The following is a 57,078-nucleotide window of genomic DNA, read 5'->3' as shown; positions in this document are numbered from 1 at the left end:
ACCCCTGTCGCCGCAGCACAACTGGGCTTTTGGGTCCCCCAACCCGCATAGCCCACCCATAGCTCCATATGACGGGCGCCCGCCCCAACGGGCGCCGTACCTGTGTCAAGCAGGTCACGTCGTCAGATCGCGCTGGACTCCGCCGGGTCCAGCGCGATCTTTTTTTGTGCCTACGGGGCCGGCCGTGATCCGGGCGCCGGCCCACGATTACCTGCCCGTTCGGGCGCGGGAAAACCGGACGCCCGGTTGGCTCCCGATGGGTCTCGTGCGGGCTTGCTCGGGTCTGTGCGTCCTCGTCCCGGGAAGGTCGTGCCGGGACGGTTCGGGGGCTCCTGGGCGGGTCCCGTCGGAGTGGTGCAATTGCACATATTAAATTCGCCAGTTGTAGGAAGGGTGTAAAGCTACCCCTTCTCAAAACTGATTCAGTGACTCCCGTCACATGGCATGACTCTTGCCAAGTACGAGCCTGCCACTGCATAGGGGTGTGGGAGCGCGCCATTGGTCACGTGGCGGGAGGACTTTCGTCCTCCGCCCGCCGGGCGTTGGGCCGGCCGTCGCGGAGCGGCCCACGGACCGGCTCGGAGGCCCCGGGTGACGGTGCGTCGGCCCGCGGCGGTGGCAGGTCCTTCCCGCGCGGCCTCCCGACGGCCCGCGGTGCGCCCTTCTGAGGCCCTGCGGGCGCCCCGGGCGGACCGGCCGGGTCTTCGGTCGCTCCGCCCGCCACAGGTGCCGTCACGGGCTCCATGGCGAGCCGCAGCAGCCGGGCGCAGACCGCGCAGTGCCGGGTGAGGTGGCGGTAGCCGGTGGCGGCCGCCAGATGGGCGCGCAACAGGGCGCGGATCTCGTGCCGGGGAGAGCTCCGCGCCACCGTGCGGCGCCGGACCGGTTCGTGGGTGGCGGTCGCGGCGGTCGTGGCGTTTGTGGCGGCTGTGGTGGCCGCGGCAGACGTTGCGGACGTACCCGTCGCGGCAGACGTGTTCGGTGCGTTCGAAGTGTTCGGTGTGCCCGATGCGCCTGGTGTGCTCGATGTGCCGGGCCGGAACCCCTCGCCCGTGGATGCCGTCATCCGCGCCACCTCCCGGTGGATGCGCGCTGCCCCGTGCCGAGAAATCAGGGACAGCCCCGGTTTTCTGAGTACTCGTCGGCGGGCACCGGAGTCAATACGCGCGAAAGCCCGGATCCAGGGGATCCGGGCTTTCGTTACTGCGGTCCTGACGGGATTTGAACCCGCGGCCTCCACCTTGACAGGGTGGCGAGCACTCCAAACTGCTCCACAGGACCAGGTTTTCGCGGCTGCCTCGCGGCTGGCTGCGAAGACAGACTGTACAGGAGGTCAGAGGGTGCGGTCGACCTCACTTCCGGTGGCCGGACGGTCACCCGGCCACCGGCGGGCGGCTGCGACAGGCCCTACGGGGCCGCGGCGTCGATCGCCTTCACGATCCGCTTGTCGGAGACCGGGAACGCGGTGCCCAGCGCGTGCGCGAAATAGCTGACCCGCAGCTCCTCGATCATCCAGCGGATGTCCAGGACCTCCTGCGGAACGGGCCTGCCGCCCGGCAGTTGTTCGAGCAGCCAGGCGTACTCGTCCTGCATCTCGTGGACCTTCTCCATGCGCGCGGTGTCGCGCTGGACGTTGGTCGGCATCTGCTGGAGCCGGCGGTCCTCCGCGACCAGGTAGCGCATCAGATCGGGCAGCCTGCGCAGCCCGGTCGCGGTGACGAAGCCGGGCGGAACGAGCCGGGCGAGGTGCTCCCGTACGTCGGTGACGTTGTTGATCAGGACCAGGCTGTTGGTGGCCTTCAGCCGGCGCTCGCACGCCTGCCAGGCCGCCAGGACCTGCTGCACCTGGCCGACCGTGCGGACGGTCAGGTCCACCAGGTCGGCGCGCACCTTGTCGTACAGCTTCCGGAACGACGCCTCGTCCCAGGCGGGGCCGCCGTGCGCGGCGATCAGGCGGTCGGCGGCCGCCGTCGCGCAGTCGTCGAAGAGTGCCTGGATGGAGCCGTGCGGGTTGCGGGACAGGGCCAGCTTCTGCTGGTTGGTGAGCTTGTCCGAGGCGAACTTCGCCGGGTTCACCGGGATGTTCAGCAGGATCAGCTTCCGGGTGCCGCGCCACATCGCCTGCTGCTGTTCGGCCTCGGTGTCGAAGAGCCGTACGGCCACCGTTTCGCCCTGGTCGACGAGGGCCGGGAAGGCCTTGACCGGCTGGCCGGCCCGCCGCGTCTCGAAGACCCGGTCCAGCGCGCCGATCGTCCAGTCCGTGAGGCCCGAGCGCTCGATGGATTCGCCCGAGGGCCCCGCGGTCGCCGCGGCGGCCTGGGAGAGCGCCTGCCGGGCCTTGGGGCGCAGCTGGACGCGGAGCGCCTCCAGGTCCTTGTCCTCGGCGACCTTGCGGCGCCGTTCGTCGACGATCCGGAAGGTGATCTTGAGGTGGTCCGGGATGCGCGTCAGGTCGAAGTCGTCGGCCGTGACCGGGACGCCGACCATCCGCTGGAGCTCGCGGGCCAGGGTGACCGGCAGTGGCTCCTGGAGGGGCACGGCCCGGTCCAGGAACTTGTCCGCGTAGTTCGGCGCGGGCACGTAGTGCCGGCGGATCGGCTTGGGCAGCGAGCGGATCAGCTCGGTGACCACTTCCTCGCGCAGCCCCGGGATCTGCCAGTCGAAGCCCTCCGAGGTGACCTGGTTGAGCACCTGGAGCGGGATGTGGACGGTCACGCCGTCCGCGTCCGCGCCCGGCTCGAACTGGTACGTCACCCGGAACTTGAGTTTCCCCTGCCGCCAGGAGTCCGGGTAGTCGTCCTTGGTGACGTTCCCGGCCTTCTCGTTGATGAGCATCGAGCGCTCGAAGTCCAGCGCGTCCGGCTCGTCCCGGCGCTTGTGCTTCCACCAGGAGTCGAAGTGCGCGCCCGAGACGACGTGTTCCGGGATGCGCTGGTCGTAGAAGTCGAACAGCGTCTCGTCGTCCACGAGGATGTCGCGGCGCCGGGCGCGGTGCTCGAGCTCCTCGACCTCGCCCAGGAGCTTGCGGTTGTCGTGGAAGAACTGGTGATGGGTGCGCCAGTCGCCCTCGACCAGGGCGTTGCGGATGAACAGGTCCCGCGAGGCCTCCTGGTCGATGCGGCCGAAATTGATCTTGCGCTGGGCCACGATCGGTACGCCGTACAGCGTGACCCGCTCGTACGCCATCACCGCGGCCTGGTCCTTCTCCCAGTGCGGCTCGCTGTAGGTGCGCTTCAGAAGGTGCTGGGCCAGTGGCTCGATCCACTCGGGCTCGACCCGGGCGTTGACCCGCGCCCACAGCCGGGACGTCTCCACCAGCTCCGCCGACATCACGAACCGGGGCTGCTTCTTGAAGAGCGCCGATCCGGGGAAGATCGCGAACTTGGCGTTGCGGGCGCCGACGTACTCGTTCTTCTCGGTGTCCTTCAGCCCGATGTGCGACAGCAGACCGGACAGCAGCGAGGTGTGCACCGACTGCTCCGGCGCCGCAGCACCCGTCGAGGACTCCTCCAGATCGAGGCCCATCTGCTTGGCGACCGTGCGCAGCTGGGCGTAGATGTCCTGCCATTCGCGGATGCGCAGGAAGTTCAGGTACTCCTGCTTGCACATCCGGCGGAAGCTGGAGGAGCCGCGCTCCTTCTGCTGTTCGCGGATGTAGCGCCACAGGTTCAGGAACGCCAGGAAGTCCGACGTCTCGTCCTTGAAGCGGGCGTGCTGCTGGTCGGCCTGCGTCTGCTTCTCGGACGGCCGCTCGCGCGGGTCCTGGATGGAGAGCGCGGCGGCGATGACCATGACCTCGCGGACACAGCCGTTGCGGTCGGCCTCGATGACCATCCGGGCCAGGCGCGGGTCCACCGGCAGCTGGGAGAGCTTGCGGCCCAGCGGGGTGAGCCTCTTCTTCGGGTCCTTCTCCTCCGGGTCCAGCGCGCCGAGCTCCTGGAGGAGCTGCACACCGTCGCGGATGTTGCGGTGGTCCGGCGGGTCGATGAAGGGGAACTTCTCGATCTCGCCCAGGCCGGCCGCGGTCATCTGGAGGATGACGGAGGCCAGGTTCGTCCGAAGGATCTCCGGGTCGGTGAACTCCGGCCGGGTCAGGAAGTCGTCCTCGGAGTACAGCCGGATGCAGATGCCGTCCGACGTACGGCCGCAGCGGCCCTTGCGCTGGTTGGCGCTGGCCTGCGAGATCCGCTCGATCGGCAGCCGCTGGACCTTGGTGCGGTGGCTGTAGCGGGAGATACGGGCGTTGCCCGGGTCGATCACGTACTTGATGCCGGGGACGGTCAGCGAGGTCTCGGCGACGTTGGTCGCGAGGACGACCCGGCGTCCGGTGTGGCGCTGGAACACGCGGTGCTGCTCGGCGTGCGAGAGGCGCGCGTAGAGGGGGAGCACCTCAGTGTGTCTGAGGTTGCGTTTGCCGAGCGCGTCCGCCGTGTCGCGGATCTCGCGCTCGCCGGACAGGAAGACCAGCACATCGCCCGGTCCCTCCGACTGGAGCTCGTCCACGGCGTCGCAGATCGCGGTGATCTGGTCGCGGTCGGAGTCCTCGCTGTCCTCTTCGAGAAGCGGCCGGTAGCGCACGTCAACGGGATAGGTACGGCCGCTGACCTCGACGATCGGCGCCTCGCCGAAGTGGCGGGCGAAGCGCTCCGGGTCGATGGTCGCCGAGGTGATGACGACCTTCAGGTCCGGGCGCTTGGGCAGCAGCCTGGCCAGGTAGCCGAGCAGGAAGTCGATGTTCAGCGACCGCTCGTGGGCCTCGTCGATGATGATCGTGTCGTACGCGAGCAGCTCGCGGTCCGTCTGGATCTCGGCGAGCAGGATGCCGTCCGTCATCAGCTTGACGAAGGTCGCGTCCGGGTTGACCTGGTCGGTGAACCGGACCTTCCAGCCGACCGCCTCGCCCAGCGGTGTCTTCAGCTCCTCGGCGATCCGCTCGGCCACCGTGCGGGCCGCGATCCGGCGGGGCTGGGTGTGCCCGATCATGCCTCGGACGCCACGGCCCAGCTCCATGCAGATCTTGGGGATCTGGGTGGTCTTGCCGGAGCCGGTCTCACCCGCGACGATCACGACCTGGTGGTCGCGTATCGCCTCCAGGATCTCGTCCTTCTTCTGGCTGACCGGCAGTTGTTCGGGGTACGAGAGGGCAGGCAGCCGCCCGGCCCGCAGCGCGAGCCGCCCGGCTGCCTTGGTGGCCTGGGCGGCGATCTCGTCCAGCACGCCTTGCTGGGCCTCGGGTTTACGAATGCGGCGGGCGCCTTCGAGACGTCGGCCGAGCCGGTGGGCGTCGCGCAGCGAGAGCTGCCCGAGCTGGGACTGGAGATCGGCAAAGGAAGTAGACATACGGGTCCCAGGATCTCACCCGGGCCCGGGGAACGGCGAACCTATTTCGCGCGGGGTCCGTCACGGCACAGGACCGGCGGGGTGCGGGCACCCGCACGGTGCGGGGCGACGCGGTCACAGCACGTACCATTCCGGACAGTCGATCATCCCCGCGATCCCTCTCGATTCCCTTCGATTCCTTCGATCCCCTCCCGGAAGGCCCGTGTCCGTGTCCCGTTCGCAGTGGTGCTGCCTGGTGGCCGCGCTCGCGGTCGTCCTGGGGCTGTTCTGCGGGCAGTCGGCGGCGGGCAGGGCCTCGGTCGTGGCCTCCCCGATGGCATCCCAGGCCCAGGCCCAGGCCCAGGCCCCGACAGCGGCTGTGGCCGCGTCGTCGGACCCGGCGCCGGCCGTGGCGGTCACCGAGGTCACCGTGGCCGGCGGGGACGGGGTTCCGGGCTGCGGCAGGGGCGGGAAGCGCGAGGGCGGCGAGCCGGCGGTTCCCGGCCGGACCCGGGCGGCGGCCCAGGACCAGGCGCCGGGCCTCGCCGGATGGGTGCCTGTCGCCACCGGACCGGGACCGGTGCGGCCGCCCGCTCCGGCGGCGTCGCGCGGCCCCGACGTGACCGCGCCGAGCCCGGTGGAACTCTCCGTACTGAGGGTGTAGACGGCCCGCAGCTCCACGGCCGTCCCCTCATCCCTCCCGCACACCAGCACGGAGTTCCGCATGCCCACGCCCAAATCCACGCCCAAGCCGTCCCCCGAGTCAGGCAGTGCTCGCAAGCCCGGCCGGCCGGCCCGCTCCAGGAAGCCGCTCGTCTACGGCGCCGGGATCGTCGTGGCCGCCGCACTGTTCGGCTACGTCTCCTACCGGGCCACCGCCCCCGACGCCCCGCACTCCGGATCCTCCGCGGTCGCCGACGTCACCGCGGACCCGGAGGCCGGCGTCTACCCCGAGCTGGCGGAGCTGGCCCGGCGCGACGCCGGGGACAAGCTGGCGCGGGGCCGGGCGGACGCGCCCGTCGTCCTCATCGAGTACGCCGACTTCAAGTGCGGCTACTGCGCGAAGTTCGCCCGGGACACCGAACCCGCCCTGGTGAAGAAGTACGTCGACAACGGCACCCTGCGCATCGAGTGGCGCAACTTCCCGATCTTCGGCGCCGAGTCCGAGGCCGCCGCACGCGCCTCCTGGGCCGCCGGGCAGCAGGGCCGCTTCTGGCAGTTCCACCGTGCCGCCTACGCCGAAGGGGTCAAGGAGAAGGGGTTCGGCAAGGGCCGGCTGAAGGCGCTCGCCCAGCAGGCCGGGGTGGCCGACCTGGACCGCTTCCAGGCCGATGCGGACGGCGCGGCGGCGGCGGCCGCGGTGAGCAAGGACCAGGAACAGGGGTACGGGATCGGCGCGACGTCCACACCCTCGTTCCTGATCAACGGCCGCCCGATCGCCGGGGCGCAGCCGACCGGGGCCTTCACCCAGGCCATCGAACAGGCGGCGGAGCGGGCGAAGAACACCGGCAGCGCGGCCGAGGACGCCAAGGGCTCGGAACCGGCCGAGGACACCAAGGGCTCCGCGGCCCCTGAGGACCCGGCAGCCCCCACGAACCCCAAGGACACCGCGAAGTGACGGCCGGGATCGGCTACTTCGCCGCGCTTCTCGGCGGGCTGCTGGCCCTGCTCAGCCCGTGCAGCGCCCTGCTGCTCCCCGCCTTCTTCGCGTACTCCATCAACTCCACCTCGCGGCTGCTCGCCCGGACGGGCATCTTCTACGCGGGGCTGGCCACCACCCTGGTCCCGCTGGGCGCGGCGGGGTCGTACGCCGGGCGGCTGTTCTACGGCCACCGCGATGCCCTCGTCCTCGGCGCGGGCTGGCTGATCATCGTCCTCGGCGCCGCCCAGATCGTCGGGCTCGGCTTCGCCTCGCGGCGGATCGCCGCGCTCAGCGGCCGGATCCGCCCCACCACCGCCCTATCGGTCTACGCGCTCGGCGCGGTCTACGGACTGGCCGGCTTCTGCGCGGGGCCGATCCTCGGAAGCGTGCTCACCGTGGCGGCCGTCAGCGGCAGCCCGGCGTACGGCGGACTGCTGCTCGCCGTCTACGCGCTGGGCATGGCGGTGCCGCTCTTCCTGCTCGCGCTGCTCTGGGAGCGGTTCGAGCTGGGGCGCCGGGCCTGGCTGCGCGGGCGCGTCGTGCGGCTCGGCCGCTTCGAGCTGCACACGACGTCGCTGCTGTCGGGGCTCTTCTTCATCGGGCTCGGCGCCATGTTCCTGGCGTACGACGGGACGACCGCGCTCCCCGGACTGCTGGACGTGGACCAGTCGTTCGCCGTGGAGCAGTGGGCCCAGGGCGTCGGCGAACGGGTGCCGGACGCGGCGATGCTGGTGGCGGTGGTGGCCGTCGTCCTGCTGGTGCTCGCGGTACGGGCCGGTCGCCGCCGGGCCGGGGCCGGCGCTGACGAAACGAACACCGCTGACCGGGAGGGCGCCTGACACGACGAAGGCCCCGTCCATCGGACGGGGCCTTCGGGTGGTGGCTGGGGCCGGGATCGAACCGGCGACCTATCGCTTTTCAGGCGATCGCTCGTACCAACTGAGCTACCCAGCCACGCAGCTCGTACGGGCTGCAGCGGTCCTGACGGGATTTGAACCCGCGGCCTCCACCTTGACAGGGTGGCGAGCACTCCAAACTGCTCCACAGGACCAAGCAATGTGCGAGAACAAGTCTCGCACACGTTAAAGCGTGCCCCCAACGGGATTCGAACCCGTGCTACCGCCTTGAAAGGGCGGCGTCCTGGGCCACTAGACGATGAGGGCTAAGGGCCCACCTGCGCGCTTTCCAGCGCGTCGGGGACGTCAGAAGCATATGGGATGGCGGCGGCTATCGCCAAAACGGTTTACGGGGAGGGGGTGGAAGACGTCGGTGGTGGGCCCGGGAGAGCCGGGTCGCCCTGGGGCAGATGGCGGCTGACCTCGGCCGTCGTCAGGCCGAGCCCGCCCAGCGTGATCTCGTCCCAGGCCTGCAGCCGACGGGTGGAGCGGTCCAGATAGAGCACCGAGGCGAGCACCTGCTCCGGCTTCTTGTTCTGTACGGCGCGCAGCCCGCCGCCGCCCGTCGAGCCCTCGACCTTCAGCCGGGTGCCGAGCTTCATCACCTCGTTCTGCCGGTGGTGCACATGACCGGCCAGCACGAGCGGGACCGTGCCGTCCGTCTCCCGGGCCGCCGCCGGCTCGTGGGTGACGGCGATGTCGACCGGGGTGCCGGCCCGCCGCTGCTCGCGCAGGGCGGCCGCCAGCCGCAGGCCCGCCGTCCGTTCGACGTCCTCGGCCTGTTCGGGCCCGGTGCGGTCCGGGGTGAACTCCGGGTCCCCGATACCGGCCACCCGGAGCCCGCCGACATTCACCGCCCGGCCCTCGTCCAGCACGTGCACGTTCTTGAACCGCTTGGCGTCGGCCAGGTACTTCTGGGTGGTCGCGGAGTCGTGGTTGCCCCGGACCCAGACGTAGGGGGCGCCCAGATCGCTGACCGGGTCGAGGAAGTTGTTCTCGACGGCGGCCCCGTGGTCCATCGTGTCGCCCGAGTCGATGATCACGTCGATGTCGTACTGCTCGACGAGCGAGCCGATGATGTGCCAGGCCGCCGGGTTCAGATGGATGTCGGAGACGTGCAGGACGCGCAGCGTGGCGGGGTCCGGGCTGTAGACGGGGAGCGTCGAGGTGGCGTCGTACAGCTTGGTGACGTTGGTGACCAGCCGGGCCAGCTCCTGCTGGTAGACGTCGAAGTCGGTGACGATCGAGCGGGCGTCGCCGACGACGGAGGGGGCGCTGGAGAGCAGGCCGGAGAACTTCGGCTCCAGGACCGACTTCGGGTTCCAGGTGGCGTACGCGCTGACCCCCGAGGCGGCCAGCAGCGCGAGTGCGAGCCCGCCGGCCGCGAGGGCGCGGCGGGGCCTGCGGTAGACGGCGAGGCCGAGCGCGGTGGCCCCGGAGACGACCGCGACGCACGAGCGCACGGCGAGCTCGCGGGTGCCGGCGCTGACGTCGCCGGTGACCTCGTCCTCCAGTCCGGACAGCCGTTCGGGGTGCTGGACCAGCGCCTCGGAGCGGACCGGGTCGAGGCGGTCGACATCGACGTCGAGCCGGACCGGGGCGTGGTGCGAATCCAGCTCCAGGGCGCCCAGCGGCGACACGTTGATCTTGGTGCCGCCGGTGAGGGAGGGGCGCAGGGTCATCGTCGTGTCCATCGGGCCGACGGACGTACGGACGCTGCCGACGGCCAGCAGTCCGAGCCAGGCGCCGAAGAGCACGACGGTCACCAGCCCCAGCGCGCGGGCGAACGGTCGCGGCGGGACGGCGAGCGCGCCGCCCGGGCGACGGACCCGGCTGCCGGCGCGCGGCCGGGTGCGAGGGCGGAGGCGGTGCCGGACACGGGCTGCTGCGGCACGGAACGGGTCGCGGGCCATTGGGCGACTGTGCCCCGGTCCGCAGGCAGGTATGCGCTCCGGGCGCTCCCGGGTGCTGCCGGCTGTCCCCGGGTGCTTCCGGGTGCTCGTGGGTGCCTGCGGGATGTCCGGGCGCTTCCGGCGGTGGTACGTGACAATGACGGGGTGCTGGAGATGACGCGGGAAGAGTTCGAGGAACTGGTGGGCGAGGCCCTGGACCGGATCCCGCCGGAGCTGACCCGGCTGATGGACAACGTCGCGGTCTTCGTCGAGGACGAACCGGAGGCCGGTGATCCGGATCTGCTCGGGCTCTACGAGGGCACGCCGCTGACCGAGCGCGGTGAGTGGTACGCGGGCGTGCTGCCGGACCGGATCACCATCTACCGCGGGCCGACGCTGCGGATGTGCGAGTCCCGCGAGCGCGTGGTGGCCGAGACGGAGATCACCGTCGTCCACGAGATCGCGCACCACTTCGGCATCGACGACGAGAGGCTGCACGCACTCGGTTACGGGTGAGGCGCCCGGGGCGGCGTGGTGTGAATGAGGTGTGCGGGCCGGGCCCGTGGGCGTGTCCCCGGCGGGGCGGTGGGAGTTGGGCACAGCGCTCCCCGGCTCGTTCCCTACCGCCACGTCCTTCCTCGCGCCCCCGGAGGTGCCCCCGTGCGCCAGTTGTCCGTACCCGCCCCCGTCCGCTGGGCGGCCGTCACCGTCGTGACGATCGCCGCGTCCGCCGGCTGCATGAGCGTCGGTGACGACGGCGGGAAACCGTCGCCCTCGCGGTCCGCCGCGTCGAAGGAGGCGGTGGCCGGCCCCGACGGCTCCACGGTGACCGGCACCGGCCGGGCGGCCCGTACCGGCGGCTCCGGGGCGCACTCCGACCGGGAGGCCGCCGAGTCCGGCGCCCCGAGCGCCTCCGCCGGGCCCTCGCGCAGTTCCGGCACGAAGTCCGCCGGGCCCGGCCGGGCCCGGGGCGGCCATGTGTCGGCCCCGCCGCCCCCGCGGGCGGAGCCGGGGGTTCCGGAGCAGCCCGAGCCCCCGGCTCCCTCCGAGGCGCAGACCCCCGAGCCGCCGGCCCCGCCGGTGGAGCCCGAGCCGGAGCCCTCGGCGCCGCCGGAGGTGCCTTCGGCGTCGCCGGCGGCGCAGCTCCGCAATGAGGCGATGGGGGCGCCGGGCCAGGTGGAGGAGATGCGGACACCGGAGGCATCGCCGCAGGTGGGACCGGCTTGACGAGGTGCCGCCAGCAGTCCGGCTTGCACGATGGTGGGGTTAGTGCGTATGGTAGTAGATCGTTTGATCCATTGCCCGGCGCCGACACAGAAGAGCGCCGTGTGGCGCGTACTCTCCCTTGCCGTGGCTGGACCGCATTGAGGCGGTCGAAATTGCGAAAACACGGAGTTACGGGCGCGTGCCGAGACTCCGGAAGGTTTCGCATTTCGCATGTCAATTTCCAGTTCTGACCACACCGTGCTGCCCGAGAACATCGAGAACGACGAGCTCGTCGTGGCTGCCGAGGCCGTCGTGGCCGAGTCCGCCGTCTCCATCGAGGACTACATCAAGGCTCCTCAGACCGAGCAGGCCGAGCAGACGGAGCAGGCCAAGACGGTCGAGACGGCCGAGCAGGCCAAGACGGTCGAGACGGCCGAGCAGGCCAAGACGGTCGAGACGGCCGAGCAGGCCGTGACCGAGGCTCCCCAGGCCGAGCAGGCCGAAGCCGACTCCGCCGCCGACGAGGCGGACGCCGAGCCGACCGTCACCTTCGCCGACCTGGGCCTGCCCGAGGGCATCGTCCGCAAGCTCGCGCAGAACGGTGTGACCGCGCCTTTCCCGATCCAGGCAGCGACCATCCCGGACGCCCTGGCCGGAAAGGACATCCTCGGCCGAGGCCGTACCGGCTCCGGCAAGACCCTCTCCTTCGGTCTGCCGACCCTGGCCTCGCTGGCCGGTGGGCACACCGAGAAGAAGAAGCCCCGCGCGATCATCCTCACCCCGACCCGTGAGCTCGCGATGCAGGTCGCGGACGCGCTGCAGCCGTACGGCGACGTGCTCGGCCTGAAGATGAAGGTCGTCTGCGGCGGTACGTCGATGGGCAACCAGATCTACGCGCTGGAGCGCGGTGTCGACGTCCTCGTCGCCACCCCGGGCCGGCTGCGCGACATCATCAACCGGGGCGCCTGCTCCCTGGAGAACGTCCAGGTCGCCGTCCTCGACGAGGCCGACCAGATGTCCGACCTGGGCTTCCTGCCCGAGGTCACCGAGCTGCTCGACCAGATCCCCGGTGGCGGCCAGCGCATGCTCTTCTCCGCCACCATGGAGAACGAGATCGGCACCCTGGTCAAGCGCTACCTGAGCAACCCGGTCACCCACGAGGTCGACTCCGCCCAGGGCAACGTCTCGACCATGTCGCACCACGTCCTCGTCGTGAAGCCGAAGGACAAGGCGCCGGTCACCTCCGCCATCGCCGCCCGCAAGGGCCGCACCATCATCTTCGTCCGCACCCAGCTGGGCGCCGACCGCATCGCCGAGCAACTCGTCGAGGCGGGCGTCAAGGCGGACGCGCTGCACGGCGGCATGACCCAGGGCGCCCGTACCCGCGTCCTTGAGGACTTCAAGAAGGGCTACGTCAACGCCCTGGTCGCCACCGACGTCGCCGCCCGAGGCATCCACGTCGACGGCATCGACCTGGTCCTGAACGTGGACCCGGCCGGTGACCACAAGGACTACCTGCACCGCTCGGGCCGTACCGCCCGTGCCGGCAAGTCCGGTGTCGTCGTCTCGCTGGCGCTGCCGCACCAGCGCCGTCAGATCTTCCGCCTGATGGAGGACGCGGGCGTCGACGCCTCGCGCCACATCGTGCAGGGCGCGGGCGTCTTCGAGCCCGAGGTCGCCGAGATCACCGGCGCCCGTTCGCTCACCGAGGTCCAGGCCGACTCCGCGAACAACGCCGCCAAGCAGGCCGAGCGCGAGGCCGCCGACCTGACCAAGCAACTGGAGCGCATCCAGCGCCGCGCCGTCGAGCTGCGCGAGGAGGCCGACCGCCTGGTCGCCCGTGCCGCCCGCGAGCGGGGCGACGACCCGGAGGCAGCGGTGGCCGAGGTCGCCGCCGAGGCCGAGGCCGCGCTGCTGGCCGCCGCCTCCGTGCCGGAGCAGCAGGCCGCGCGCGAGGAGCGCCGCGACGACCGTGGCAACTACGAGCGCCGGGACAACCGTGGCGGCGACCGTGGCGGCTACCGGGGCGGCAACGACCGCACCGGTGAGCGCAGCGGCCGCCCCGCCGGCAGTAACGGCTACCGGGGCAGCAGCGACCGCCCGTCCTTCCGGGGCAGCAACGACCGCCGTGAGGACCGTCCGGTCGGTGGCGGTTTCCGCTCCGGCGGCAACGACCGTCGCGATGACCGCGGTGGTTTCCAGCGTCGTGACGACCGTCCCTCCGGTGGCTTCCGCTCCGGTGGCAACGACCGTCGTGACGACCGTGGCGGCCGCTCCTTCGAGCGTCGTGACAACGACCGTCCGTCCTTCAGCCGTGACAACGACCGTCCGTCGTTCAACCGCGACAACGACCGCCCGTCGTTCAACCGCGACCGTCGTGACGAGCGTCCCTCCGGTGGCTTCCGCTCCGGTGGCGGCGACCGCCCGTTCAACCGCGACCGTCGTGACGACCGTCCCTCGGGCGGCTTCCGCTCGGGCGGCAACGACCGCCCCACCGGCCGTCGTGACGACCACCGCTCCACGGGAACCGGCACGAGCACCGGCTCCTTCGGCCGCCGCGACGACAAGCCGCGCTGGAAGCGCAACGGCTGAACGTAGCTGATCCGCTGAACCGGGAGGCCCTGCCCGACGCACCGCGTCGGGCAGGGCCTCCCGGCATTCCGTGAGCAGGCCATGCCAAGCGTGCATCCGCTGATAACCTGCTCCCTCCAGGTAGGTGGCCCACACACGCGTACCTGTGCACACAACTTTCCCTGGTCCGTGCCCACGCGCGCCGGACCACCGGAGGGCCCCACCCCTCTCTCCGCTGCCCGGAAAGCGCCATGTCGCCTTCCGGCCTCCGCAGATTGGAAGGTCCCCCCTGTGGGACGTCATGTCCTGGAACGCCCCCGTGCGCTCCGAAACGTCACTGCCGCAGTAGGTGTCGCAGCGGCTCTCGCCGGGGTCCTCGGGCCACTGGGCGGCCCGGCCGGCGCCGCAGTTCCGGCGCCGGAGGCGGTTCTTGAGGCAGCCACCAGGACGATCAGCCCCGTCTATCCCGAGGTTGCGGGACGCACCGGCTTCGCGTACCGAACGGCAGACGGCGTCCGATGGACGGACTACGCGAGTGGTGCGACCACGCAACTGCATCCGGCGGACGACGCCCACCGCCCACTTCTCAACACCATGTCGGATGTGATCGCCTATCACGGCAACGACGGCACGGTGAGAATGGTCGATGCTCATGGCGGCACCGAACGGACCGCTCAACTGCCCTCAGGATTCCAGCTTCTGACGGTGCACGGTGAGACGGTCGTGGCCGTTGCCAAGGCGGGGGACGTGGCGGGCGAGTGCCACGTCTTCCGCTTCGACGGTCCGGAGCTCACCGATCGCAAGGTCGCCGGGTTGCCCTCCGGCGCAGTCTGCGGCGCCGCCCTCCTGCCGCCGTACTCGATCGGTGACCCGTCGAGCACGGTTGTCGCATACGGGCTCGGCTCAGTCGTTCATTACGGACTCGTCGATCTGGACGACTCCACCTTCACCGAGGTGCCGATCACCCGTCTGCCGAAGAACATCCAGGTCACTGAAGACTCCGTGTCCTGGTACGACGCCGCGTCCAGGAGCGTCAAGGTGCTCTCCCGCGCCGATCCGCAGGCACCACCTCGTGACGTGCCCGTCGATCCGTCAGGGAGCGGCAACACGAAATCGTTCCTGCTCGGCGACTACGTGGTCTGGGTCAACAGCGGGAACGGTGCGCTCCACGCCATCGCTCCCGACGGCACGACCACCACGCTGCTCTCGTTCGCATACGGGCGCGGCGCGCTGTCAGACGTGGACGGCAGCCTGGTCGTCCTGGGCAAGGGCCCCTCGGGCGACTACGCCGTGCAACGCTTCACTGTGGGCCCGGACGGAGCACCCCTGCGCAGCGAGGTGCTCCCCGTGCCGTGGCAGCCGTCCCGGAGTGCGAGGCTCGCGCTGAACGGGAACCGGCTCCTGACCTACGAGACGGATCCGGCAGGCACGGGCATCGGCTTCTACGAGCGGCGGCCCGCCCTGACAGGCACGCCGACGGTGAGCGGCCAGACGTATCTCGGACGGGCGTCCGACTCGTACCGCGCGGCGTGCAGAGGCGCGGCCGGCTGCCCCGAGCTCTACCCGACAGCCGACGGCTCCGTTGTGTACACGACGTTCGAGAGCAACGGATACCTGCTCCACGTGGCCGACAAGAACCATCTCGCCCCAGGGCGTCAGATCATCGCCGGCGCCACGGCGCCCAAGGTCTACGGCGTGTCCGGCCACTACGTCGCCTACGGGACGGGGACCGGTACCGCTGCACGCACCGAAGTGCGCAACCTGGACTCCATGAAGGTGGTGCGCACCGCGCCCGCCGGGGCGTCCGCGCTCTGGGGCAACACGCTCTGGCAGCTGTCCACGACGGGCAAGCTGACGGCCATCGCTGTGGCGAAGGGCACGCCGATCCGCACGCTCAGCACCGGGGCGTCCTGCGCCGCTCCCGTCCTGCAGGCTTCCGAGCGCTATCTCTACTGGGAGTGCGGTGCGGTACCGACCGCCGCCGGAGTCGTCTCCCTCGCCGACGGGAAGGCCAGGAAGATGGGTGTCGGCGTCACCCCCGGCCGGCTCGGCGACGGTTTCGTCTCGCGGCTGGATGCCGACGGCCGGGTGGTGGTCACGGACCTCACCGGTGCGTCCACCGACGACCTGGTGATGGGAACGGCCAACTCGTCCCTTCCCGGTGCCGGCTGGACGGCTGACCCGCACAGCGGCCTCGTGGCATACGCCGGCCAGGACCAGAAGGTGCGCCTCGCGCCGACAGGGATCGGTTCAGCCCCCCTCGCCCAGATCGACTCATCGATACAGGCCGCCAAGAACGTGGACCAGGAGGGAAGTCCCTGGGCCCCGAGATGGTGGCTGTCGAAGGCGGCGGCGTCATGGAAGCTCTCGCTGAAGAACAAGGCCACGGGCAGCACGGTGCAGACGCTCTCCGGAGGGGAGACCAGCGGGCTGATCTCGGCCTCTTGGAGCGGTGTGCCGTCGGCCGGCCACCCCGTGGCCAACGGCGCGTACACCTGGACCCTGACGGCGCAGCCCGCCGACGGTTCGGGCGCACCGCTGACGAGGTCCGGAACGGTGACGGTGACGGGGGGTGCCGCAGTGCAGCGTGACTACACCGGTGACGGCATCGGAGACGCGCTCACCCTGAACTCCAAGGGAGAGTTCACCTTCCAGCACGGCGACGGGGCTGGGAAATTCTCGGGGAAGACCTCGGGCGGCGGCTGGCCGACGTCAGCGGTCGCGGTCCCGTTCGGCGACCTCGACGGCGATCATTGCAACGACGTGCTGGTGCGGATGACGGACGGATCGCTGCGTGGCTACAAGCCCGCGTGCGGGAAGGCCGTGACGCCCAGCACGTCCTACACGAAGCTCGGTACCGGTTTCCAGGCGTACAAGACCCTCACCACCGCCGGTGACCTGACCGGTGACGGCCGTGCCGATCTGCTCGGCTGGAAGACATCGACCGGCGACCTCTACCTCTTCACGACGAAGAGCGACGGGACCCTGGCGGCCGGGAAGAAGATCCGCTCCAAGTGGACCTACACCAAGGTCATGGGGGTGGGCGATCTGAACGGCGACGGGTACGGCGACCTGCTGGCCACGGACAAGTCGAACGAACTGTGGCGCTACAACGGCACGGCGTCGGGCCAGTTCAAGGAGCGCGTGCTGGTCTTCAAGGACTGGGGTTCCTCGTACAACACCGTTGTCGGAGTCGGTGACATCACCGGTGACGGCAAGGCGGACATCGTCGAGCGCGACTCGGCGGGCAAGCTGTTCCGCAACAACGGTGACGGCAAGGGGTCCTTCGGCAGCCGCACGCAGATCGCCACCGGGTGGACCTACAAGGGCATCTTCTGACCCGGATGCCGCCCCGGCGCGGGTGAGAAACGAGGGCGCGGCCTCCGGGCCGCGCCCACGTGCCGTGGTACGCCATGTTTTCCCAGTCGTGACCACGGCGGCGGCATGCGCACACCGGGGGCCGGGCATCGCTGGGGTCATGACAACAGACATCAGCGAGGACGAGCCGCCACCGGGCGTTTCCGACGAGGAGCGTCTGGCGCAGCTCGGATACACGCAGACACTCGCCCGCCGGATGTCCGCCTTCTCCAACTACGCGGTCTCGTTCACGATCATCTCGGTGCTCTCCGGCTGTCTGACGCTCTACCTGTTCGGGATGAACACCGGCGGCCCGGTCCTGATCACCTGGGGCTGGGTCGGCGTCGGGCTGATGACGTTGTTCGTCGGACTCGCGATGGCCGAGATCTGTTCGGCGTACCCGACCTCCGCAGGCCTCTACTTCTGGGCCCACCGGCTCGCTCCGCCGCGCTCGGCGGCGGCGTGGGCGTGGTTCACCGGCTGGTTCAACGTGCTCGGCCAGGTGGCCGTGACCGCCGGGATCGACTTCGGGGCGGCGTCGTTCCTGGGCGCCTACCTCAACCTCCAGTTCGACTTCGGGATCACGCCCGGCCGCACGATCCTCCTCTTCGCCGCGATCCTGTTCCTGCACGGGCTGCTGAACACCTTCGGGGTCCGGATCGTCGCGACCCTCAACAGCGTCAGCGTGTGGTGGCACGTGCTCGGCGTCGCGGTCATCGTCGGCGCGCTGACCTTCGTACCGGACTCCCACCAGTCGGCGTCGTTCGTCTTCACGGAGTTCGTGAACAACACCGGCTGGGGCAGCGGCTTCTACGTGGTGATGGTCGGGCTGCTGATGGCCCAGTACACCTTCACCGGATACGACGCCTCCGCCCATATGACCGAGGAGACGCACGACGCCGCGACCGCCGGGCCGCGCGGCATCGTCCAGTCGATCTGGACATCATGGATCGCCGGTTTCGTTCTCCTCCTCGGCTTCACCTTCGCCATCCAGTCCTACGACGGCGCCCTGGCCTCCCCGACCGGCGCCCCGCCCGCCCAGATCCTCCTGGACGCCCTGGGCGCCACCACCGGCAAGCTGTTGCTCCTGGTGGTGATCGGGGCCCAGCTCTTCTGCGGAATGGCGTCCGTGACCGCCAACAGCCGCATGATCTACGCGTTCTCCCGGGACGGCGCCCTCCCGTTCTCCCGCGTCTGGCACACGGTCAGCCCCCGAACCCGCACCCCCGTGGCGGCGGTCTGGCTGGCCGCCGCCGGCGCGCTGGTGCTGGGCCTCCCGTACCTGATCAACGTCACCGCGTACGCGGCGGTCACCTCCATCGCGGTGATCGGCCTCTACATCGCCTACGTCATCCCCACCCTGCTCCGCCTCCTGCGCGGCGACGACTTCCGGCGCGGCCCCTGGCACCTGGGCCGCTGGTCCCGCCCCATCGGCATCGTCGCGGTGGCGTGGGTGGCGGTCATCACGGTGCTCTTCATGCTGCCCCAGGTCTCGCCCGTCACCTGGGAGACCTTCAACTACGCCCCGATCGCCGTCCTGGTGGTCCTCGGCTTCGCCGCCACCTGGTGGCTCGCCTCGGCCCGGCACTGGTTCCTCAATCCGGATCACAAGCGCACGATCGCCCGCAATACGCCGCGCTGACCGAAACGCCTCCACCATGACGGGGCCCGGCAACCGATACCCGATCGGCGGCCGGGTCGCGGCGGGCTATGCTCGGGGAGTGATCTGCCAGGGGCCGTTAGCTCAATTGGTCAGAGCAGCGGACTTTTAATCCGTTGGTTGTGGGTTCGAGTCCCACACGGCCTACGCGAAGCAGGGCGAGGGAACCTCGCTGACCTGCTACTCAGCGCCTCGAACGGTTTCGGCCGGCCGGGGCGCTTCGTCGTATCCGGATGTTTTCGGAACCACTCGCGGGCCGGGCAGCCCAGGCCCTCGATACCCACGGCCGCCTCCAGCCGCCCTGCGGCGGTCGTTCCACATGCGTTCCGCCGCACAGTTCCCGCGACCCGGCCCCGCCGATCTCAGCGACGCGCAACTCTTCAGCCGGTCAGAGCGGGTGGGCGGCTGCGGAACGGGCCGGGTGACCAGGACCGAGGAAGACGGCGATGCCGGCCCCCTCGGGAGCCGGGTGAGTGGCCGAGGTCCAGCCCAAGCGCTGGTAGAAAGCGTGCGCGTCGCCGGCCCGGACCGAGGTCATCAGCCAGCACCGTCCGTCAGGAGCGTCCGCGGTGACCGCGTCCAGGAGGGCAGCACCCACTCCCTGTCCGCGGGCCGCCGTGGCGAGGGCGAGCTCGTCGACCTCGCGGCCCCCGCACAACCATGCTGCCGTACGGTCAGCCCCGAGAGCGGCTTGAGCCTGCGGGTAACAGCGGCCGGAGGGGAACGGCGAGGGTGTGGTCCAGGAGGTGGCCAGCCCGATCAGGCGGCTGTTCCGGAACGCGCCGGCGGCGGTGAACCCGTCCCGGAGGGCGTCGCCGGCCAGCCGGAGTATGAACCGGTCCGCAGCCGAGGCGTCCTCGCTCCAGGGCGGGCCCGCGAACGCCTCCGCGTACACGCGACACGCGTCCTCGTGCAGGACGAGGAGCTCGTCGCCCGACAGGCGGCGCAGCTTTACGCCGCTCATGCGGCTCTCACGGCCGCGTCGACCGGGTGCAGAGCGGCGTACTCCAGTGGTGCCGAAGGGTCGATGGAGACGTTGAGCTGCGCCGGGGCGGCGCCCGCCCGCACCAGGAGGTCTCCGACGGCGGCGATCATCGCCCCGTTGTCGGTGCACAGCGTGAGCGGGGGGACCCGCAGCTCGACTCCGGCGGCCGCGCACCGCTCCTCGGCCAGCGCTCTGACCCGGGAGTTCGCCGCGACCCCGCCGACCACGACCAGCGTGTGGACGTCGTACTGGCGGCAGGCGGCCAGTGCCTTCCTCGTCAGGACGTCGGCGACGGCTTCCTGGAGCGAGGCGGCGCCGTCGGCCAGCGGGATTTCCTCGCCGCGCAGGCGGTGCTGCTCGGCCCAGCGGGCGGCGGCCGTCTTCAGGCCGGAGAAGGAGAACGCGTACGGGGCGTCCTTCGAACCCAGCAACGGCCGGGGGAACGCGGCGGCGCATGGATCGCCCCCGCGGGCGGCGCGGTCGATGGCCGGTCCGCCCGGATACGGGAGGCCGAAGACGCGGGCGACCTTGTCGAAGCACTCGCCCGCGGCGTCGTCCACGGTGTCGCCCAGGTGCAGGATCGGATCGCGGACCAGGTCGCGTACGAGCAGCAGCGAGGTGTGGCCCCCGGAGACGATGAGGACCATGCACGGATTGGGCAGCGGGCCGTGCTCCAAGGTGTCGGCGGCCACGTGCCCGGCCAGGTGGTGCACCCCGTACAGGGGCACGCCCGCCGCGTAGGCCAGGGTCTTCGCCCCGGCCAGGCCGACCTGGAGGGCGCCGGACAGGCCTGGCCCGGTCGTCACCGCCACGGCGTCGATCCGGTCCACGCGGAGTCCTGCTTGACCGAGTGCTTCCTCAACGACGGGAACGAACGCCTGGAGGTGGGCACGGGCCGCGATCTCCGGCACGACCCCGCCGAACCGGGCGTGCTCGTCCATGCTCGACGCCACCGCGTGCGCCAGCAGCCGGCCGCCGGAGACGATCCCCGCCCCGGTCTCGTCACACGATGACTCGATGCCCAGCACCACGGGAATCCGCACGGCATCCTCTTCTCGCACATTGATTGTTACTGCAACTGCTGTGCAATAAGGTACTCGCCCGCGAAGGGAGCCGGCCGATCCTCATGGGGCGAGCGGGTCCGCCTCGTACGTGACCCGGATGACACCGTCCGGATGCCGTTCGGCGCGGGCCCGGACGCCGAAGACCTCGTGGAGGACGCGCGGGGTGAGGGCGTCGAGGACGGGGCCCGCGGTGACGGCACAGCCGTCGTTGAGGACGACCAGGCGGTCGCAGAACCGGGCGGCCAGGTCGAGGTCGTGCAGTACGGCGAGGGTCGTGACTCCGGTCTGCCGGATCAGTCCGAGGAGTTCGAACCGGGCCCGGATGTCGAGATGATTGGTCAGTTCGTCCAGCACGAGGAGTTCCGGTCCCTGGGCGAGAGCGCGGGCGAGCAGGACGCGCTGGCGTTCACCGCCGGAGAGCGAGGAGAGGTCCCGGTCGGCGAGCGGCGCGATACCGCAGCTCTCCAGCGCCTCGCTGACAGCGCGCCGGTCGCCCTCGCCGTCGCGGCCCAGTACTGCGTGGTGAGGGGTGCGGCCGAGGGCGACCGTCTCGGCAACGGTGAGGCCGCCCGCGCCCGCCCCGTCCTGGAGAACGGCGGCGGTCTGCCGGGCGGCAGCCCGTGAGGAGAGCCGCCACACGTCCTGTCCGCCCACCTCGACGACCCCTGATGCGGGGCGCAGCGAGCGGTAGACGGCTCGCAGCAGGGTGGACTTGCCGCTCCCGTTGGGGCCGACGAGGCCCACGATCTGGCCCGGTGACACGTCGAGTCCTACGTCGCGCAGGATCGGGGCCGCGCCGAGGGTGATGTGGAGTGCGTCCACGGTCAGTCTCATGCGGCGTCGAGCCCCTTGTTGCGACGCAGCAGCCAGAGGAAGAACGGGGCGCCGAGGAGTGCGGTGAGGATACCCAGGGGCAGTTCGTTGGGGCGGTTGACAGTACGGGAGAGCAGGTCGACCAGTACGAGGTAGACAGCCCCGAGGAGTGCGCTCAGGGGGAGCAGCCTGCGGTGGTCGGCACCGAGGGCGAGTCGCACCAGGTGGGGGATCATCAGGCCGACGAAGCCGATGCCGCCCGCTACGGCGATGACGGTCCCGGTGAGCAGCGCGGCCACCACCAGCAGCACCGCCCGGGTGCGGTGCACGTCCACGCCGAGCGATGTCGCAGACTCGTCACCGGCGAGCAGTGCGTTCAGGCGCCGACCGAAACAGGCGAGCAGTGCCGTCCCCATGGCCACCACCGCTGTGACAGCGGGAAGTTGGCTCCAGCGGGCCCCTGACACGCTGCCCAGCATCCAGAACATGACCCCGCGCAACTCAGTTGGTGTGGCCCGCAGCTGCACGAAGCTCGTCGCCGAGAGCAGCACGTAGCCAACCGCTACCCCGGCCAGGACGAGCCGGGTGGGCGCGAGCCGTCCCCCGCGTTGTCCGAGCGCGAAGACCAGCAGCCCCGCCAGGAGGGCGCCGACGAACGCCGCCCCGGAAACACCGAGTCCGCCGAGTCCCGCCCCGCCGAGTGTGATCACGAGGACCGCTCCCAGTGACGCCCCGTGCGAGAAGCCGAGCACCGTGGGATCGGCGAGCGGGTTGGAGACGAGGGTCTGGAGGACGGCGCCGGCGACGGCGAGCCCCGCCCCCACGACCGCCGCGAGGACCACACGCGGGGTGCGGAACTGCCAGACGATCTGGTCGAGGGCGATGTCGTCCACGGGCCCCCGGCCGGTGAGGTGGTGGACGAGGACGGTCCACACGTCATCGGCCGGCACGTTGACCGCGCCGATGCCTACGGCGAGGACCATCGAGACCAGCAGCGCGGCAGCGAGCACGAGGGCACAGACGGACAGCGGGAGACGGTTCAGAAGACGTCGGGGTGCAGCATCCTGGCGATCTTCTCCACGGCCACGTCGTTGCTGGGGCCGAGGTACATCGAGTCGGACAGCACCACGAACTTGTTCCTCTTGGCTGCGGGCCACTGGGGGAACTCCTTGAGCAGCTTCTTGGCGTATGCCGTCGGGTCGGGGTCGTTGTAGCTGACGACCACGAGGGCGTCCACGTCGGTGGCGGCGACCTTCTCCTTGCTGAGGTCGGCGAAGGAGGTCTTCGACGCACTCGCGAAGGCGTTGGTGCCACCGGCCCTGGCGAGGATTTCGTTGTAGATGCCGTGGGCGGCGACGGAGCTGAAGTCGTTGCCGCCCATGGTCATGTTCGAGAAGATGACCATGACCTTCGGCTTCTTCGCGCCGCTGACCTTGCCGGCCACGTCGGCGATGTTCTGCCGTTCGGTGGCGACGAGCTTCTCCGCCTTCTCCTGGATGCCGAAGATCTTGCCCATCTGGCGCAGCAGCGTGTAGCTGTCGTCGATCGTCATGTTCAGGTTGTCCTGCCCGCATCCCTCGGGCGAGATGTAGGTGTTCGCCCCGACCTCCTTGAGCTGCTCGCGGGTGGCGAAGCCGTTCTTGCCGTCGAAGCCGTAGGACGTGGTGGAGAGCACGAAGTCGGGCCGCAGGCCGATCATGGCCTCGCGCGGGATGTCGAAGGCTTCGTTCGGCTTCACTCCTCCCGTGGGCAGGTTCTTGATCTGCTCGGCGCGACCGGGGACTTCGGACATGCCGTAGGTCTGCTGGTTGGAGACGATCCGGTCGCCCTGGCCGAGGGCGAGCAGGGTGGACACCTCGGCGACCGAGGCCCCGTTCATCACGACGACCCGGCCCGGGGTCTTGTCGAACGTCAGGTCGCGGCCGCAGTTCTTGAGAGTGACGGGGTACGCACCCCGCGCGGCGGGAGCCGCCTTGTCGGCGGAGCCGGCCTTGCCACCGTCCGGGCCGGAGCCCGCTTCGGAACAGCCGGCGACGGCGAGGCAGAGGAAGGTGGCGAGGGCGATGGCTGCCGGCCTGGGTGTCGGCATGGGAGTTCTCCTGGTGATCAAGTGAGGCACCTTGAGGCGCTGTTGCAGGAGTCGGGGGCAGTGGCGGAGAAGTTCCCGGCGATCCGGACGTGTTGGGCGGTGACGGCGATGACCGGGCACGTCCGGAGGCGGAGGCCACCCCACACCTCTATGTGAGCTACGTCACCCCACCTCCCTGGGAACTCAGGCCCGTCTCGCTCCGACTCCTGTACGTGCACCTCACCGTCCCCACCGGTCCACGCATGAGGAAGAGTCGATGACCGAGACCACGCCTGCTGCGCCACCACCGCTCCGGCAACGCCAGACCGAGGAAGCCACCCCACCCGAGGACTTCGCCACACCCGCACCGAGAAACGGCGGCGGCGCCTGGAGCGGGCTGCGCCCCCTCCTGCTGCGGCTGCACTTCTACGCGGGTGTCCTCATCGGCCCGTTCCTGCTCGTCGCCGCCGTGACAGGACTGCTCTACACCGCGACACCGCAGATCGAGTCCGTCGTCTATCACCACGAGCTGAAGGTCACTCCGCGCGGCGAGCCGAAGCCGCTCGTCGCCCAGGTGGACGCCGCCCGCGAGGCGATACCCGGCGGGCAGCTCGTATCCGTCACCAAGGGGGCGGGGGACAGCGACACGACCCGCGTCACCTTCAACGTCGAGGGGCTGCCCGAGGGCTACACGCAGACCGCCTTCGTCGATCCGTACGACGCGAAGGTGCGCGGCACACTGCGCACGTTCGGTGAGTGGCTGCCGGTGCGGTCCTGGTTCGACAGTCTGCACCGCACGCTGCATCTCGGCGAGTTCGGCCGCAACTACAGTGAGATCGCCGCGAGCTGGCTGTGGGTCGAGGTACTGGGCGGACTGGCCCTGTGGCTGGGCGCACCGCGTGGCCGGGAGCGCCTGCGCAAGTGGTTCGTGCCGCGCCGGGGTCCCAAGGGACGCAAGCGCACGCTGTCCTGGCACGGGGCCGTGGGCTTGTGGGTGTCGGCCGGCTTCCTCGCGCTCTCGGCGACCGGGCTGACCTGGTCGGCGCACGCGGGTGTGAACATCGGCAAGATCCAGGACTCGCTGGGCGGGGCGTCGCCCTCCATTTCCTCGGCTCTCGGCACCGGTGCGCAGGGCAGTGGGTCGGCAGGGGCGGACTCAGGCTCGTCCTCACCCGGCTCCTCCGCGACCCAGGTCGATCTCGACGGGGCCGTCCGCATCGCCCGTTCCGAGGGTCTGCGGGGCAAGCTCGTCATCAGCCCGCCGGCGGACGACAAGAGCGCGTACATCGTCAAGGAGAACACGCGGCACTGGCCGGAGCAGCAGGACTCGGTCGCGATCGACCCGGCCACCGGCAAGGTCATGGACAAGCTCGTCTTCGACGACTTCCCTGTTCTCGCGAAGCTCACGCGCTGGGGCATCGATGCCCACATGGGCCTGCTCTTCGGCCTCGCCAACCAGATCGCTCTCGCGGTCATCGCCCTCGCGCTCATCGGGATGCTCTTCTGGGGCTATCGCATGTGGTGGCTCCGCAGGCCCACCCGCGGAGGCGGGACACGGCTCGGACGTCCGCCGGTGCGGGGGGCCTGGCGCCGGGTGCCGGGCAGGGTCATGGCGCCGCTCGTCGTCGTGACCGCCGTCCTCGCCTACTACCTGCCGCTGTTCGGACTGCCTCTGGTCTGCTTCCTGCTCGCGGACCTGGCACTCGCGCAAGCGCGCCGGCACCGGCGTTCGCGCACCGAACCGCTGGCCGAGAAGCCGAAGGAGATGGCCCGATGATCGCCGCCACCGGGCTGCGCTGGATTCTGACGCTGCTCTTCTGCGCACTCGCCGCCTACGGTCTGTGGCGCGCCATCGCGGCCCGCTCCCACCCGTGGATCGCGCGGCTCGCCCACGGACTGCACGCCGTGATGGCCCTTGCCATGTTCGCGATGGCCTGGTCCTGGGGCATGGATCTGCCCGCCACCCCGCAGGTGATCTTCTTCTCGGCCGCGGCGGCCTGGTTCGTGGTGGCCGCCCTCGCTCTGCCGAGCGGTCCCGAGCCCCGGCTGCGCGTCCTCGTCGGCATGCTGCCGCATGCCGTGATGACCGCCGCGATGGCGTGGATGGTCGCCGCGATGTCGTCGGGCATGTCCATGGGAGGGGCGGGCGCGGGGCAGGCGCACGACATGCCCGGTATGGACATGTCGGCCCCGGGAGCCCTCGCGACCATGACGCTCAGCGGCACCGGCGACCGCTGGAGCGCGGGCCTGCTCGCACTCGTCCTGCTGGTCCTCGCACTGTGGTGGCTCGCGGAAGGCTTCGACACGGGCCGCCTCGCGCCGCGCACGACGGGCGGCGCGGTCTCGGGGGGCGCGGTACACGCCGCTTGGGACGTGGGCTGTCACGGGCTGATGGCACTGGGCATGGCGGCGATGTTCGTCGTGATGGTGTGAGCCATCGGGTTCGATGGCGACCGCACGCCCTCGGGCCCGTCGGGCGTGCCCCGGAGGCGTGATGCTTCCGGGGCATGTGTGACTGGTGTCCGGTATGTGACGCACACCACCCGGGAGTGGGGGAACTCGCTGCCCGGGGCGGCCGACCTCTGGTGCGTACGACTCGCACTCTCGCCCGGAGCCCGCCTCATGGACCACTCGGTGACGACTCACACCCAACGGCGTTCCGCCCCCGCCCCGTACGGACTGCTCGGAGGTTTCCTGCTCCTGCTCGCCCTGCTCTTCGCCGCTTCGTACGCGGTGGGGCACCTTGCGGGGCCCGTCGCCCCCGACATGCGTGGAGTCACGCACCCGGACGAGGAACCGGGCTCGCACGACATGGGCGGCATGAGCGGGATGGACCACTGATGAGCCGGGAAACGGCCCCGCACACCCTCACCACGACCGATCTGATCGTCGGCGGCATGACGTGCGCCGCCTGCGTGCGCAGGGTCGAGAAGAAACTCGGCGCCCTGGAGGGCGTGCGCGCCACGGTCAATCTCGCGACCGGCACTGCCCATGTCGAGCATCCGGCGGATCTCGGCACGGACGCGCTCGTCGCCGCAGTCGAACGCGGCGGCTACACCGCCCGTCTCCCAGCGCCGCCCACGTCCGGCGAGGACCGTGAGGCCGCGGTAACCGAGCCAGGTGTACCGCAGCGGCTCCTGGTGACCGCGCTCCTCGCCCTCCCCGTCCTTGTCCTGTCGATGGCGCCCTCACTCCAGTTCCGCAACTGGCAGTGGCTGTGCTTCGTCCTCGCCGCCCCCGTCGCCGGCTGGAGCGCCTGGCCCTTCCACGAGCGGGCCTGGCGCGGCATGCGACACGGTGCCGCAACGATGGACACGCTCGTCTCGCTCGGCGTCCTCGCCTCCTTCGGCTGGTCCTCGTACGCGCTCTTCCTCGGCGGTGCGGGCGTCCCCGGCATGCGGATGCCCTTCGCTCTGCTGCCCACGGCTTCGGACGGGATGGCGCACGTCTATCTCGAAGCGGCGGTTGGTGTCCCGCTCTTCGTCCTGCTCGGCCGCCATCTGGAGGCCCGCGCCCGGCGGGGCACCTCGGCCGCTCTGCGGGCACTCGCCGAGCTCGGCGTGAAGGAAGTGACGGTGCGGGACGGAGCCGTCGAGCGAACCATGCCGGCCGCGCAGCTCGCGGCCGGTCACGTCTTCCTCGTACGGCCCGGGGAGCGCGTCGCCACGGACGGCGAGGTGGTGGAAGGCGCGTCTGCCGTGGATCTGTCTCTGGTGACCGGTGAGACCAGGCCCGTGGAGGTCGCCGCCGGCTCCGCCGTCACGGGCGGTTCGGTCAACGCGGGCGGACTCCTGCTCGTATGTGCGACGGCCATCGGCGCCGGCACCCAGCTCGCCCGCATCACCGCCCTCGTCACCGAGGCACAGGCGGGGAAGGCCCGAGCCCAGCGGCTCGCGGACACCGTGGCCGGGGTATTCGTGCCCGTCGTCCTCGCTCTCGCCGTCACCGTGCTCGGTTTCTGGCTCGGCGCGGACGCGGACCCGCAGCCCGCCATCACCGCCTGCGTCGCCGTCCTCGTCGTCGCCTGCCCCTGCGCACTCGGGCTCGCGACCCCCACCGCTCTCATGGCGGCCACCGGACGAGGCGCCCAGCTGGGCATCCTGATCAAGGGACCCCAGTCCCTGGAAGCCCTCCGGCAGATCGACACCGTCGTGCTCGACAAGACCGGCACCCTCACCTCCGGCCACCTCACCGTCGCCGCCCTCACCACACGTACGGAAGGCCCCGGCGCGCAGGAGGTACTACGGCTCGCTGCGACCGTCGAGACCGGCTCCGAGCACCCACTCGGCCGGGCCCTGGTGCGCCACGCCGAACGCTCCCTCGTGGAGGGCGCCTTGCTGCCGGGTGCGCTCAGCGGCTTCACCGCAGTCCCCGGCAAAGGCGTGCGCGGACACGTGGACGGGCGGCTCGTCGAGGCCGGTGTTCCCGATGGCGAACTGCCCGGGGAACTGGGCGCGGCCCTCGCCGCCGCCCTGCAAGCCGACCGCACTCCTGTCCTGGTACGTGTCGACGGGCGGCCCGAGGCCGTCATCGCACTCGGCGACGTCGTACGCCCAGGCAGCTACCACGCCGTGGACCGGCTCCGCCGCCTCGGCGTGCACCCCGTCCTCGCCACCGGCGATCAGGAGGAACCCGCCCGAGCCGTCGCCGCCGCACTCGGCATCGACGAGACGTACGCCCGTTGCACCCCCGAGGGAAAAGCGGAGCTGGTCCGTACGCTGCGCGCGGAAGGGAAGAGGGTCGCGGTCGTCGGTGACGGCGTCAATGACGCGGCCGCGCTGGCCGGGGCCGACCTCGGCATCGCCATGGGCACCGGCACGGACGTCGCCATCGGTGCCGCCGATATCACCCTCGTCCGCGACGACATCGAAGCCCTCGCCGACGCCGTACGCCTCGCCCGCCGCACGCTCGCCACGATCCGCGCCAACCTGATCTGGGCCTTCGGCTACAACGCCGTCACCCTGCCACTCGCCATGGTGGGCCTGCTCAACCCGATGCTCGCCGCCGCCGCGATGTCACTGAGCTCGGTCCTCGTCGTCCTCGGCAGCCTCCGGCTGCGCAACTGGCAACCGGCTCCAGCGGCAGCCGCCGCCCGGCGCCGACGCCCCTCCCCGAGGGCGGACTTCTGATGCCTGCCGTCTCCGCACGTCTGCGCACATCGTTCACCGCCGCCGGTGCTCCCGTCCTCGCCTGCGGCCTGGCCCTCGCGGGCCTGGGCGCCTGGACGGCGAACGGGCATGCCGGCAGCCCGCCCCGCGTGGCCGTCTCGAAGGCGTACGTCTACCTGCCCACGGTCCCGACGCCGGAGACCGCGGCCTTCTTCACCCTCACGAACGTTGGGGGATCCGCCGACCGGCTCGTGCACATCGCCTCGACCGATACGGTCGCCCCGCCCAGGCTGAGCGAACACCACATGACGTCCTCCGGGGGCGCCTACCGGCAGCCGGTGAGCTCCGTCGTGGTCCCGGCGGGGGAGGGGCTCACCATGACCCCGCACGGAATCGGCGTGACGGTACACCCGAAGGGAACGTGGCGGTCCGGCGAAAAGATCTCCTTCACACTCCGCTTCGAGCACGGAGAGCCTTTGAGGGTCCGGGCCGTGGTCGTGCGGCCAGGCGAGCAGACCGACCGCCTGCCTCGCCCCTAGGGCCTCTCGTTTGGATCATGCCGGGCTCGCGGTGTCCGGCACGCACATCTGCGGCGTTGTCGTCGGTCGCCAATGCTCCGCATTCACTCCCTCCTCCGCCTTGCAGCCGCACGCACCGGACACCGCTCCCTGATCCGGCCTGATCCAAACGAAAGACCCTGGCGCCATGCACCGCACCACCGCCATCCCGAATCGCATATGCCGGAACTCCGCCGCCGTCTTCCTTTGTCCGACATGGGCGGCAAGCCGGAAACGCTGCCATGTTGCTCGGCGTCCCGCGATGGGAGGATGAGGCGCCATGGAAGCGGGACCGGTCGGACGCGCGGTGAGGGCGGCGATGTTCGCCGTCGTCTCGGTCACGCTCGCCGCGACCGGGCACGTCCTCATGTCCGCAGCCCCGCTGCCCTTCTGGGTACCCGCCGCCGGCTTCCTCGCACTCGCGGTCCCCGGCTGGTGGTTCGCAGCGCGGGAGCGCGGCCCCTGGCTCGTCACGGGCCTCGCCGTCGCGACCCAGGGTGTGCTGCACAAGGCGTTCTCGGCCGTACAGTCCGCCTCCGGAAACGCCGCGGGCGCGGCCATGCGGCCTGCCGACGGGGCTGTCGCACAGCCGGCGGACGCCATGGCCGGCATGCACCACATGTCGCACATGAGCCACTCGGCCAGTAGCGACGCCATGACCGGCATGGATCATTCCGCTGCCATGAACCACATGGGGCACATGGGCTCGATGGCCCACACGGGCTCGATGGCCCACACGGGCCACGACATGGCCGGGATGTCCTCGACGGGCATGCTCGCCGCGCACCTTCTCGCCGCACTCGTCTGCGGCGTGTGGCTGGCCCGCGGCGAACGCGCGGCCTTCCAGACCCTGCGCGCGTTCGCCGGCTGGCTGCTCGCGCCTCTTCATCCGCTCCGCACGGCTCCGTTGCCTGCCCCGCACCGCCGTCTGCGCCCCCACCGGGGCCTGAGCGACCGGCTGTCCCCGGGCCTGCGATGCGCCCGCGCAACGGACCGGCGCGGGCCACCCGGGGTACTCGCCGCGTCCTGAGGACGCGGCAGGCATTCCGGAGGACGTACACCCCTGGCACACAACCGGTCGCCGACCGGTCCGTCGCCGTACCCGCATCCGGCGGGAGTCCTCCGGCACACCCGGCTCCGAAGGGCCCGGGTGCCCCCATTCACCGGGAAACCGGGAACCGTTCCGCACGCCGCGCTCGCCGCAGCCCTGGCGGGCCCCGTGCCATGAACGGATGCCTGGATGCCGGACCGATCCGTGAAGGACACACCTGGCGATGAACACCACACTGCCCGCCCCGCGCGGGCCGCAGCGGGACTCCGCCCCGCCCGACAGGACGGCCGAGGACGCCGCTTCGACCGACTGGGCGCTCGCCGCCCGCGCCGGCGACCGCGACGCCGCCGACGCCTTCGTCCGGGCCCTGCACCGAGACGTCGTGCGGTTCGTGGCCCACCTGGCCGCCGACCCACAGGCCGCCGAGGACCTCGCTCAGGACACGTTCCTGCGCGCGCTGCGCACACTGCACCGCTTCGAGGGCCGCTCCTCGGCCCGCACCTGGCTCCTCACCATCGCCCGCCGCGCCGTCGTCGACGACTTCCGCAGGGCCGCCGCACGCCCTCTGCTCGCCGACACCCACGACTGGCGCACGACCATCGAACGTGCCCAGCCGACCGGGCTGCCCGGCTTCGAGGAAGGCGTGGCGCTCCAGGAACTCCTGGCCGCGCTTCCCTACGACCGTCGGCAGGCGTTCGTCCTCACCCAGTTGCTCGGACTCTCCTACGCTGAGGCCGCCCAAGAGGCTGACTGCCCGGTCGGAACGGTCCGTTCCCGAGTGGCCCGCGCGCGTACCGCGATGACCGCGCAACTGGAACGCGACGAGGCGGAGGCCGTCGTGCGGGCCGCCTGACGCAAGCCGGGCCCGGGGCCGCTCCTGTGCGGGGGGGCGGCCCCGGGCCGTCCGCGCGACGGAGCGGGTCCCCCTTGGGTAGTCGGCTCCGAACCATGGGTGGTTCCGCGGTTACGCGGAGAGATGACACGCCTGCGGGGTTGGTCTGATGGCGCGACAGCGCGGGTATGCCCACCTTGTTCAAGGCCGTCGCCGAGCGGGCGGCCCCGGCGGAAGGCGCCCCGATGACCCCTGACTCCCACGTCCCGGACCTCACCTCCCTCGAACCCCTCGCCACGTTCTGCGGGAACTGCGACTGCGGCTGTCCCCAGCTCTTCGTCGACCCCGCCGCGAGCGAGGACCGTCGCATCGTGCTCACCGACGACTTCGGGCAGCACGTCCAGATGAGCGCGACCCAGTTCGCCGACCTCGTCGCCGAGGCGAAGTCCGGCAGACTGGACACGGCGACTCCCGCCTGATGCTCGGGGCGCTCTTTTGCGCGGGCCCGGTGTGCGAACGCTGCGCTCATCAGCCGTTCGCCTCTCCGCGCAACGGAGGAACTGGAACCCCGGGCCAACCCACCTGACGGCTTACAGAACGGACCCAGTGGCCAACAGAGCGCTGTCCCCACCGGAGCACCGGAAGGCGATGAGGCCGGCCTCGTGCACCAGGGCGTTGTTCCAACCGCCCGGAAGCTTGGAACGGCTCAGTGAAGACGCGGGGGACCGCCGTGCTCGGCGGGTTAACCAGGTCCCCTATCCTCAACCCCGAGCAGCACCGCCGAAGGGGCTCGATGGGAGGGGACCCGTGAGAAGGGCACCGGGAATCGCTGCGGTGACGGCGGGCGGCGGGCCAGGCGGGCGGCTCTCGGTCTCGGCCATGAGGCGGCGGCCATGACGGTCGGTGTGGTGATCGGGATCGTGGTCGGGGTCACCTGTGTCAGCTGGATCGTCACCCTCTTCGTCCGCGACCAACGGATCGCGGCGCACGGACGCGACGTCCGTGCTCTCGTCGAGGATGTGCGTGTCACCGCCCGCAACGAGAGCGACTCGGTCACCATCCGGTACACGCTCTCGTGGTCGGAGAACGGCGGGCCCAAGCGCGTCACCGGCACCGAGACCGTCTCCGTCCGCCGTGAGGCCGAGGTGCGGGCGGGCCGGGAAGTGAACATCCGGTACCTGGACGACGAGAACCTGCGGTTCGTCTTCGACCGATAGCCGCGCGACGGCCGCGGAGGAGAAGGTGGGCCGTGCTGCTCACGCTCTACGACGAGACGGGTCCAGCAGGCGAAGGTCATGTCCGCACGTGGATCGAGGCGAGGGCGAGGGCCGCATTACGGGCTCACGCGCGCGCGGGGGCGTCAGCCGGCTCGTCCTGCGCGGCCGGTCGCCGAAGCCACCGCTGCCCCGGTGAGTCGCTGGGGCAGCGGTGCGGGCGGTCGAGAGGGTCCGCTCGGTTCTGGTCCGGTTCTCAGTTCTCGTCGACGAACTGCGGGTCCTTCTTCTGGCTGTAGATCTCCTTGCCGGCCGCGTCGTAGGCGTGGACGTAGGGGTTCGGTCCCGAGTAGTGCGGGCCGGGCTTCGGCGTGCCGGGGGACACGGCCGCCGCGTAGACGAACGCGCCGCCCGCCATGCGCGCCGGGTACTCCTTGGGGTCGTCGCCGTAGCTGATGGTGACCTTGGCGATGCCGGACGCGTAGTGCCCGGCGCCCAGCATGAGGTGCTGCCCCTTGCCGGCGGGCTCGCTGACGGAGTCGAAGTACTCGATCGTGCGGCCGGTGCCCCAGAGGCGGTTGTTGATGAACGTGGGCGGGGAGTCGGGGCTGTTGCCCTTGTCGCCCTTCGACTCGCACTGCACGTACTGGCCGGCGGAGTCGACGGCGACGACCACGCCGTCCCAGTCCGGCGAGGCGATGGGGGTGCGGACCGCGACCACCGCGTGGTAGCGCGACGCGTCCGCGCCCAGGCAGGAGGACAGGATCTTGGCGACGGTCCCTGCGTCGATCGGGGTCGTCCTGGTGCTGGTGATGGAGGAGGCGTCCCGCGCGGGAGCCTCGGGAGCCGAGGACGGGGACGAGCCGGTCCCGGCCGACTTGGAGCCGTGCGGGGTGCTCGGGGTGCTCGGGCTCGGACTCGGTGAGCCGGTGCCCGCCGGGTTGCCGGCGGGGGAAGCGAGGAGCGGCTTGGCATCCCCCACCCCGCTGAAGACCGCCACCGCCGCGACGCTCAGCGCCGCGACGCCGGTGGCGACCCCCAGCGGCACTCCCCACTTGCGGCGCAGCGAAGCACGGTTGTCCTCTGGATCGATCTTCATCAGAAGCTCCTCTCGGGTCCGCCGGTGGTTCGGCAGATCACGATCGGAAGGAGCCGCGGGAATGCCCTGCGTGTCATTCATCGTGCGACCTCTTCCGCGTTGACGGGATTCATCGGACTGAACGACGCCGGGCCCGGGGCTCCGCCGACGAGGTCGGCACCCAGCCTCCGCCGCGCCCTGTGCAGCCGGGACTTCACGGTCCCGACCGCCACCTGCAGCGCTGCCGCGGCCGCCTGTTGATCCAGGCCCGACCACACGCAGAGCTCGACGACCTCGCGTTCGTGGCGCGGCAGCCGGGCCAACGCCCGGTGGATCTCCGACATATGACGCTCGTCGTCGACCATGACGGCGACGCGGTCCGCGTGGTCGCCCACCGGTTCGTCGTGCGAGACGAGCCGCCGCAGCAGCGACTCGGCCCGTCTCAGCCGTCGTCTGGTGTTCGAGACCAGGCGGTCGGCGATGCCCAGCAGCCACGGCAGGGCCGAGTCGCGGTCGAGTACCGTCTCCGAGCGCCGCCGCCAGGCGTGCAGGAACACGGTCGACGTGAGGTCCTCGGCCTCGGACCAGTCGGCGGTCCGTCGGAACAGGTGGTTGTAGACGGTCTTGCCGTGGCGGTCGAAGATCCGGCCGAACGCCTCGCGGTCACCGTCGACGGCTCTCGCCCACAGCTCTCGGTCAGACATCCCTCCGACCGGTGCGGCGGGGCCGGCGTCGTTCAGTTCCATGCTCTAGTCGTGTCCGGCAACCGGCCCGAGGTTCCCGCCGGGACGACTCCGTTTCGACGGACGGAACTGATCCGGCCGCAATGACATCTCTTGCGTCTGTATGTCACGCGTTGAGCCTTTTCGAGTTCTTCGTTCGCCCCTGAAGTACTGCCTCTCACGCGGAATGTATCGGGCCGTCGGCGACAGGCCCTTGCCCTGGCGAGGGGCCCGCTGCGGGGGCAGCCCCCCGCCCCGCCCTGCGGGCAGCGCACCGGCGCATCGGGGGGAGTGCCGGATGGGCCGGTCCCCGCGCCGCTGGTGGGATGGTCGTCCGCCACCCGTTCCGGGGCGCGACAGCGGGCGGGCCACCGCACGAACGGCCCGCCCCCCGGCGCGCGGGCGAAGCGGACCGAAGAGGGGTCACCATGTTCGCGTTACGAAGGCGCAGGCGGAGCATGCTCGTCCTGACCGGCTCGACGGCGGTACTCCTCGCCGTCTCGACCGGGCTGACGGCGGCGGCGAGTGAGCAGCGGGCCGATCCGCTCCGGCGTCAGGTGGACACGGTCCACGCCTCCGGGGCCGTGGGAGTGGCCGCCGAGGTGACATCGCCCGGCGGCCGCTACAGCGCGCGCGCCGGTACGGCCGAGCCTGGGACCGGGAAGGCGATGCCGCGGGACGGCAGGTTCCGGATCGGCAGTGCCACCAAGACCTTCACCGCCGCGATCGTGCTGCAGCTCGTCGGCGAGGGGCGGATGTCCCTGGAGGACAGCGTCGAGCACTGGCTGCCGGGAGTGGTCCGCGGCCACGGCAACGACGGCGGCAAGGTCACCGTGCGGCAGCTGCTGCAGCACACCAGTGGCGTCCGCGACGTACTGCCGGAGATACCGGCGCTGAACAGTGCGGCAGGCTACCGGGCCGAGCGGTTTCGCACGTACACGCCTCAGGAGCTGGTGGGGCTGGCCATGCGGCATGCGCCGGAGTTCGAGCCCGGCACGGACTGGTCGTACTCCAACACCAACTACGTTCTCGCCGCGATGATCATCCACGAGGTGACCGGCCACAGCTGGGCGCAAGAGCTGAAGGACCGCATCATCCGTCCGCTGGGCCTCAGGGGCACCAGCGCTCCCGGCGCCTTCCCGTTCATCCCGGGACCGCACGCCCGTAGCTACGCCACGTACGGCACGGGTACGGGTACGGGCGTAGACGCAGGTACAGGCGCAGGCATCGACGTCACCGTGCTCAATCCGAGCATGGGCACCGGCGCCGGCTCGGTCATCAGCACCACGCACGACCTGAACCGGTTCTACGCCGCACTGCTCGGCGGCCGGCTGCTGGCTCCGACGCAGCTCGACGAGATGACGACCACCGTGGACGCGCCCGAGCTGGGTGTGCGCTACGGACTCGGTCTGGGCGAGCTCCCGCTGCCCTGCGGCGGCAGCTACTTCGGCCACCCGGGCGAGCTGCTGGGCTACCACACCTGGAGCGGCGTCACCCGGGACGGCACCCGGACCGCGGTCGTGTACACCACCAGTGACGGCGGGCCGCACACCCAGGAGGCCATGAACGCCCTGGTGGGCAAGGAGCTGTGCCGGGCCCGTTCTTGAGAACGGACCCGGCACACACGCGGTGCGGCGCCGAGGCCGGCCGAGCGGCGCACGGGGTCAGACGAGGAGCTTCGTCTTCGCCTGCTGGTACTCCTCGTCCGTGATCGCGCCCTTGTCCTTGAGGTCGGCGAGTCTCGTCAGGTCATCCACGTGGCTGCCCTTCGTCGCGCCGCCCGCGCCGTCCGAGCCCGCGGCGTCTCTCACGTACGCCTTGAACGCCGCATCCCGCTCCTTCGCCTCTCTCGCGTCGCGCGTCCCCATGGACTTGCCGCGGGCGATCACGTAGATCAGGACGCCCAGATACGGCAGCACCAGGGCCAGGATCAGCCAGCCCGCCTTGGCCCATCCGCCCAGGTCGTCGCTGCGGAAGATGTCCATGATCACGCGGAACAGCAGGAACAGCCACATGATCCAGAGGAAGAACCAGAGCATGGTCCAGAAGAGGTTGAGCAAGGGGTAGTCGTCCATCGTCCACTCCAGGGAGCCGCGTCGCATGGGTGAATACGAAATAAGTCATACCACCGCAATTCGCCCCTCGCGCGGTGGGCTGCGGACGCGGTACCCGCGGGGTCGCGAGGAGTACGGTTGACGTGTCGAGGGAGGCGTGGGCCTCCGGGAGGCGGTTCGCCTCGTGGCTGTGAAGACGTGTCCGTGCAGGGACTTCGGGCGGTGCGCGCGTGCGCGCGCCCGATGACTCCGACCGGAGCCCGGTCGGGGCGGTAGGGCGGGTCACCGTGCCGATCCCGCCGGACGGGGCGGGCGAAGTGCTGGTCGCCGTACGCGGCGGGTCCGAGGCCTACACCGCGTGGTCGTCCACGTCGATCGGCAGGGACGTACGCGTCGTGGTCGTCGACGCGGTCTCGGCACGCACCGTGGTGGTGGAGCGCTTGCCGTCCTGACCCGAGAAGTGACGTCTGACAGGAGTCCTCTCATGTTGTTCTGGCACGTTCCCGCCCCCAACGAGGCGATGCTCATATCGGGTTCCAAGCGGCAGACGCAGGACACGCAGTTCCGGATCGTCACCGGCCACGGAAGCTTCGTCCTCCCGGTCAAGCAGAAGGCGCGGATGCTGTCCCTGGCGCTCCGGGAGGCGGAGATCACCGAGGACTGCGTCACCCAGCAGGGCATCCGGCTCACGGTCCGGGCCGTCTCCGTCTTCAAGGTCGGCGACGACGCGGTGTCCATCGCCAACGCCGCGCGCCGCTTCCTGTCCGAGCAGAACCAGATGGAGGAGCTCGTCGGCCGGATCTTCGCCGGACACCTGCGCTCCATCGTCGGCGGACTGACCGTGGAGCAGATCATCCGGGAACGCAGCCGGGTCTCCCAGGAGGTCATCGCCGGCAGCCACGGCGAGATGGAGAAGCTCGGCATCGTCGTGGACGCCCTCCAGATCCAGGAGATCGACGACGCCACCGGGTACATCGACAACCTGGCCGCCCCGCATGCCGCCGCCGTCGCGGGCCACGCCAGGATCGCCCGCGCCAAGGCCGACCAGGAGGCCGCCGAACGCGAGCAGCAGGCCTCCGCGCTCAAGGCCGAGTACGAACGGGACACCGCGATCAAGCGGGCCGGGTTCCTCGCGGAGACCGAGCAGTACAACGCCCGTGCCGCCCAGGCCGGGCCACTCGCGCAGGCCAGGGCCTCGCACGAGGTCATCGACGAGCAGACCGCGCTGGCCCAGCGCCAGGCGGGACTGGCCGCCCAGCGCCTGGAGGCGGAGGTCGGGCGGCCGGCGGACGCCGAGGCCTACCGGCAGCGCACGCTGGCCGAGGCTGCCCGCGACCAGGTGAAGTTCCAGGCGGACGGAAGCGCGTACGCCGAACGGACCCTCGCCCAGGCCCAGGCGGACGCCAACACGGCCCGCGCGGTCTCGCTGCGGGAGGGCAACCAGGAGCTCATCGCGGCCAACCGCATCGTGGAGAACCTGCCGGCGCTGGCCGATGCCGCGGCCCGGGGGATGTCCGGAGCCAGCCTCACCGTGCTCAACGGCACCGACGGCGTCAACGAGATGGCGGCGGGCGTCGTCGGCCAGGGGCTGGCGATCCTCCAGTCGCTCCAGCGCGGTACGGACACGGGGGCGGCTCCGGCGCGCGGTCCGGGGGACCGGACCGCGGGCGAGGGTCTGGGGGAGGACCTGAGCCGGGACGGGAGTGCGGACCGGGACCAGAGCGGGGACCGGAACCGGACGCCCCGGATCTCCGGCGCGGAGTGACCGGACGGAGACGGGGACCGGGACCGAGCCGGGTTACGCCTCCGGTGCGGAGGCGGGGACCGGCGCGGCTGACTCCAGGGTCGTGGTCGCGCTGACCGCCTCGGTCGCCTCGGAGGTCGCGGCAGCCGTTGACGTGGACAGCGCCGCGGTCGTCGCCGCCGCCTCGGCGCGTGCGGTCGACGACACCTTCCGATGGTGCGCGAGAATTCCTATGAAGCCCGCGAGGAAGCCGCTGACCAGGCCGGATACCGCGTGGTTGACCGCGTTGACCGACTCGCTGTCCGGCACTCCGATGATCGCGTAATTGACTCCCGCGCTCATCACCGCCCCGATCACTCCGCCGATCACGCCACTGATGACGGCACCACGCAGCGGTGACCCCGGAGCGGCCGAGGGGGCGGAAGCGGGGGCTGGGGCGGAAGCGAGCGGGGCGGTCATCGGCGGAGGCCCTCCAGACAGGGTGCGATGAGACCGGGAGCAGCTTCCGGGCACGGCGGAACGCGCGCTCCAGGATCTGCTCGCACGGGCAGCCGCCCGGTCCGGGGGATGCAGCAGATACCTTGCGACAGAACACATGTCCCCCGCAACACCTTCTCATTTTCCCCATGTTGGCGCCCCGGGCGGCGTGTGTGGGTTCGCCGTGGGGCTCGTCGTGAGGGTGGGGCGCGCGGGGTGGTCATGAGTGCGTCGAACATGCCGTAGAGTTGTGTTTACCGACGCGGGGTGGAGCAGCTCGGTAGCTCGCTGGGCTCATAACCCAGAGGTCGCAGGTTCAAATCCTGTCCCCGCTACTGAAGAATCAGACCCGGCACGCATGCAGCGTGCCGGGTCTGATTCGTTTTGTACGTGTCCATGTATGTACGTGTGTACGTTCGTGGGGCCAGGGGCAACCGATCGATGCGGGCCGCGCCCCGCCGGGCACGTACTCCCATTGGCCGTCGAGGACTGGCCCCGCGACCCTGCCCCGGGAAGTCTGGGGGTGGTGCGCGGTACCGTCCGCGGCCGTGAGCGCACCGGGCAGGAGACCACAGGTGGGGAAGCGGGAGCAGCGGCGGGGGAGGAGCCCGGACGAGATCCGGAACCGCCGGTTCGTCCGGGCGCTGCCGGGGCTGGTGCTCATCGGCGGTCTGGCGTTCGACCTCTTCACCCCGCCCGCCTTCACCGCTGTGCCCCTCTTCGCCGCGGCTCCGCTGATCGCGGCGCCGTTCTTCTCCCGGGCCGGCACGATCCGGGTCGGGGCCGCCGCGCTGCTGTGCGTGGCCGGGCTGCGGCTCTCCGACGGAACGCTGATCCGGGTCGTGCCGTTCATCGAGCTGCTCACCGTTCTCACCGTCTCGGTCCTCGCGGTCTTCATCAACGGGGTCGTACGGCGCAGCAACGAGCAGCTGGCCTCCGCACGGGTCATCGCGGCGACCGCCATGCGCGCGGTGCTGCCGACGCCGTCCGACCGGATCGGCGGGCTGTACGTGGCCGCGCGGTACGAGGCGGCGCAGGCGGACGAGTTCGTCGGCGGCGACCTGTTCTCGGTCACGGACACCCCGTACGGGGTGCGGCTGGTCGTCGGGGACGTGCGCGGCAAGGGCCTGGACGCGGTGGAGGCGGTGGCGGTGATCATCGGCGCGTTCCGGGAGGCCGCCGAGCAGGAACGGTCGTTGGAGGGGGTGGCCCAGCGGCTGGAGCGTGCGCTGGCGCGGGAATCGAGCAGGCGCGGCGGCCTCGACGCGGTCGAGGGGTTCGTCACCGCCGCGCTGGCGGAGATCCCGCAGGGTTCCAACCGGGTGCGCGTCGTCAACCGAGGCCACCCCGAACCGCTGCTGCTGCACTCGGACGGGGCGTTGGAGGTGCTGCGGCCCACGCTGCCCGCGCTGCCCCTGGGGATGGACCTGGGCGTGTGGCCGGACCGCTCCGACGAGTGGGAGCTGCCCGCCGGGTCGACGCTCCTGCTCTACACGGACGGCCTCTCCGAGGCGCGTGACGCCGCGGGGGTCTTCTACGATCCCGCCGAGCGGCTGCGCGGACGCATCTTCCCGGGCCCCGAGGAGCTGCTGTCGGCGCTGGCCGATGATGTGCGGTTGCACACCGGCGGGGTGACGACGGATGACATGGCGCTGCTGGCGGTGGTGCGCCCGACCGAGGGGCAGCCGGACCGGCGCACGACCGTGAAGATCGTGGGCCTGGAGGGCGGCGCAGGGTGAAGACGAGGGGCCGGACGGGGGAGGGTGTGTGCGACTACGGGGGAGGACCGTGGCCGATGCCACCGTGCGTAACCGTAAGGAACCCCTCCGCATAACATTTGACGCAATGTCAGAAAACAGATAACGATTGAGGGGCGATCAACTCGCCCGATTCCACCCGGTTGTGTCCCGTAAAGTCCAGGCCAAGGACCGGAACGATCAGTTGGAACGGCTTGGAATCGGACCCGTGTGTCTATTAACGTTCGATAACGCAGCGCGGTTGTCCCAGTCGCCGTCCAAGGCGGCACCGTGCGCGAGCGCCGAATTCCGCAAGGGAACCGGGGAACCACCTACATGGGGTGAATCGGGCATCTCTGTCTCGTCGAGAGACGGAGGACCCGTAGGAGACCTTCCTGCTCCGAACCCGTCAGCTAACCCGGTAGGCGAGAAGGAAGGAAAGGAGCGCGCCCCAGTGGCGTCCAACAAGCCTGCCCCCGAAGCCCCCTCCCGGTTCGTTCCCGAACACGGAAATGACTTCGGAACCGGGCCCGGTGACCCCTACGGCACCAACTACGGAACCGCTTACGGGACCGATCACGGAACCGCTTACGGGACCGATCGGGGCAGCGAGTTCGGCAACGGCTTCCGTGCCGACGAAGCCGAGGCCGACAGGGCGTGGGAGGAATGGAACCCCACCGAGGAGTCCGTCCGCCCCGTACGCGGCAAGCACCGCGTCGCCAAGCAGCGCAACGGTCTCGCCCGTAGCTCCACCGTTCTCGGCGTCGGCGTCATCGCGGCCGTCGGCGCGGGTGGCATGGCCTCCGCCCAGAGCAAGCCGCCCGTGTCTATTTCTCTTCCCGACGCCATCTCGGACAAACTCCCCGAGGCCAAGTCCCTGCCGGGCGTCGGTGCGTTGTTCTCGGGTGAGTCCGAGGCGGAGAAGGCCGAAGTGGCGACCGCTTCCGCCCCGCTGACGACGGCCGGCATCACCGCCACCGAGGCCGAGCAGGGCACGACGGACGCCGGCGAGGCGCTCCGCGCCCGCATCCTCCAGCAGGCCGAGCAGCAGCAGGGCTCCGCCGACGCCGAGGCAAGGGCGGCCGAGGAGAAGGCCGCTGCGGAGAAGGCGGCCGCCGAGGCGAAGAAGCAGCAGGACGCCGCGGAGGCCAAGGCCGCCGCAGCGAAGAAGAAGGCCGCGGAAGAGGCGAAGAAGAAGGCGGAAGCGGTGCGGCTCGCCAAGCTCGCCGCCAGCTACGCCATTCCCACCTCCTCGTACACGATCACCTCGACCTTCGGCGAGGCCGGTTCGATGTGGTCCTCCGGCTATCACACGGGCCTCGACTTCGCGGCGCCGACCGGTACCCCGATCAAGGCCATCCACAGCGGCACCATCAAGTCCGCCGGCTGGTCCGGCGCGTACGGCTACCGCACGGTCCTGGAGCTCGAGGACGGTACGGAACTCTGGTTCTGCCACCAGTCCTCGATCGGCGTCGGCGTGGGCCAGAAGGTCACCACCGGGGACACCATCGGGCGCGTCGGCGCGACCGGCAACGTGACAGGCCCCCACCTCCACCTCGAGGTCCACACCCCGGACGGCACCGGCATCGACCCGATGCCCTGGCTGCGTGCCCGGGGCCTGACGGTCTGAGTTCCGCCGCACACGGCCGGAGCCGGGGAGTCCGGGCACGACCGGATCCGGGGGCTCCGATCTCCGGCCCGCCCGTGTTCGCGCCCGCCCATGCCCCGTGCCGTTCTGCGGCCCATCGACCCCGGCAGTCCTGACGCTCACCCCCCGACGTCAGGGCTGCCGGTCCTGTCCGGGATGCGCGGGATGTGCCTGTAGCTGCCATGGAATAGTGGGTACCGTGCGGCGGGTTGTTCCCTCCATGACTTCTCTTCGCAAGCTCGGTTCGTCCGACCTCCAGGTCTCCACGCTCTCCCTCGGCGGCAACGTCTTCGGCTGGACCGCCGACGAGGCGCAGTCCTTCGCCGTTCTCGACGCGTACACGGCGGGCGGCGGCAACTTCGTCGACACCGCCGACACGTACTCCTCCTGGATTCCCGGCAACGTGGGCGGCGAGTCGGAGACCGTCCTCGGGAAGTGGTTCGCCGCGCGGGGTAACCGTTCCGACGTCGTCCTCGCCACCAAGGTCGGCTCGCACCCCGAGTACAAGGGGCTCGCCGCCGCCACCATCAAGGCCGGGGCCGAGGAATCGCTGCGCCGGCTCGGCACGGACTACATCGACCTCTACTACACCCACCACGACGACGAGACCGTCCCCGTCGAGGAGATCATCACCGCCCTCGACCAGCTGGTGAAGGAGGGCAAGGTCCGCGAGATCGCCGCCTCCAACATCAGCCCGGAGCGGCTGCGTGCCTCGATCGACTTCTCCGAGCGCGAGGGGCTGGCCCGCTACGTGGCGCTCCAGCCGCACTACAACCTCGTCTCGCGCGACACCTACGAGGGCGAACTCCAGGACACGGCCGCCGGCGCCGGACTGGCCTCGGTCCCGTACTTCGCCCTGGCCTCCGGATTCCTGACCGGCAAGTACCGCCCCGGCACGACCGTGGACAGTGCCCGCGCCGGCGGCGCCGCCCAGCACCTGGAGACGGAGCGCGGCCAGAAGGTCCTCGCCGCGCTCGACGAGATCGCGCGGGAACGGAACGCGGAGATCGCCACGGTGGCGCTGGCCTGGCTGGCCTCCCGGCCGACCGTGGTCTCGCCGATCGCCTCCGCCCGTACGGTCGAGCAGCTCCCCGCACTGCTGGCCGTCCACGACCTGCGTCTGACGGACCAGGAGCTGACCACGCTCACCGAGGCATCCGCCTAGGGCCTGTCGTAGGGCTGTTGTCCGTGCGGCTGCTGTCCGTGGGCCTGCTGTCCGTACGGCGGCGGGTTGTACGGCTGCGGGCCGTAGGGCTGCGGGTTGTGGGGCTGCTGGCCGTACGGGTACGCGGGGTAGGGCTGTTGGCCGTACGGGACCGGGCCCGGGTGCGGGGCGGGGGCGCCATGGGGCTGGTGTGCCCCGTACCCGGGGTGCGGCCCGTAGCCCGGGTGTGCCCCGTAGCGCTGGTAGGGCGGGCGCGTCGGACGGGTGTGCCGGGGGCGCAGGCGTCCCGCCGCGTACGCCAGAGCGGGCCCGGCGACCTCACGGCGCTGCCACAGGTGGTGCAGCAGCTCCAGCTCGCGTTCCGCCAGATGCGGGCCCGCCGTGCCGCGGCGGGCCTGCCGGCGGAGGAAGGCCAGTGACGTGGCGAACGACTCGTACTCGGCGACCGCACGGGCCGCCGCCTTCCCCCGGGCTTTGGCCTGGGCCTTGGCCTGAGGGGTGACCGGAGCCGGTACGTAGCCCCGGTGGCCGTACGGGCCCGCTCCCGCTGCCGTCGCCTGCCACCGGCGTGCGGTGTCCCTGGCCATGCCGCGTGCCCGCATCGACGACAGGGCCAGGGGCTCGGCGGGGGAGAGCCAGCCGGCCGCCGCGTAGGCGGGCAGCTCGACGGCCAGGGTGCGCAGGTCGCGCAGCCGGGACCAGATCGCCAGCCAGGTCACCAGGCCGAAGGCGGGCACCATGAACACGCCGTACACCACGTAGAAGCCGTACGGGCCGAACGTCGCCGAGCCGTTCCACAGGGCGTGCATGCCCATCGCGAGGACCAGGCCGAGCAGCGGCAGCGCGATGCGGCGGACCCGCTGGTGGTGTGCGCTGCTCGCGGCGAGGCCGAAGCCGATGCCGGTCATGACGGTGAACAGCGGATGCGCGAACGGCGACATCACCGCCCGTACGAAGAACGTCGCGACCGTCACCGAGGCGAACCCCGAGCCCATCTGCTGGTCCTCGCCGAAGGCGTTGCCCAGATAGAGGATGTTCTCGGTGAAGGCGAAGCCCGTCGCGGCGAATCCGGCGACGACCAGACCGTCGACGATCCCGTTGAAGTCGCGTCTTCGGAACAGGAAGAGCAGCAGTACGGCCGCGGCCTTGGCGCTCTCCTCGACGACGGGCGCTATGACGGTGGCGCCCAGGGTGTCCGCGCTGCCCGGGTCGGCGGTGGCCGTGGCGATCCACTGGGTCGCGAAGGAGTTCGCGAGGATCGCGACGAGGGCGGCCGCGCAGGCACCCCAGGCGAAGGCGAACAGCATGTTGCGCCACGGGCCCGGTTCGACCCGGTCCAGCCAGCGGAACGCCGTCATCAGCAGCGGGACCGGCAGCACCGCGAGGCCCAGTCCGACGAGGAGTCCCTGAGTGCCCGTCTGGTCCCGGACCAGCGCGAGGATCACCAGGCCGCAGAGGGCCAGCACGGTGAAGACGGCGACGACGCGGAGCGTTTTGCTCCGCCACAGCATGCCGACGCGGCGTGGGTGGTAACGCCACTGGCCGCGCTCCGGCACGGCAGCCAGGATCTCGCCGACCCGCTGCTCCTCGAGCACCGGGACGGCCGGCTGCGACTGCCGCTGATGCGGATCAGAACCGTCGGACACCCCATGACCCTAACGAGGAGGACTGACAAGGGCCATGGCGTTCGGCCGGGTCCGCCCACCGGGACGCCTTCTTGGCCAAGGCGTTGCGGCGTGGCCAAGGCTGCCGTGGCCAAGGCTGCCGTGGCCAAGGCTGCCGCGGCCGGGGCGGCCCGGGTGGCGGAGGGATCAGCGGCGGGCGAACAGCAGGTCGTGCACGACATGGCCCTTGTCCAGGCCCTGCCCCTCGAACCGGGTCAGCGGCCGGAACTCCGGCCGAGGCGCGTAACCGCCGTCCGCCGCCGTGTTCCCGAAGCCGGGGTGCGCGCTCAGCACCTCCAGCATCTGTTCGGCGTACGGCTCCCAGTCGGTCGCGCAGTGCAGAACCGCTCCGGGCTTCAGCCGCTGCGCCACCAGGTCGAGGAACTCCGGCTGGATCAGCCGGCGCTTGTGGTGGCGGGACTTGGGCCACGGGTCGGGGAAGTAGACGCGTAGCCCGTCCAGTGAGTCCGGCGTCAGCATCTCCCGAAGCAGGATGATCGCGTCGCCGTTGGCGACCCGGATGTTGGACATGCCGTTCCGGTCCGCGAGACGGAGCAGATTGCCCTGGCCCGGGGTGTGCACGTCAACGGCGAGGATGCCGGTGCCCGGGTCGTCGGCGGCCATCTGCGCGGTGGCCTCACCCATGCCGAAGCCGATCTCCAGCACCACCGGCAGCCCGTCGAACAGCTCGGGCAGATCGATGACCCGCAGCCCGTCGATGTCCAGGCCCCACTTCGGCCAGAGCCGCTCCAAGGCGTCCTGCTGGCCGGGCGAGACCCGGCTGCGGCGCGGCTGGAAGCTGCGGATCCGGCGCTCGTGGTGCGAGCCGGCGGGATCGGCCGCCGGGCCCCCGGGGAAGCGGGGCGCCTGACGCAGCCTGCGCTGGCGGTCCAGGGCCGCGGCGCGCAGCTCGTCCGGGATTCCGGCGGTGGCGGACGCGGCCGGCGCGGGTTCGGCTCCGGGCGCGGCGTCGCCGGGCGTCGCGGGGGAGGGGTTCATGGGCTCAGACACAATGCCCTGATTCTACGGCGGGCGGCTTCCACCCCGTCCCCTGCGCTCTCAGCAGCGCCCTGCGCGCGACCTCCCGCCCGATGGGCAGGGAGGCCGTGGCGGCGGGCGACGGTGCGTTCAGCACATGCACGGTGTGCGGGGCCTCGCGGATGAGGAAATCGTCCACCAGGGTGCCGTCCCGGAGGACCGCCTGGGCCCTGACCCCGGCCGGGGCGGGCCGCAGGTCGGCCTCCGTGACGTCGGGCAGCAGCCGCCGCACGGCCGTCGTGAAGGCGTGTTTCGACAGCGAGCGATGCACCTCGCCCGCCCCGTACCGCCAGTGTCTGCGGGCTATCCGCCAGGAGCCCGGCCAGCTCAGCGTGTCCATCAGCTCGCGGGGGCGCACGACCGGCCAGCCGTAGCCCTCGCGGGCCAGCGCGGGCACCGCGTTCGGCCCGACGTGCACACCGCCGTCGTGGCCGCGGGTCAGGTGCACGCCGAGGAACGGGAACGCCGGATCCGGCACCGGGTAGACCAGGCCCCGCACCAGATCGGGCCGGGCCAGCTCGTAGTACTCCCCCCGGAACGGCACGATCCGCATCCCCGGGTCGTCGCCCGCCAGCCGCGCCACCCGGTCGCAGTGCAGCCCCGCGCAGTTGACCAGCACCCGGGCCCGCACCACCAGGCCGTCCGCCGTCCGCACCGCGACGCCCCAGGGCCGCCGGTCGATCGCGGTCACCTCGGCGCCGAACCTGATCAGCCCGCCGCCGGCCCGGACCTCGGCGGCGAACCGCTCGGTGACCGCCCCGAAGTCGCACACCCCCGTCTTGCCCACCCGGATCGCGGCGAGGCCGCGCACCCGGGGTTCGTACTCCGCGATCTGCGCCGGCCCCAGCTCGGCCACCGGCAGCCCGTGCTCGCGGCCGCGCTGCACCAGCGCGTGCAGCCGGGGGAGCTCGGAGCGCCCGGTCGCGACGATCAGCTTGCCGGTCACCGCGTGCGCGATGCCGTGTTCCCGGCAGAACTCGACCATCTCGGCGCCGCCGCGCAGCGCGTACCGCGCCTTGAGGGAACCCGGGCGGTAGTAGATGCCGCTGTGGATCACCCCGCTGTTGCGGCCCGTCTGGTGGCGCGCGGGGCCCCACTCCTTCTCCAGCACGGTCACCCTGGTGCCGGGAGCGGCCCGCGTGATCGCGTACGCGGTCGACAGACCGACGATCCCGCCGCCGATCACCAGCACATCGCAGTCGTACGCCGCGTGCGTCATCATCACGCCACCTCCCACCCCGATAGTGCACTGACCCACTGACAACGCACTCAAACCCCGCAGGGCCAGCGTGGCGCCCGGGATTCCGGCGGCGCGGGTGCCGGACCCGCGGGCCCGGCACCCGGCGCGAAGGGTCCTACGCGGGTGCCACCAGCAGCGGGCGGGCGCGTTCCCGCAGCTCAGCGACGCGCGGCTCGTCCCCGTAGGGCTCCAGCCGGTGCAGCAGGTCGCGCACGTACTCGGTGGTCCGCGCCGACGAGATGCGGCCCGCCACCTCCACCGCGCGGGTGCCGGCCGCGCAGGCCGCGTCCAGATTCCCCGATTCCAGTTCCGCGACGGCCGACACCACGAGCCGCAGCCCGTGCGAGCGGACGAACTCCTCGGTCGGCCTGGACAGCGCCTGCTCGGTGAAGCGCCGCACCTGCCTCGGCGCCTTCAGGTCGAGGTGGCACTCCGCCGCGTCGGCCGCGAACCGGTCGTACGAGTAGAAACCCAGCCACGACGGGTCCGCGTCCCCGTCCCGGGAGCGCTCCAGCCACCCCTCGGCGGCCTTCAGCGCGGCCCCCGCGGCCGGAGCGTCGCTCGCCTTCGCGTGGGCCCGCGCCTCCACCAGGCGGAAGAAGCTCATCGTGCGCGCCGTCGCGAGCCCGCGGTTGCGCTCCACGGCGGCCTGCGCCAGGTCGACCCCCTCGTCGGCGAAGCCGCGATAGGTCGCCTGCAGCGACATGGAGGCGAGGACGTAGCCGCCGAGCGGTACGTCGGCCGCGGCGCGCGCCAGACGCAGCGCCTGGATGTAGTAGCGCTGCGCGGCCTCCTGCTGGCCGGTGTCGAAGGCCATCCAGCCGGCGAGCCTGGTCAGTTCGGCCGCGGCGCCGAAGAGCGCGCGGCCCACCTCGTCACTGTACGAACCCAGCAGCAGCGGTGCGGCGTCGACCCGTAAGCACTCCGGGACCATGGACGAACGCCAGTCCCCGCCGCCGTACTTGGAGTCCCAGCGCCGGGCGTCCTGGGCGGCCTCCCGCAGTTTGGACACGTCGCTGTGGCCGACCCGCAGCGGCGAGACCCCGTGCGCGGACTCCGGCCCCGGCTGGGCCGGGATCGACACGCTGTGCCCCGGCACCGGCGGCGCGCCGTGCCCGTGGACCGGCGGCGCCCCCGCCTGACCGGGTACGAGTGGCGTCCCGGTCAGGATGTGCTGCCCGGGTACGCCGGGCGGCGCCGCGGCACCGGGCGCGCCCTGCGCCCCCGCTGCGCCCCGTGCGCCCTGCGTGCCGAGCACGGCCGCCTCCGCGGCCGCCGAGGCGCGGGCCACCGACGGATCGGCGGGGGATATCAGCCAGCGCGACGCGGGAGTGGCGTACGCACTCACCGAGAACGAGCCCGCGAGCGACTGCCAGATGCCACCGCTGCCGGCCCGCCGCCCGGCCAGATCCAGCCGGTACAGCTCGGTCGCGGAGCGGACCGCCTCACCCACATCGCGCGGGAACGTCAGACCGACCTCCGGCGCGGGGTCGGCATCGGCGAGCCCGATCTCGTGCAGCGGGACCGGCCGGCCGAGCTTGGCGCCGATCGCCGCAGCGATGAGATGGGGCGCGGCGCCCTGCGGCACCATGCCCTTGGAGACCCACCTGGCCACCGAGGTCTTGTCGTACCGAAGTGTCAGCCCGCGCTGCGCCCCGAGGTCGTTGACCCGCCGGGCGAGCCCGGCGTTGCTGATTCCCGCGAGGGCGAGAACGGTTCCGAGCTTGTCGTTCGGTCCGCGTTGCTCCCTGGACATGCGCCACCCCTCGACACACAGACGGCAGCCGCGACACCGTTGCGGCGCGCGGCATTCGTACCGTGTTCTCCCCAGGGACGAACCCTCGCACTCCGACCGCACACGCATTTGGCCGAGCCCCGAGGAATATGCCGCTCTGCTGAGAACATCAGTCAACCCAGCGTAGTTCGCCGCATCCCTACCGTTAAGGGGCGGACGTCCGTATGGCGGGATTGTTGCCCGCCCGGCGCCTTCGGTTGCCGACCGCGTCGGGCGACGGCGAACAGCGGCGAACCGGGGAGGCTCCTGAGGCGCGAGGAGCGGGCGGGGCGGACGTGGTGGGCGGCAGGCGAAGGAGAAGTGAAGGCGGGGCGGAGGGAATGCGGGGGAAGGTGGAGGAGGGGTGTGGTCCGCCGGGCGCACCTGGGGAAGCGTCCGGGGGCGGTCCCGGGCGAGCGGCGTTCAGGGGCGGGCCCGGAGGGGCGCGGACGGGCTGCCGGGGAGGCGCGGGCAGGGGTGGCCGGGGGAGGCGCAGGCGGTGTGCCGGGGAGGCGTGGACGGGGGTGGCGGGGCGGCGTGCACGGGGCGCGCGGGTAGGCGCCGATCCGTCGTCCGCATCCCTGAACTGCCCGTTGACCAGGCAGTATCCGGGTGCCGGGCGGTCGGGCAAGGCATGGTTCGCGGGGGCCGGCCGGCCTTTGCGGGGGGTCCCGTTCCGGGTCTTCCGGCGCGCTCCTGGCGTGTGGCCGTGCGCCCGGCCGTGCGCTCTGGCCGGGTCCGTACGGAAGCGCTTGCATGGGTGCTGCGTGGGTCGGCCCGTCGCGCTGGACGCTGCGGGCCGGGGGAAACCGCCGTCTCATTCCCCGCAGGCGGTGGACAGGTCCGGGAGGCGAACTGTGCCTCCCGGACTGTACGTCGGCCCCGTCTCGGGCCGCGCGTCGGAACCTGCGTCGGGTGGGGCGAGAGACCGGCGCCGGGGTGTCCGGCCGGGCCCGCGCAGGGGGTCATGAGGCAGACCGACGAAACGCACCCACGCGCGCTCGCGTGCGAGGTTCGTGCGGACGGCCGCTCGGGAGCCGGGTGGGAGACCCGGTGGGAGCCCGTTCGGGGGTGCGCGTGGCTCCGGCGAATCGTTCCCGGACCTTGAGGCGGCCTGCGGCGGCCCGTGATCTTGTCCGATGCGGGAGGGAACAGAACGGGAGATATGCGCATGAAGGCGGTCATGGACTTCCGGTGATCCGGTTCCAAGGCGCCCTGAGATTGGCCGAATGTCGCCCGTCGGGCGGGGTTGGGCCGGCGGGTTCGCGGACATCCCGTCGGCTGCCGGAGCGAGGGTACGCGCCGTGGCCGGATCCGGGCCCGGGTGGCGGTACGTGCGGGAGAGGGCAACAGGCGGAATCCGTAACTCCGTTGCTGCCGGGTACGACGCGCGCGGGCGATCTACCCGTCGGCGCGGCCGGCAGTCCCGCTCCGGCCTTTGCCAGGGGCGCATGCGCTCACGACGTGCGCCGTCCGTAGCCACTCCTGCGCGCCTTTGTCGTGGCAGCATGTCCGCAACGGCGCCGCGCGTTACCGGAGTTCTCCCGATAACGCCCAGCCGCGCCGTTTTGTCCACAGCCTGTGGAGGCGGCGATGCGTTGGTTGGTGGGCTGGAGCAGTATCGCCGCGAGCTTCGGCACGGCCGGAGCGGTCGGCGCGAGTGACGAGGGGCGCACGATGCACCCCGTGGGTTCCCAACTCCTTTGGGGCGACCCGGATCCGCTCTGGGCGGTCGGGGACTGGCGGCCCGACGAGATCCGCACCGTCCGGGTGGACACGGCCGAGGGCGCGCCCACGGTCCGGCTCGCCGTACTCGGCTGCTGCGGCGCCAGCGACGAACAGCTGCGCGTCGGGCTGCTCGCCGCCCGCGGCGGAGCCCTGCGCCACCTCACCGCGTGGACGGGCAGCTACACGGCGGTCGTCCAGATAGGGCGACGGATCACCGTGGTGGGTGACCTCGCCGGAGCCCGCCCCGTCTTCTACACACCGTGGGCCGGCGGCACGGCGTACGCCACCGCCGCGCTCCCGCTCGCGGACCTCATCGAGGCGCAGCTCGACATCGGCCACCTGGCAGCCCTGCTCGCCTGCCCCGAGACGCCGGAGGCGCTGCGCGACGGGACCCCGTACGCCGGGGTGAAACGCATCCCGCCCGGACACGCGCTGATCCTCCGCGAGGGCTCACGGGAGATCACCGGGTACGAGGCCGTGGCCTCCCTCGCGGTGGCCGCGCCCGAGCTCGATCCGGTGAGCGCGGTCGACGGGGTGCGCGACGCCCTGGTCGAGGCCGTGCGCGCCCGGCTGCTGGCGCCCCGCCACGCCCCGGAGACCGTGCCGCCCGACCCCGGCCCGGTCCCCGGCATGGGTCCCGCCGAACGCCGTGCCGCACGGGGGGCGCCCGTGCCCGGCATCGGCTCCGACCTCTCCGGGGGCAGCGCGTCCGCCACCCTCGCCCTGCTCGCCGCCGGGCTTCCCGGACTGCCCGGCACGCTGCTGGGCCACGGCACCGGAGCCGGCGAACGGCTGCTCGCCGTCACGTTCAACGACCTGACCACCCGCGACCACGAGGACGAACTCGAACGCGCCCGTGTCATCGCCGCCAACCCCCGGCTCCACCATGTCGTCGTCGCCGCGGGCGAGGAGGCCCTGCCGTACGCGGAGCTGGAGAACGGCCCGCTGACCGACGAACCGGCCCCCTCCCTCGTCGTCGTCGAACGCCATCGCCGCCGGCTCGCCGCGGGCAGCGCGGACCACTTCGTGGGCGACGGCGCCCGGCAGGTGCTCGACGCCCACCCGGCCCGCCTGGCCGACCTGCTGATCGACCGCCGCCGACGCCATCTGCTGCGCCCGGTCGCCGCGCTGGCCAAGGCCGAGGGCCCCTCCGCGCACTCCCTGTTCGTCCCGCTGACCGTGTACCGGGCGGCTCGGCGCCTCGCCCGTACGTCGTACCGCACCGGTCTCGAAGCGGCGGCCGACCGCCTTCCCGACGCCAACCGCCTGACCCCCGACCTCGACACCCCCACCGACGCCTCGCTCGCCGCCCTGACCTGGTCGCGTCCGGGCCCCGCCGCTCGCTGGCTGACCGGGGAGGCGCTGGCTGAAGTATCGGTTCGCCTTCAGGAGGCGGCGATCCGACCCACCTCCGTCCAACGCCCCGGCGAGGCCCGCGCCAGAGCCGCGCTCGCCCGGAACGCCGCCGACCACCGGATCCTGGAGCAGGCCGCCGAGGTCCGCAGCCAGCGGCTGCACGCACCCTTCCTCGACAACCAGGTCGTACGCGCCGCCCGCGCGCTCCCCGAGTCCCTCAGGGTCCAGCCGGGCGCCCGAGCGGCGGTCCTGCGCCGGGTCCTGGCGGGCACCGGCATCCACGAGCTGCCGCCCGGCTGGGGCGCGCCGTCGCAGGCCACCTCCACCGAGGTCACCCGTACCGGCCTGCGCGCCGCGCTGCCCGAGCTCATCGCCCTCTTCGACGCCCCGCTGCTCGCCGACGCGGGCCTGGTCGAGGCCCGCGTCGTACGCAAGGCCCTGCGCGCGGCCGCCGAGGGCGAGCCCCTCCCGCTGGACGGCCTCGCGGACCTCGCCTCCACCGAACTGTGGCTCCGCCGGCTCGTGTCGCGCCGCGGCACCTGCTGGACGGGCACGGCGGCACCGCGTCAGCGAGCTGTCGCCGGCGGAGTGGTCCCGGCCCGACGGACGCTCCAGCCGTAGGCCGTACTCGGCAGCCGTACCCGTGGCCCGTACGCCGTCACCGGTCCTCCGCGGGCCGCCTTCCGTTGTCGGACCGGCGGGACACAATGGCGGTGTGCGGTATCTGATCCTGGGCGTCACGGAGGCGCGAGACGGGCGGGGCGGGGTGCTGCCCCTCGGAGGGACGCGGCTGCGGTCCCTCCTCGCGGCCCTGGCGCTGCGGCCCGGCCGGTCCGTGCCGATCGCCGAGCTCGTCGACGACGTGTGGGCGGACGGCCCTCCGGCGGACGCCCCCGCCGCCCTCCAGGCCCTGGTGGGCCGGCTGCGCCGGGCGCTCGGGAGGGACGCGCTCGCCAGTACCCCGGGCGGCTACCGCCTGGTGGCCGGCCCGGAGGACGTCGACCTGTACGTGTTCGAGCGGCTCGCCCGGCAGGGCGCGGCCGAGCTGGAGGCGGACGCGCCACAGGACGCCGCCCGCACGCTCCGTACGGCACTCGCCCTGTGGCGTGGACCGGCCCTGGCGGACCTGCCCGACCGCGACCACGGCCACGCGCTGCGTCCACAGGCCCACCGGCTGGCCGCGCTGGAGCACCGCATCGAGGCCGACCTGCGCTGCGTGGGGGGGGGGGGGGGGCGGGGGCCCCCCCCCCCCCCCCCCCCCCCCCCCCCCCCGCCCGGAGCTTCGGCTCAACTGGCTTCCTGGAACGCCTCGTAGACCTTCTTGGGAATCCGGCCGCGGGCCGGCACCTCCATCCGGTGCGACCGGGCCCAGGCACGTACGGCCGCCGGGTCGGGTGCGAGCGAGGTGTGCCGGTACGAGACGGGAACCTTGCCGTGCTTGCTGGCATTTGTCTGCTTACGGCCGGCTGCCATGTACGGAGCCAGGGCCTTGCGCAGTTTCTTTGCATTGGACGGATTGAGGTCGATCTCGTACGACTTCCCGTCCAGCGCGAAGGTGACCGTTTCCGCTGCCGCTCCCCCGTCGATGTCGTCGGAGAGTGTGACCACTACGCGCTGAGCCACGGATATCGGTCCTTTCCTGCGGCATCGGCGCGCCTGACATGCGCGGATGCCGGCCTTCCGGCTGTGAGCGCGGATGAGGGCCGACTGTTGTCGGCCGTTCCGGGGCAATGCTGCTTTCCCCGGTAATCATTTGTACAGCGATGGGCACCGCATTGTGAAGCCCACCCAATTACCTGCGCGTGTCAGCCTGCTATCTGTGCGGCTGGTGGGGATTTTTGCGCAGGATTTTTTGCATCCCTTGTGGCATCCGCAGTACATCCGCAGTTGTGTCCCGGTCGCCTTCGCCGGCGGGGTCTATATCCCGACGTGATCTCGGCCGTCCGATATCTACCCGCGTAGAATTTCTGGACAGGTACGCTGAGGGGACCCGCGGGGGTCCTGGGGAACCCCCCGGAGAAACAGCCGCACCACACCACCACACCGGGAGTGCCAGTGGCACGCGTCGTAGTCGACGTCATGCTCAAGCCCGAGATCCTCGACCCGCAGGGACAGGCTGTGCAGCGTGCGCTGCCCCGTCTCGGCTTCGAGGGAATCGCGGACGTACGTCAGGGAAAGCGTTTCGAGCTGGAGGTCGAGGGACCGGTCGACGAGGCCGCCCTCACCCGTATTCACGAGATGGCCGAGACGTTCCTCGCCAACACCGTGATCGAGGACTTCACCGTGAAGGTGGAGAAGGCCGAGGAGTCGAAGTGACTGCTCGTATCGGAGTCGTCACTTTTCCGGGCACCCTCGACGACCAGGACAGCCTTCGGGCCGTACGGGTCGCCGGCGCCGAGCCCGTATCGCTGTGGCACCGCGACAAGGACCTGCACCAGGTCGACGCGGTCATCCTGGCGGGCGGTTTCTCCTACGGCGACTATCTGCGGGCCGGAGCCATCTCCCGGTTCTCGCCGGTCATGGAGACGGTGATCGAGCAGGCGAAGGCGGGCATGCCGGTTCTCGGCATCTGCAACGGCTTCCAGATCCTGACCGAGGCGCATCTGCTGCCCGGCGCGATGCTGCGCAACAACCACCTGCACTTCATCTGCCGCGACCAGAAGCTGCGCGTCGAGAACGCCGGTACCGCCTGGACCTCGGACTATTCCGAGGGCCAGGAGATCTCCGTACCGCTCAAGAACATGGACGGCCGCTACACCGCCGACGAGCACACGCTCGACGAGCTGGAGGCCGAGGGCCGTGTCGCGTTCCGCTACGTGGACGTCAACCCCAACGGCTCGCTGCGTGACATCGCCGGCATCACCAACGCCGCGGGCAACGTCGTCGGCCTGATGCCGCACCCGGAGCACGCCGTCGAGCCGCTGATCGGCACCGGTGGCACCGACGGTCTCGGTTTCTTCACCTCGATCATCAAGAAGCTGGTCAACGCATGAGCCTGGACACGGTCAAGCACGCGGCCGAAACCCCGGACACCGAGCAGCCCTGGAAGGAGCTCGGCCTCAAGGAGGACGAGTACGCCCGGATCCGCGAGATCCTGGGCCGCCGTCCCACCGGCGCCGAGCTCGCCATGTACTCGGTGATGTGGTCCGAGCACTGCTCCTACAAGAGCAGCAAGGTGCACCTCAAGCAGTTCGGCGAGAAGGTCCCGGAGAATGACGCGATGCTCGTCGGCATCGGCGAGAACGCCGGTGTGGTCGACGTCGGCCAGGGTTACGCCGTCACCTTCAAGGTCGAGTCGCACAACCACCCCTCGTACATCGAGCCCTATCAGGGTGCGGCGACCGGAGTCGGTGGCATCGTCCGCGACATCCTCGCCATGGGTGCCCGCCCGGTCGCGGTCGTCGACCCGCTGCGCTTCGGTGCGGCCGACCACCCCGACACCAAGCGCGTCCTGCCGGGCGTCGTCGCGGGCATCGGCGGCTACGGCAACTGCCTGGGCCTGCCGAACATCGGCGGTGAGGTCGTCTTCGACGCCTGCTACCAGGGCAACCCGCTCGTCAACGCCGGCTGCATCGGCGTGATGAAGCACGAGGACATCCACCTCGCCCAGGCCTCCGGGCCCGGCAACAAGGTCATCCTCTACGGCGCGCGCACCGGCGGCGACGGTATCGGCGGCGTCTCCGTGCTGGCCTCGGAGACCTTCGACGACACCAAGCCCACCAAGCGCCCGGCCGTCCAGGTCGGCGACCCGTTCCAGGAGAAGCTCCTCATCGAGTGCACCCTGGAGATCTTCAAGGAGAAGCTCGTCGCGGGCATCCAGGACCTCGGCGGCGCCGGGCTATCCTGTGCCACCTCCGAGCTGGCCTCGGCCGGTTCGGGCGGTATGCGCGTCGAGCTGGACACCGTGCCGCTGCGCGACTCCTCCCTCTCGCCCGAGGAAATCCTCATGAGCGAGTCGCAGGAGCGCATGTGCGCGATCGTCGAGCCGCAGCACGTGGACCGCTTCCTGGAGATCTGCGAGAAGTGGGACGTCATCGCCACCGTCATCGGTGAGGTGACCGAGGGCTCCCAGCTGGAGATCTTCTGGCACGGCTCGCGAATCGTGGACGTGCCGCCGAGGTCCGTCGCCCACGAGGGACCGACCTATCACCGTCCGTTCGCCCGCCCGTCCTGGCAGGACGCGCTGCAGGCCGACGACGCAGGGAAGCTGGCCCGTCCGGCCAACGGCGCGGAGCTGCGCGAGCAGGTCCTGCGGCTGGTCTCCTCCCCGAACCAGGCCTCGAAGTCCTGGATCACGGACCAGTACGACCGGTTCGTGCAGGGCAACACCGTGCTCGCGATGCCCGAGGACGCCGGAATGGTCCGCATCGACGAGGAGTCCAACCTCGGCGTGGCCATGGCGACCGACGGCAACGGCCGGTACGCGAAGCTCGACCCGTACACCGGCGCGCAGCTCGCCCTGGCGGAGTCGTACCGCAACGTCGCCGCCTCCGGTGCCAAGCCGCTCGCCATCTCGGACTGCCTGAACTTCGGTTCGCCCGAGGACCCGGACGTCATGTGGCAGTTCGCCGAGGCCACTCGTGGTCTGGCGGACGGCTGCCTGGAGCTGGGCACCCCGGTCACCGGCGGAAACGTCTCGCTGTACAACCAGACCGGTGAGACGGCGATCCACCCGACGCCGGTCGTGGCCGTGCTCGGCGTGATCGACGACGTCACCCGGCGCACGCCGGTCGCCTTCAAGGAAGAGGGCCAGCTCCTCTACCTGCTCGGCGACACGGACGAGGAGTTCGGCGGCTCGGCCTGGTCCGAGGTCATCCACGACCACCTCGGCGGCATGCCGCCCAAGGTCGACCTGGGCCGCGAGAAGCTGCTCGGCGAGATCCTGATCTCGGCCTCCCGCGACGGCATGATCGACGCGGCGCACGACCTGTCCGACGGCGGTCTGATCCAGGCGGTCACCGAGTCCTGCCTGCGCGGCGGCAAGGGCGCCCGGCTGGTCGTGCCGGACGGCCTGGACGCGTTCACCTTCCTGTTCTCCGAGTCCGCAGGACGCGCGATCGTCTCGATCCCGCGCAGCGAGGAGCTCCGCTTCAACGACATGTGCGGGGCTCGGGGTCTGCCCGTCACCCGGATCGGTGTCGTGGACGGCGAGGAGATCGAGGTCCAGGGCGAGTTCAGCATTCCGCTGAGCGAGCTGCGCACGGCGCACGAGGGAACCATCCCGGCGCTGCTCGCGTAGGTTCGCGAGCGCAGAACGCAGAACCCAGACCACAGAGCGCAGAGCGGGGGGGGGGGGGGGGGGGGGGGGGGGGGGCCGCGGCGGGGGGGGGGGGGGGGGGGGGGGGGGGGGGCGGGGGCGGGGGCGCGGGGGGGGGGGGGGGGGGGCGGCGGGGCGGCGGGGGGGGGGGGCGGCCCGGCC

The 57,078-nt window shown here is 71.4% G+C and carries 44 protein-coding genes, 6 tRNA genes, 1 pseudogene and 1 riboswitch; of the genes and pseudogenes, 30 read left to right on the top strand and 21 right to left on the bottom strand.

Annotated elements, in window-relative coordinates; translation table 11 throughout:
• Positions 1 to 502 precede the first annotated feature (502 nt).
• From ACGFU6_RS35285 to hrpA, 3 genes are all read right to left on the bottom strand, one after another.
• Positions 503 to 1,066 (bottom strand): DUF6274 family protein, encoded by a 564-nt coding sequence (locus ACGFU6_RS35285; RefSeq protein WP_393616644.1) that lies wholly within the window; start codon positions 1,064 to 1,066, stop codon positions 503 to 505.
• A 140-nt stretch (positions 1,067 to 1,206) separates the two neighbouring features.
• Positions 1,207 to 1,281 (bottom strand) — tRNA-Asp (locus tag ACGFU6_RS35280).
• Positions 1,282 to 1,407: 126 nt separating this feature from the next.
• The gene (gene hrpA, locus ACGFU6_RS35275) at positions 1,408 to 5,340 is read right to left on the bottom strand and encodes an ATP-dependent RNA helicase HrpA (protein WP_393616643.1); all 3,933 of its coding nucleotides are present in this window, start codon (positions 5,338 to 5,340) and stop codon (positions 1,408 to 1,410) included.
• 202 nt (positions 5,341 to 5,542) lie between these two features.
• Here hrpA and ACGFU6_RS35270 point away from each other — a divergent pair, with 202 nt between their 5' ends.
• Genes ACGFU6_RS35270 through ACGFU6_RS35260 form a run of 3 tightly spaced genes read left to right on the top strand, consistent with a single transcriptional unit; the run spans position 5,543 to position 7,800 of the window.
• Positions 5,543 to 5,983 (top strand): hypothetical protein, encoded by a 441-nt coding sequence (locus tag ACGFU6_RS35270; RefSeq protein WP_393616642.1) that lies wholly within the window; start codon positions 5,543 to 5,545, stop codon positions 5,981 to 5,983.
• A gap of 60 nt (positions 5,984 to 6,043) precedes the next feature.
• The gene (locus ACGFU6_RS35265; RefSeq protein ID WP_393616641.1) at positions 6,044 to 6,937 is read left to right on the top strand and encodes a DsbA family protein; all 894 of its coding nucleotides are present in this window, start codon (positions 6,044 to 6,046) and stop codon (positions 6,935 to 6,937) included.
• Positions 6,934 to 7,800 (top strand): cytochrome c biogenesis CcdA family protein, encoded by an 867-nt coding sequence (locus ACGFU6_RS35260; protein ID WP_393616640.1) that lies wholly within the window; start codon positions 6,934 to 6,936, stop codon positions 7,798 to 7,800. Before ACGFU6_RS35265 ends, ACGFU6_RS35260 begins: the two co-directional genes overlap by 4 nt.
• Positions 7,801 to 7,838: 38 nt before the next feature.
• Here the strand turns inward: ACGFU6_RS35260 and ACGFU6_RS35255 are convergent.
• The 4 genes from ACGFU6_RS35255 to ACGFU6_RS35240 all read right to left on the bottom strand — a co-directional run bounded on the left by ACGFU6_RS35255 (position 7,839) and on the right by ACGFU6_RS35240 (position 9,770).
• Positions 7,839 to 7,915, bottom strand: a tRNA-Phe gene (locus tag ACGFU6_RS35255).
• Positions 7,916 to 7,937: 22 nt separating this feature from the next.
• A tRNA-Asp gene (locus ACGFU6_RS35250) sits at positions 7,938 to 8,012 on the bottom strand.
• Between the two features lie 39 nt (positions 8,013 to 8,051).
• Positions 8,052 to 8,124: transfer RNA gene (locus ACGFU6_RS35245), tRNA-Glu, on the bottom strand.
• Between the two features lie 80 nt (positions 8,125 to 8,204).
• Entirely contained in the window at positions 8,205 to 9,770 is a 1,566-nt protein-coding gene (locus ACGFU6_RS35240; RefSeq protein WP_393616639.1) for a metallophosphoesterase, read from the bottom strand.
• 144 nt (positions 9,771 to 9,914) lie between these two features.
• Here ACGFU6_RS35240 and ACGFU6_RS35235 point away from each other — a divergent pair, with 144 nt between their 5' ends.
• The 6 genes from ACGFU6_RS35235 (at position 9,915) to ACGFU6_RS35210 (ending at position 18,690) form a co-directional block, all read left to right on the top strand.
• Positions 9,915 to 10,265, top strand: coding sequence for a metallopeptidase family protein (locus ACGFU6_RS35235; RefSeq protein ID WP_185092255.1), 351 nt, complete (start codon positions 9,915 to 9,917; stop codon positions 10,263 to 10,265).
• A 144-nt stretch (positions 10,266 to 10,409) separates the two neighbouring features.
• Positions 10,410 to 10,976: a hypothetical protein gene (locus ACGFU6_RS35230; RefSeq protein ID WP_393616638.1), complete on the top strand. Its 567-nt coding sequence runs from the start codon at positions 10,410 to 10,412 to the stop codon at positions 10,974 to 10,976.
• A gap of 210 nt (positions 10,977 to 11,186) precedes the next feature.
• Positions 11,187 to 13,547 carry a DEAD/DEAH box helicase gene (locus tag ACGFU6_RS35225; protein WP_393616637.1) on the top strand — a complete coding sequence of 787 codons (2,361 nt, stop codon included), beginning with the start codon at positions 11,187 to 11,189 and terminating at the stop codon, positions 13,545 to 13,547.
• Positions 13,548 to 14,120: 573 nt separating this feature from the next.
• Positions 14,121 to 16,865 carry an FG-GAP-like repeat-containing protein gene (locus tag ACGFU6_RS35220; protein WP_393616636.1) on the top strand — a complete coding sequence of 915 codons (2,745 nt, stop codon included), beginning with the start codon at positions 14,121 to 14,123 and terminating at the stop codon, positions 16,863 to 16,865.
• A 139-nt stretch (positions 16,866 to 17,004) separates the two neighbouring features.
• Positions 17,005 to 18,525 (top strand): amino acid permease, encoded by a 1,521-nt coding sequence (locus tag ACGFU6_RS35215; protein WP_393616635.1) that lies wholly within the window; start codon positions 17,005 to 17,007, stop codon positions 18,523 to 18,525.
• Positions 18,526 to 18,616: 91 nt separating this feature from the next.
• Positions 18,617 to 18,690, top strand: a tRNA-Lys gene (locus ACGFU6_RS35210).
• Between the two features lie 241 nt (positions 18,691 to 18,931).
• Here ACGFU6_RS35210 and ACGFU6_RS35205 read toward each other — a convergent pair.
• From ACGFU6_RS35205 to ACGFU6_RS35185, 5 genes are all read right to left on the bottom strand, one after another.
• Positions 18,932 to 19,507, bottom strand: a complete 576-nt coding sequence (locus ACGFU6_RS35205) for a GNAT family N-acetyltransferase (protein ID WP_393616634.1) — start codon at positions 19,505 to 19,507, stop codon at positions 18,932 to 18,934.
• Positions 19,504 to 20,559 (bottom strand): tRNA (adenosine(37)-N6)-threonylcarbamoyltransferase complex transferase subunit TsaD, encoded by a 1,056-nt coding sequence (gene tsaD, locus ACGFU6_RS35200; RefSeq protein ID WP_393616658.1) that lies wholly within the window; start codon positions 20,557 to 20,559, stop codon positions 19,504 to 19,506. The genes ACGFU6_RS35205 and tsaD overlap by 4 nt, the downstream gene beginning before the upstream one ends.
• 93 nt (positions 20,560 to 20,652) lie before the next feature.
• Positions 20,653 to 21,426 (bottom strand): ABC transporter ATP-binding protein, encoded by a 774-nt coding sequence (locus tag ACGFU6_RS35195; protein ID WP_393616633.1) that lies wholly within the window; start codon positions 21,424 to 21,426, stop codon positions 20,653 to 20,655.
• Complete coding sequence (locus ACGFU6_RS35190; RefSeq protein ID WP_393616657.1) at positions 21,423 to 22,388, bottom strand: FecCD family ABC transporter permease; 966 nt, start codon at positions 22,386 to 22,388, stop codon at positions 21,423 to 21,425. Before ACGFU6_RS35190 ends, ACGFU6_RS35195 begins: the two co-directional genes overlap by 4 nt.
• Positions 22,389 to 22,444: 56 nt before the next feature.
• Complete coding sequence (locus ACGFU6_RS35185; protein WP_393616632.1) at positions 22,445 to 23,494, bottom strand: ABC transporter substrate-binding protein; 1,050 nt, start codon at positions 23,492 to 23,494, stop codon at positions 22,445 to 22,447.
• 256 nt (positions 23,495 to 23,750) lie between these two features.
• Between ACGFU6_RS35185 and ACGFU6_RS35180 the strand changes: the two genes are divergently transcribed.
• The 9 genes from ACGFU6_RS35180 to ACGFU6_RS35140 all read left to right on the top strand — a co-directional run bounded on the left by ACGFU6_RS35180 (position 23,751) and on the right by ACGFU6_RS35140 (position 32,238).
• Positions 23,751 to 25,250, top strand: coding sequence for a PepSY-associated TM helix domain-containing protein (locus ACGFU6_RS35180; protein WP_393616631.1), 1,500 nt, complete (start codon positions 23,751 to 23,753; stop codon positions 25,248 to 25,250).
• Complete coding sequence (locus tag ACGFU6_RS35175; protein ID WP_393616630.1) at positions 25,247 to 25,906, top strand: DUF5134 domain-containing protein; 660 nt, start codon at positions 25,247 to 25,249, stop codon at positions 25,904 to 25,906. Before ACGFU6_RS35180 ends, ACGFU6_RS35175 begins: the two co-directional genes overlap by 4 nt.
• Positions 25,907 to 26,002: 96 nt before the next feature.
• A complete protein-coding gene (locus tag ACGFU6_RS35170; protein ID WP_393616629.1) occupies positions 26,003 to 26,314 on the top strand; it encodes a hypothetical protein in 312 nt (103 codons plus the stop codon).
• Entirely contained in the window at positions 26,314 to 28,602 is a 2,289-nt protein-coding gene (locus ACGFU6_RS35165) for a heavy metal translocating P-type ATPase (protein ID WP_393616628.1), read from the top strand. Before ACGFU6_RS35170 ends, ACGFU6_RS35165 begins: the two co-directional genes overlap by 1 nt.
• Positions 28,602 to 29,120: a copper chaperone PCu(A)C gene (locus ACGFU6_RS35160; RefSeq protein ID WP_393616627.1), complete on the top strand. Its 519-nt coding sequence runs from the start codon at positions 28,602 to 28,604 to the stop codon at positions 29,118 to 29,120. The genes ACGFU6_RS35165 and ACGFU6_RS35160 overlap by 1 nt, the downstream gene beginning before the upstream one ends.
• A 298-nt stretch (positions 29,121 to 29,418) precedes the next feature.
• Positions 29,419 to 30,168, top strand: coding sequence for a hypothetical protein (locus ACGFU6_RS35155; RefSeq protein WP_393616626.1), 750 nt, complete (start codon positions 29,419 to 29,421; stop codon positions 30,166 to 30,168).
• Between the two features lie 244 nt (positions 30,169 to 30,412).
• Positions 30,413 to 31,042 (top strand): sigma-70 family RNA polymerase sigma factor, encoded by a 630-nt coding sequence (locus tag ACGFU6_RS35150; protein ID WP_393616625.1) that lies wholly within the window; start codon positions 30,413 to 30,415, stop codon positions 31,040 to 31,042.
• A gap of 224 nt (positions 31,043 to 31,266) precedes the next feature.
• Positions 31,267 to 31,500, top strand: a complete 234-nt coding sequence (locus tag ACGFU6_RS35145; protein ID WP_393616656.1) for a hypothetical protein — start codon at positions 31,267 to 31,269, stop codon at positions 31,498 to 31,500.
• A 414-nt stretch (positions 31,501 to 31,914) separates the two neighbouring features.
• Positions 31,915 to 32,238: a DUF3592 domain-containing protein gene (locus ACGFU6_RS35140; protein WP_393616624.1), complete on the top strand. Its 324-nt coding sequence runs from the start codon at positions 31,915 to 31,917 to the stop codon at positions 32,236 to 32,238.
• 253 nt (positions 32,239 to 32,491) lie between these two features.
• Here the strand turns inward: ACGFU6_RS35140 and ACGFU6_RS35135 are convergent, their stop codons facing one another.
• Positions 32,492 to 33,334, bottom strand: coding sequence for a hypothetical protein (locus ACGFU6_RS35135; RefSeq protein ID WP_393616623.1), 843 nt, complete (start codon positions 33,332 to 33,334; stop codon positions 32,492 to 32,494).
• 77 nt (positions 33,335 to 33,411) lie between these two features.
• Complete coding sequence (locus ACGFU6_RS35130; protein ID WP_393616622.1) at positions 33,412 to 34,059, bottom strand: RNA polymerase sigma factor; 648 nt, start codon at positions 34,057 to 34,059, stop codon at positions 33,412 to 33,414.
• A gap of 434 nt (positions 34,060 to 34,493) precedes the next feature.
• Between ACGFU6_RS35130 and ACGFU6_RS35125 the strand changes: the two genes are divergently transcribed.
• Entirely contained in the window at positions 34,494 to 35,642 is a 1,149-nt protein-coding gene (locus tag ACGFU6_RS35125; protein ID WP_393616621.1) for a serine hydrolase domain-containing protein, read from the top strand.
• Positions 35,643 to 35,699: 57 nt separating this feature from the next.
• Here the strand turns inward: ACGFU6_RS35125 and ACGFU6_RS35120 are convergent, their stop codons facing one another.
• Positions 35,700 to 36,110, bottom strand: coding sequence for an SHOCT domain-containing protein (locus tag ACGFU6_RS35120; protein ID WP_393616655.1), 411 nt, complete (start codon positions 36,108 to 36,110; stop codon positions 35,700 to 35,702).
• 209 nt (positions 36,111 to 36,319) lie between these two features.
• Between ACGFU6_RS35120 and ACGFU6_RS35115 the strand changes: the two genes are divergently transcribed.
• Entirely contained in the window at positions 36,320 to 36,541 is a 222-nt protein-coding gene (locus ACGFU6_RS35115) for a hypothetical protein (protein WP_393616620.1), read from the top strand.
• 32 nt (positions 36,542 to 36,573) lie between these two features.
• Positions 36,574 to 37,854 carry an SPFH domain-containing protein gene (locus ACGFU6_RS35110; RefSeq protein ID WP_393616619.1) on the top strand — a complete coding sequence of 427 codons (1,281 nt, stop codon included), beginning with the start codon at positions 36,574 to 36,576 and terminating at the stop codon, positions 37,852 to 37,854.
• A gap of 33 nt (positions 37,855 to 37,887) precedes the next feature.
• Here the strand turns inward: ACGFU6_RS35110 and ACGFU6_RS35105 are convergent, their stop codons facing one another.
• Positions 37,888 to 38,292 (bottom strand): hypothetical protein, encoded by a 405-nt coding sequence (locus ACGFU6_RS35105; protein WP_393616618.1) that lies wholly within the window; start codon positions 38,290 to 38,292, stop codon positions 37,888 to 37,890.
• Between the two features lie 279 nt (positions 38,293 to 38,571).
• Between ACGFU6_RS35105 and ACGFU6_RS35100 the strand changes: the two genes are divergently transcribed.
• The 4 genes from ACGFU6_RS35100 to ACGFU6_RS35085 all read left to right on the top strand — a co-directional run bounded on the left by ACGFU6_RS35100 (position 38,572) and on the right by ACGFU6_RS35085 (position 42,859).
• Positions 38,572 to 38,645 (top strand) — tRNA-Met (locus tag ACGFU6_RS35100).
• 240 nt (positions 38,646 to 38,885) lie between these two features.
• On the top strand, positions 38,886 to 40,049 hold the full coding sequence (locus ACGFU6_RS35095) for a PP2C family protein-serine/threonine phosphatase (RefSeq protein ID WP_393616617.1): 1,164 nt from the start codon (positions 38,886 to 38,888) through the stop codon (positions 40,047 to 40,049).
• A 287-nt stretch (positions 40,050 to 40,336) separates the two neighbouring features.
• A riboswitch (cyclic di-AMP (ydaO/yuaA leader) is annotated at positions 40,337 to 40,489 on the top strand.
• A gap of 11 nt (positions 40,490 to 40,500) precedes the next feature.
• A complete protein-coding gene (locus tag ACGFU6_RS35090; protein WP_393616616.1) occupies positions 40,501 to 41,676 on the top strand; it encodes a M23 family metallopeptidase in 1,176 nt (391 codons plus the stop codon).
• Between the two features lie 238 nt (positions 41,677 to 41,914).
• A complete protein-coding gene (locus ACGFU6_RS35085; protein WP_393616615.1) occupies positions 41,915 to 42,859 on the top strand; it encodes an aldo/keto reductase in 945 nt (314 codons plus the stop codon).
• On the opposite strand, the gene ACGFU6_RS35080 is transcribed toward ACGFU6_RS35085, so the two are convergent.
• From ACGFU6_RS35080 to ACGFU6_RS35065, 4 genes are all read right to left on the bottom strand, one after another.
• Complete coding sequence (locus tag ACGFU6_RS35080) at positions 42,856 to 44,505, bottom strand: PrsW family glutamic-type intramembrane protease (protein WP_393616614.1); 1,650 nt, start codon at positions 44,503 to 44,505, stop codon at positions 42,856 to 42,858. The two genes, ACGFU6_RS35085 and ACGFU6_RS35080, sit on opposite strands and share 4 nt — an antisense overlap.
• Before the next feature lie 165 nt (positions 44,506 to 44,670).
• Positions 44,671 to 45,522, bottom strand: coding sequence for a tRNA (guanosine(46)-N7)-methyltransferase TrmB (trmB, locus tag ACGFU6_RS35075; protein ID WP_393616654.1), 852 nt, complete (start codon positions 45,520 to 45,522; stop codon positions 44,671 to 44,673).
• A 4-nt stretch (positions 45,523 to 45,526) separates the two neighbouring features.
• Positions 45,527 to 46,783, bottom strand: a complete 1,257-nt coding sequence (lhgO, locus tag ACGFU6_RS35070; RefSeq protein WP_393616613.1) for an L-2-hydroxyglutarate oxidase — start codon at positions 46,781 to 46,783, stop codon at positions 45,527 to 45,529.
• A 133-nt stretch (positions 46,784 to 46,916) separates the two neighbouring features.
• Entirely contained in the window at positions 46,917 to 48,557 is a 1,641-nt protein-coding gene (locus ACGFU6_RS35065; RefSeq protein ID WP_123524664.1) for a sporulation protein, read from the bottom strand.
• 1,611 nt (positions 48,558 to 50,168) lie between these two features.
• Here ACGFU6_RS35065 and ACGFU6_RS35060 point away from each other — a divergent pair.
• Both ACGFU6_RS35060 and ACGFU6_RS35055 read left to right on the top strand, forming a co-directional pair.
• On the top strand, positions 50,169 to 52,280 hold the full coding sequence (locus tag ACGFU6_RS35060) for an asparagine synthase-related protein (RefSeq protein ID WP_393616612.1): 2,112 nt from the start codon (positions 50,169 to 50,171) through the stop codon (positions 52,278 to 52,280).
• A 94-nt stretch (positions 52,281 to 52,374) separates the two neighbouring features.
• A pseudogene (locus ACGFU6_RS35055) lies at positions 52,375 to 52,872 on the top strand (BTAD domain-containing putative transcriptional regulator); the annotation flags it as partial.
• Between the two features lie 74 nt (positions 52,873 to 52,946).
• Here the strand turns inward: ACGFU6_RS35055 and ACGFU6_RS35050 are convergent.
• On the bottom strand, positions 52,947 to 53,282 hold the full coding sequence (locus ACGFU6_RS35050; protein ID WP_207319115.1) for an Lsr2 family protein: 336 nt from the start codon (positions 53,280 to 53,282) through the stop codon (positions 52,947 to 52,949).
• Between the two features lie 426 nt (positions 53,283 to 53,708).
• Between ACGFU6_RS35050 and purS the strand changes: the two genes are divergently transcribed.
• The 3 genes from purS to purL are packed head-to-tail and all read left to right on the top strand — an operon-like array spanning position 53,709 to position 56,898.
• On the top strand, positions 53,709 to 53,975 hold the full coding sequence (gene purS / locus ACGFU6_RS35045; protein ID WP_078617732.1) for a phosphoribosylformylglycinamidine synthase subunit PurS: 267 nt from the start codon (positions 53,709 to 53,711) through the stop codon (positions 53,973 to 53,975).
• Positions 53,972 to 54,652 carry a phosphoribosylformylglycinamidine synthase subunit PurQ gene (gene purQ / locus ACGFU6_RS35040; RefSeq protein ID WP_123524693.1) on the top strand — a complete coding sequence of 227 codons (681 nt, stop codon included), beginning with the start codon at positions 53,972 to 53,974 and terminating at the stop codon, positions 54,650 to 54,652. The genes purS and purQ overlap by 4 nt, the downstream gene beginning before the upstream one ends.
• Positions 54,649 to 56,898 carry a phosphoribosylformylglycinamidine synthase subunit PurL gene (gene purL / locus ACGFU6_RS35035; RefSeq protein ID WP_393616611.1) on the top strand — a complete coding sequence of 750 codons (2,250 nt, stop codon included), beginning with the start codon at positions 54,649 to 54,651 and terminating at the stop codon, positions 56,896 to 56,898. Before purQ ends, purL begins: the two co-directional genes overlap by 4 nt.
• Positions 56,899 to 57,078: the final 180 nt, after the last annotated feature.

This window comes from Streptomyces sp. NPDC048462 (assembly GCF_043200175.1).
Classification (GTDB): domain Bacteria; phylum Actinomycetota; class Actinomycetes; order Streptomycetales; family Streptomycetaceae; genus Streptomyces.
The sequence above is the reverse complement of the archived record's forward strand: the minus strand, read 5'-3'. Positions and strand labels throughout refer to the sequence as shown.

What these genes read in the sequence shown, in the direction of transcription:
- ACGFU6_RS35285 (WP_393616644.1), bottom strand. Translation starts at nt 1,066, where the DNA reads ATGACGGCATCCACGGGCGAGGGGTTCCGGCCCGGCACATCGAGCACA.
- hrpA (WP_393616643.1), bottom strand. Translation starts at nt 5,340, where the DNA reads ATGTCTACTTCCTTTGCCGATCTCCAGTCCCAGCTCGGGCAGCTCTCG.
- ACGFU6_RS35265 (WP_393616641.1), top strand. Translation starts at nt 6,044, where the DNA reads ATGCCCACGCCCAAATCCACGCCCAAGCCGTCCCCCGAGTCAGGCAGT.
- ACGFU6_RS35240 (WP_393616639.1), bottom strand. Translation starts at nt 9,770, where the DNA reads ATGGCCCGCGACCCGTTCCGTGCCGCAGCAGCCCGTGTCCGGCACCGC.
- ACGFU6_RS35225 (WP_393616637.1), top strand. Translation starts at nt 11,187, where the DNA reads ATGTCAATTTCCAGTTCTGACCACACCGTGCTGCCCGAGAACATCGAG.
- ACGFU6_RS35220 (WP_393616636.1), top strand. Translation starts at nt 14,121, where the DNA reads ATGTCGGATGTGATCGCCTATCACGGCAACGACGGCACGGTGAGAATG.
- ACGFU6_RS35215 (WP_393616635.1), top strand. Translation starts at nt 17,005, where the DNA reads ATGACAACAGACATCAGCGAGGACGAGCCGCCACCGGGCGTTTCCGAC.
- ACGFU6_RS35205 (WP_393616634.1), bottom strand. Translation starts at nt 19,507, where the DNA reads ATGAGCGGCGTAAAGCTGCGCCGCCTGTCGGGCGACGAGCTCCTCGTC.
- ACGFU6_RS35195 (WP_393616633.1), bottom strand. Translation starts at nt 21,426, where the DNA reads ATGAGACTGACCGTGGACGCACTCCACATCACCCTCGGCGCGGCCCCG.
- ACGFU6_RS35190 (WP_393616657.1), bottom strand. Translation starts at nt 22,388, where the DNA reads ATGGTCCTCGCCGTAGGCATCGGCGCGGTCAACGTGCCGGCCGATGAC.
- ACGFU6_RS35185 (WP_393616632.1), bottom strand. Translation starts at nt 23,494, where the DNA reads ATGCCGACACCCAGGCCGGCAGCCATCGCCCTCGCCACCTTCCTCTGC.
- ACGFU6_RS35180 (WP_393616631.1), top strand. Translation starts at nt 23,751, where the DNA reads ATGACCGAGACCACGCCTGCTGCGCCACCACCGCTCCGGCAACGCCAG.
- ACGFU6_RS35175 (WP_393616630.1), top strand. Translation starts at nt 25,247, where the DNA reads ATGATCGCCGCCACCGGGCTGCGCTGGATTCTGACGCTGCTCTTCTGC.
- ACGFU6_RS35165 (WP_393616628.1), top strand. Translation starts at nt 26,314, where the DNA reads ATGAGCCGGGAAACGGCCCCGCACACCCTCACCACGACCGATCTGATC.
- ACGFU6_RS35160 (WP_393616627.1), top strand. Translation starts at nt 28,602, where the DNA reads ATGCCTGCCGTCTCCGCACGTCTGCGCACATCGTTCACCGCCGCCGGT.
- ACGFU6_RS35155 (WP_393616626.1), top strand. Translation starts at nt 29,419, where the DNA reads ATGGAAGCGGGACCGGTCGGACGCGCGGTGAGGGCGGCGATGTTCGCC.
- ACGFU6_RS35150 (WP_393616625.1), top strand. Translation starts at nt 30,413, where the DNA reads ATGAACACCACACTGCCCGCCCCGCGCGGGCCGCAGCGGGACTCCGCC.
- ACGFU6_RS35145 (WP_393616656.1), top strand. Translation starts at nt 31,267, where the DNA reads ATGACCCCTGACTCCCACGTCCCGGACCTCACCTCCCTCGAACCCCTC.
- ACGFU6_RS35140 (WP_393616624.1), top strand. Translation starts at nt 31,915, where the DNA reads ATGACGGTCGGTGTGGTGATCGGGATCGTGGTCGGGGTCACCTGTGTC.
- ACGFU6_RS35135 (WP_393616623.1), bottom strand. Translation starts at nt 33,334, where the DNA reads ATGAAGATCGATCCAGAGGACAACCGTGCTTCGCTGCGCCGCAAGTGG.
- ACGFU6_RS35130 (WP_393616622.1), bottom strand. Translation starts at nt 34,059, where the DNA reads ATGGAACTGAACGACGCCGGCCCCGCCGCACCGGTCGGAGGGATGTCT.
- ACGFU6_RS35125 (WP_393616621.1), top strand. Translation starts at nt 34,494, where the DNA reads ATGCTCGTCCTGACCGGCTCGACGGCGGTACTCCTCGCCGTCTCGACC.
- ACGFU6_RS35120 (WP_393616655.1), bottom strand. Translation starts at nt 36,110, where the DNA reads ATGGACGACTACCCCTTGCTCAACCTCTTCTGGACCATGCTCTGGTTC.
- ACGFU6_RS35110 (WP_393616619.1), top strand. Translation starts at nt 36,574, where the DNA reads ATGTTGTTCTGGCACGTTCCCGCCCCCAACGAGGCGATGCTCATATCG.
- ACGFU6_RS35105 (WP_393616618.1), bottom strand. Translation starts at nt 38,292, where the DNA reads ATGACCGCCCCGCTCGCTTCCGCCCCAGCCCCCGCTTCCGCCCCCTCG.
- ACGFU6_RS35085 (WP_393616615.1), top strand. Translation starts at nt 41,915, where the DNA reads ATGACTTCTCTTCGCAAGCTCGGTTCGTCCGACCTCCAGGTCTCCACG.
- trmB (WP_393616654.1), bottom strand. Translation starts at nt 45,522, where the DNA reads ATGAACCCCTCCCCCGCGACGCCCGGCGACGCCGCGCCCGGAGCCGAA.
- lhgO (WP_393616613.1), bottom strand. Translation starts at nt 46,783, where the DNA reads ATGATGACGCACGCGGCGTACGACTGCGATGTGCTGGTGATCGGCGGC.
- ACGFU6_RS35065 (WP_123524664.1), bottom strand. Translation starts at nt 48,557, where the DNA reads ATGTCCAGGGAGCAACGCGGACCGAACGACAAGCTCGGAACCGTTCTC.
- ACGFU6_RS35060 (WP_393616612.1), top strand. Translation starts at nt 50,169, where the DNA reads ATGCGTTGGTTGGTGGGCTGGAGCAGTATCGCCGCGAGCTTCGGCACG.
- purL (WP_393616611.1), top strand. Translation starts at nt 54,649, where the DNA reads ATGAGCCTGGACACGGTCAAGCACGCGGCCGAAACCCCGGACACCGAG.